We start from the raw sequence: 56,687 nt of genomic DNA on the forward strand, positions 1-56,687 counted from the left end.
ACCGTTCCCGTCGGCGAAGCTGCGGATGTAGATCTGGTAGACGGCGGCGCTGCGCCACCACTCCCCGCGCGTGGCCGGGGACGCGGTGCTGTGGGTCATCGGGGCTCCGTTTCGTCGGGTCCGCGCGGTCGCTCGACCGCGACGGCGCACACCGTGGTGTACCCGCGACGGCGCCGCACCCGACCCGCGCGCGGCCGAACCCGCCCGCGGTGTCGCGGAGGGGTTCGGCGCCGTCTCCCTGCTCCCCGGACCCGGGCTACTTCCGGCGCCCGGCCGCCCACGGCATCAGTTCCCGGACCAGCGGCTTGGACAGCGGGCGGCCCAGTTCGGCCAGTTCGGCGCAGCCCTCCGCCCCCAGGGCTGTGTAGGGGGCCAGCGCCAGGCTGTCGGTGATCTCCTCGATCCGGGCGCGCCGCTGGGCGCCCACGGACGTCAGGGCCAGCTCGGGCCCCTCGGCCAGCCATCCGCTCTCGCGCAGTCCGTCCGCGGCCGCGTCCCACTCCTCCTGCGACCACTTCCGCAGCGTGCGGAGCATCTCCGCGGGCATGCCCCCACCCGCGGCCGCGTGCGTGACCAGGGCGTCGAGCCCGCTCAGGCCGGCGGTGAGCAGCGCGGCGACGTGGCCGTCCCCGCGGTACTCGCGCAGCAGGGTCTGGGCGTGCCACAGCACGAGGTGGGGCTCCTCGGGCCAGGGCAGGGTCGCGTGCGCCGCGTAGAGCGGGCGCCCGCTGACGTCGTCGGCCGCCGCCTCGGCGGCGCGGCGGGCCAGTTCGGCGGCGCGCGCGACCTCGGGCGACTCCACGACCGTGCCGAGGATCCGGCGCAGGGCGGCGTCGGCGGCGGACAGGCGGGCGGCCAGCACCTGCTCGGGCGCGGCCACCTCCCAGGCGCCGGGGATGGCGGCGCGGACCGCGTCCGGGTGGAAGTTGAAGAAGGCCGCGGTGACGACCTCGGCCGAGGCCGCGCCCAGGGCCGCGGCGCGGGGCGCGAAGTACTGGGCCCAGCCCTTCAGCCCCAGGTCCGCGTAGGCCTCGGACGCCTCCGGGGCGAAGTAGATCATGCTGTGGTAGGGCTCGACGTGGGCCCACGCCCGGCGGGCGGCGGCGGGAGTGACCTCGTCGTGGACCGTGTCGATCCGGGGCATGGGCAGACCCTTCCTCTCAACGCGGACGGGGGTTCGCGCCCCCCGAAGTTACCGACCGGCAGGTACGGCGTCAACGGCGCTCATGCCGGAGTCCGTGGTCACGCGGCTGCCGGACACCTGGGCCGGGGCGCCAGGACGAGGCGAGGGTCCGAGGCCGCCACCGGCCGGGAGCGCGACCAGACCGGGGCCTCGGGCACCGTCGGGCGGAACCCGGCGGCCGGGGTGCGACCGGTCACCGGCGCCGGGAACCGTTCACGGCAGGCGCCGCCGCCAGCGGCCCACCGGCCAGGGTCGTCGCCGACCGGCCCCACCGACGAGCACACCGGGCGCCGTCCACCGGCCGGGACATCCGGCCGGGACCGCCACTGGCCGGGACATCCGGCCGGTCGACGCGGCCTCGACGGGCTGCCTAGGCGCGGTCGACCCGGACGGTGTCGCCGTCGCGGACGACGGCCAGCACGCGGTGGTCGCCGTCCACACGGCCGAGCACGTTGGCGGCACTGGCGAGCCTGCTCTCCGCCCCTTGGGACAGCGGCGTGGCCCCGAACGACTGGGCGAGGGCGGCCCCGGCGAGCCAGCAGACCGCGCCCGGTTCGACGGAGTCGGTGGCGCCGTCCTCCCGGTCGGCCTGGACCGGGACGTCGAAGTAGACCTCCTCGCCCCAGGTGCCCGCACCGTCACCCGCCACCACCCTCAACGGACGCCTGCGGCGCAGTCCTTCCCGCGGGACGACTCGATGGGCAGCGCGGCCCACAGGTCCTCGGAGGCGGGGGTGCTGTCGAGGTCGGCGGTCACGGATCCGCCGCCCCAGGAGATGCTGATCCTCATGCCACCTGTGTATCGCGCGGCCGTGCGCGCTGACCCACCGGGGTGTCCATAATGCAGAGTTTTAATTCCGCTCAACGGAATTAATCCAGCGCTCACCACGTCTCACGACAGCCGGAACGGTCATCAATGCGAACGTTTTACCTTGACGGAAAGCGCTTGCCATGTCAGGTTGGTCTCCCCTGATACCAGGAGGTTGAACGTTGTCCCCCCGAACTTCGACCCGTCAGAACTCCGCCACGAGATCCGTAGCCGCAGCTGTCGCTTCGATCGTTTTCATCATCACCGGCGCCACCACCGCCGCCTCGGCGGCGACCGCGCCCACCGCCCCGCAGGCCCCCGGCGGCCCGAACGGACCCGGCCGCGGCGGCCCCAAGGTCCAGCTCGAAGAACTCGACCGCGGCCTGGTCGCCGTCTCCACCGAGGACGGCGTCTTCCTCAGCTGGCGCCTGCTCGCGCACGAGGCCGCCGGCCACACCGCGACCGGCCTGGACGGGCCGGACTTCCACGTCTACCGCGACGGCACCCGCGTCGCCACCGTCACCGACAGCACCAACGCCCTCGACCCCGACGGCGACGCCGACTCCGAGTACCGCGTCGCTGCGGTCGTGGACGGGCGGGAGCAGGAGCCCTCGGCCACGGCCGACCCCTGGGCGCAGGGGCACCTCGACCTCCCGCTCAGCAAGCCCGAGGGCGGCACCACCCCCGCCGGCGAGGAGTACGAGTACCGCCCCAACGACGTCTCCGTCGGCGACGTGGACGGCGACGGCTCCTACGAGTACGTCGTCAAGTGGGACCCGACCAACTCCAAGGACGTCTCGCAGGTCGGCTACACCGGCAACACCTACATCGACACCTACGCCCTCGACGGCACTCTGCTCCACCGGATCGACCTGGGCGTCAACATCCGCTCGGGTGCCCACTACACGCAGTTCCTCGTCTACGACCTCGACGGCGACGGGCGCTCGGAGCTGATGTTCAAGACCGCGCCCGGCACGCGCACCCTCACCTACGGCGCCGACGGCGAGGTCGCCTCCGAGGAGTACGTGACCATGCCCAGGGCGGACGTCCGGGCGGGCTACACGCACCAGGACGACTTCCGGATGAGCGCCGACGACTACTACGAGCACGTCGTCGGGATGTTCCAGGAGTGGCACGAGCACCCCGAGGTGAGCGCCGGGAACTGGCCCGCGACCCTGGAGGAGGCCTTCGGCCTCGAACCCGCCCACGACTACCCCCTCTCGCGCACCGACGCCGAGGCCCTCGCCGACCACTTCATGGACGAGTACGCTCCCGGCCGCAGCGGGCGCAACCAGCTGCGCGAGTTCGAGGGCTTCGTCCTGGACGGCCCCGAGTACCTGACCGTGTTCGACGGCGAGACCGGCGCCGAGCTGGACACCGTCCGCTACACGCCCGCGCGCGGTGACGACGGCCTCCTGTGGGGCGACTACGCCATGAGCCGCATCGAGCCGGGCAACCGCGTCGACCGCTTCCTGGCCGGCGTGGCCTACCTGGACGGCCGGCGGCCCTCCGCGGTGTTCGCCCGCGGCTACTACACGCGCACGGCCGTGGTGGCCTACGACTTCAACGGCCGCAAGATCCGCGAGCGCTGGACGGCCGACAGCGGGCACGCGCCCATGGACAACCCGTTCGACGACGCCCCGCACGGGGTGGAGGGCACCGACCCCGAGTACGGCACGCTGACCACCCAGGGCTTCCACTCCCTCAGCACGGCCGACGTCGACGGGGACGGCCGCCAGGAGGTCGTCTACGGCAGCGCGACCCTGGACCACGACGGCTCCCTGCTGTACTCGTCCTACGACGAGATGCCGCCGGGGAGCGCCACGCCCGGGGAGCAGGGCAAGCTCGGCCACGGCGACGCCCTGCACGTGGGCGTGTTCGGTCCCGACCACGAGGGCCCGCGGATCTGGGGGGTGCACGAGGGCGGCAGATGGGCCCCGTACGGCTTCGCGATGCGCGACGCCGCCACGGGCGAGGTGCTGTTCGGCGGCTACACCGGTGTGGACACCGGGCGCGGCATGGTCGGCGACATCGACCCCGACCTTCCCGGTTACGAGGCGTGGTCGTCGATGCCGCCGGGCGACGACGTCGAGGCGGGGCTGTGGACCGCCGACGGCGAGTACCTGGGCACCGACACACCGGGCACGAACATGAGCATCCGCTGGGCGGCCGACATGACCACCCAGATCGTCAACGGGTCGGACGCCACCGACCCGTCCACCCCGACCATCGACGACTGGCGGCGCGGGACGCTGCTGACCGCCGAGGGCACCCGGACCAACAACTGGACCAAGGGCAACCCGGCCCTGGTCGCCGACGTGTTCGGCGACTGGCGCGAGGAGCTGCTGGTGCGCACCGAGGACGGTTCGGCCCTGCGGGTGTACTCCTCGACCGAGGTCACCGACCGCAAGCTGCACACCCTCATGCACGACCCGCAGTACCGGACCGGTGTCGCCTGGCAGCAGACGGCGTACAACCAGCCGACCTACCCGGGCTTCTACCTGGGGTCGGACATCGACTGGTCGAAGGTGGAGGTCCCGAGACCGCGCTACCCCCGGCGCTGATCCCGCGCCCCGCCCGAACCCCGCCCGCACGCGGCCCGCTCCCTCCGAGGGGGCGGGCCGCCGCCGTTCGCGGAGCCTCCCCGCATGGGTTACGATAATGATTATCGTTTTCGAACTTGGGAGGATGGCCGATGGAACCGCCGAGCTCCATGCGCGTGGCCGTGGTCTCCGGACTGCACCGCGCCGCACGCGCCCGCACGGTGGACGAACTGATCACGGCGGTACCGGGATCGGTGGCGGTCCACCACGACTTCGACCGCATCGGCGAGGGCGTCGTCCTGCGCCTCATCCGGGACCGCTGGGGCCCGGTCGACCACAGCCAGGTCGAACTCGACCACCTGTGCGCCTCCTGCACCCTGCGGGAGGACCTCGTCCCGGCCCTGCTGCGCCTCAACGAGTCGGGCGAGCACACGCTGTGCGTGGTGGAGACCTGGGAGAGCATCGAACCCCGGTCCGTCGCCGACGCCATCGCCTCCGAGCCCGCGCTCCACCTGGCCGCGGTCATCACCGCCGTGGACTCCGAGCGCCTCCTGCCCGACCTGGCCGGGCACGACGACCTGGGCGACCGGGAACTGGACATCGCGGTCGAGGACGAGCGCACGGTCGCCGAGGTCCTCGCCCACCAGATCGAGTACCCCACCGTGCTCGCCCTGCACGGGGAGCTCTACCGCGCCGAGGCCCGTTCCCTGCTGGAGCACCTCAACCCCGCCGCGCTGGTCGCCGCCCCCGACGCGGACCTGGCCGACCTCACCCACGGCCGCTTCGACCCCGAGCACGCCGCCAACCGCCTCAATCCGGCCTGGGCCCAGTACGCCGACCGCCACGACTCTCGGGTGCGCACGCTCACCTGGACCCGCAAGCGGCCCCTGCACCCCGCCCGGCTGCACGAGGCCCTGGAGCACATCGTGGCGGCCGGACTGCGCAGCCGCGGCCGGGTCTGGCTCGCCGGCCGGACCGACACCCTGCTGGTGTGGGACGCCTACAGCGACGCCCTCCTCCTGGAGAGCGGCGGGCCGTGGCTGGACGCCCTGCCGGAGGCCGCCATGGAGATGGTCTCGGAGTCGCGCCGCGCGTCCGCGCAGCTGGACTGGGACCCGGCCGTCGGCGACCGCCGCCAGCACCTGGCCTTCACCGGAGTCGACCTCGACGCGGAACGCCTGGTCGCCCTCCTGGACTCGTGCCTGCTCACCGACGACGAGGCCGGTGAGCCCCTGCGTTCCGACCCCTTCGCCGACGCACTCTGAGAGGTCCCGCCATGCCCGCCGCACCCCGCCGCGCCGCCAAGCGCCCGGCCCCGCGCAAGTTCGCCAACCCCCTGGGCGACGCCGACCACGTCGACTACAAGGACGTCGCCCTGCTCCGGAAGTTCATCTCCGAGAAGGGCAAGATCCGCAGCCGCAGGGTCACCCGCGTCACCGCACGGCAGCAGAGGCTGATCGCCGCGGCCGTCAAGAACGCCCGCGAGATGGCGCTGCTCCCCTACCCGTCCACCGCCTCGTCCAGGAACTCCTGACCGAGGCCACACCACACAAAGGAGGAACACGTGTCCCGTGTCTGCCAGGTGACCGGCAAGGCCCCGTCCTTCGGGAACGCGGTCTCGCACTCCCACCGCAGGACGCGCCGCCGGTTCGACCCCAACATCCAGTCGAAGCGGTACTGGCTGCCCAGCGAGAACCGCTTCGTCCGGCTCAAGCTGAGCACCAAGGGCATGCGCGTCATCGACGCACGCGGCATCGAGCGCGTGGTCGCCGAGATCCGTGCTCGCGGGGAGAAGGTCTGAGATGGCGAAGAAGAGCAAGATCGCGCGCGACCAGCAGCGGAGGATCGTGGTGGCGCGCTACGCCGAGCGGCGGGCCGAGCTGAAGCGGATCATCAAGAGCCCGCACACCGGCGACGCGGAGCGCGACGCCGCCTCCGCCGAACTGCGCCGCCAGCCCCGGGACGCCAGCGCGACGCGCCTGCGCAACCGGGACGCGGTCGACGGCCGGCCCCGCGGCCACCTGCGCCGCTTCGGGCTGTCCCGGATCCGCTTCCGGGAGATGGCGCACCGCGGCGAACTGCCGGGTGTGACCAAGTCGAGCTGGTAGCGCCCCCGCGCGCCCGGCCGGGCCGGGGGCCGCGCCCGTGCGCGCCCCGGTCCCCACCCCGCGCGGCACGGGCCCGCTCCGGGCCTCGGTAGGCTCGATCCCCGCGGCGGGCGCCCCGACGGCCCGCCGGTCGAACGACAGCCCGAGGAGGCACGGTGCCCGGACACGTCACCGGACTCGACGTCCATCCCGTCAAGGGGCTGAGCGCGCAGTCCCTGGACGAGGTCGTTCTGACGGCCGGACACGGTTTCCCCCACGACCGCGTCCTCGCGCTGGCCCGCCCGGAGGGCGGGTACGCGCCGGGGCTGCGCACGCCCCTGCCCAAGGACCGCTTCTACATGCTGGCCGTCGATGAACGGCTGGCCGGCCTGCGGACCCGCCTGGACACCGGGACCGGGGTGCTGCGGGTGTGGGTGCGCGGACACGAGGTGCTGGCCGCGGACCTGAACGACCCGGAGGGCGTGGCCGACGCCACGGCGTTCTTCGCCCGGGTCCTGGACCTGCCCGAGGGCACCCGCCCGGTGCTGGCCCACGAGGAGGGGCGCCGGTTCACCGACGTGTCGGTCTCCTCCGACGCGATGATGAACGCGGTGTCGCTGATCAACCTGGCCTCGGTCCGCGACCTGGGCGAGCGCGTCGGTGCCGAGGTCGATCCCCGGCGGTTCCGCGCGAACCTGTACGTGGACGGGCTGGCGCCCTTCGCCGAGCGCGACCTGGTCGGCCGGGAGTTCACGGTCGGCGGGGTCCGGCTGCGCGGCGTCCTGCGCACCAAGCGCTGCGCGGCCACCGAGGTCGACCCGGTGCGCGCGCGTCGGGACCTCAGCGTCCCCCGCCTGGTGATGGCCGAGTACGGGAACTCGGAGATGGGCGTGTACGCCGAGGTCGTGGCGGGCGGCACCGTCCGGCCGGGCGACGCCGTGACGATCCTGGAGGAGTCGCGATGAGCCGGCCCGACCTGTCCGTGCGGATCTCCGCCAAGGAGATGCTCACACCGTCGATCTGCCGTTTCGAGCTGCGCGCGGCCGACGGCGGCACCCTGCCGCCGTTCACGCCCGGCGCCCACGTCAACGTGCGCGGTCCCGGCGGGGCCGTCCGCAGCTACTCGCTGACCGACGGCGACGAGCACGTCTACGCCATCAGCGTCGCCCGCGACCCGGCCGGACGCGGCGGGTCGGTGGCCCTCGTGGACGGCACCGAGCCGGGCGACACGCTCACCGTCGGCGCGCCGCGCAACGACTTCCCGCTGCTCCCGGCCAAGCGCCACCTGCTCATCGCGGGCGGTATCGGGATCACGCCGATGCGCGCCATGTTCCACCGGCTGCGGGCCGAGGGCGGCTCCGTGCGGCTGCTCTACCTGACCCGGTCCGAGGAGGAGACCGCCTACCTCGCCGAGCTGCGCGGCCCGGAGCTGTCCGACCAGGTCGTGCTGCACCACAGCGCCGCGGCCGGTCGTCTGGACCTGTGGCCCCACCTGGCCGAGCCGGACGACGGCACCCGGGTGTACTGCTGCGGGCCGCGTCCGCTCATGGAGGACGTGCGGGCCCTGACGATGCACTGGCGCCCGAGCCGCATCCACTTCGAGGACTTCGCCGGCGTGGACGCCACGCGCAACGCGCGCCCGTTCCGCGCCACCTGGGCCCCGACCGGGCGGACCGCGGAGGTGGGCGCCGGGCAGACCCTGCTCGACGCCCTGCGCGATCAGGGGGCCGACGTGCCCAGTTCCTGCCGGAGCGGGACCTGCGGCACGTGTCGGCTGCGCCTGGTGTCGGGCACCGCCCAGCACCGGGACCTGTACCTGTCCGAGGCCGAGCGCGCGTCGTTCCTCATGCCGTGCGTGTCCCGCGCCGAGTCCGACACCATCACCGTGGGCCCGGCGGACGACTGACTCCGCTTCCTCTGGTCCCGGACCGGGGCGGCCCGGTCCGGGACCAGGCGGCCAGGGCGACCAGCGCGCCGACGGCCGCCCCGGAGACCAGGCCGCCGAGGACCGCGAACCCCCGGTCGGGGGCGGCCCCCTGGATCACGCCGGGCGCAGGCGGGCCGAGCGGGGTGTGCCGCGGGTCCTAGTGCGAGTGTCCGCGGAACACGCCCTAATGGCCCAGGGCCAGGCGCACGCCCAGGGTCAGCATCACGCAGGCGATGAGCGCGTCCAGGACCCGCCAGGCGCCGGGACGCGCGAACAGGGGGCGCAGCAGCCGCGCGCCGAAGCCCAGGGCGAAGAACCACACGAAGCTCGCCGTGACGGCTCCCCGCACCCACCACCAGCGCGCGTCCCCGTCCTGCTGGTTGGCCACGGAGCCGAGGAAGACCACGGTGTCCAGGTACACGTGCGGGTTGAGCCAGGTCAGGGCGACGGCGGTGACGACGGCCGCCCTGGTGCCGATCCCCTGTGCTCCCCCGTCGACCGCCATGCTCCCCGGCCGCAGCGCGCGCCGCGCGGCGAACACCCCGTAGACCACGAGGAACCCGGCGCCCAGGAACCGGACCACGGTCACCGCGGCGGGAGCGGCCTCGATCACCGCACCGACCCCCAGCACGCCCGCCCCGATCAGCACCGCGTCGGACAGGGCGCAGACCATCACCACCGCCAGGACGGTGCGCGGTCGGCCGTCGATGCCGAGGCGGAGCAGGAAGGCGTTCTGGGAGCCGATGGCCACGATGAGGGCGAGGCCCGTCCCGAGGCCGAGCAGGGCGGGAAGAAGGGAGTCGTTCACGTCCAGAACACTAGGAGCGGACGCGTATACAGTAAAGCTAAAGTTTCTTAGATCTATGAAGCAGGGCTTAAGATGGCCTTCCAGTTCGACCACCTGCGCACACTCACCACCCTCGTGGACGAGGGGACCTTCGACGCCGCCGCGCGGCGCCTGCACGTGACCGCCTCCGCGGTCTCCCAGCGGATCCGCACGATGGAGCAGACCGCCGGCAAGGTGCTGGTCCAGCGCACCAACCCCGTCGTCCCCACCGCGGCCGGGAACGTGGTGCTGCGCCTGGCGCGCCAGGTGCTGCTGCTCGACGAGGACGCCGAGGCCGAGCTACGGCGCGGGGACGGCGAGGGCGGCCGGGTCGCGGTCCCCCTCGCGGTCAACGCCGACAGCCTCTCGACCTGGTTCCTGGAGGCGCTGGCGGAACTGCCCGACGACCTCGGCGCGGTCTACGAGATCCATCGCGAGGACGAGGAGCACACCACGTCCCTGCTGCGCTCGGGGACGGTGATGGCGGCGGTCACCTCCACGCCGGAGGCCGTGCAGGGCTGCGTGGTGGAGGGCCTGGGCGCCATGCGCTACCTCGCGGTGTGCAGCCCGCGCTTCGCCGACGCGCACATGGGCGGCCGGGCCGACCCGGCCCACCTGGACCGCGCCCCCGTGGTCAACTTCGACCGCAAGGACGACCTCCAGAACGCGTTCGTGCGCTCGGTCACCGGCAGGGAGCCGCAGGGGGCGCGCCACTACATCCCGGCCTCGGCGGACTTCGCCAAGACCGTCCTCCTGGGCTTCGGGTGGGGCATGGTCCCCGAGGAGCAGTGCCTGGACGAGATCGAGCGCGGCGCGCTGATCAGCCTGGCCCCGGAGCGCCCCGTCGACGTCCGGCTGTACTGGCAGCGGTGGAACCTGCGCTCACCGCTGCTGGACGGACTCACGTCGGGACTGCGCGCGGCGGCGGCCACGCGCCTGCGCCCGCTGTGAATCCGCGGTCGACCCGCCCGGGGGCCGCCCGGGATCCGCCGCGGACCAGCCCGGGAACGCGGGAGCCCCTGCCCCGCAGGGGTTGTGGAACCCGGTCACCTATCCTGGTGCCCCTCATCCCTCCAGAGAGGCGAGCATGCCACCGACTCCCCAGGACCCCTCCGCGGTCGACCGCCTCCTCGACACGGGCGAGCCCCACTCCGCGCGCGTGTACGACTACTGGCTGGGCGGCAAGGACCACTACCCCGCCGACCGCGCCATGGGCGACCAGATCCTGTCCGTCCTGCCGATGATCGGTGAGATGGCCCTGCAGAACCGGGCCTTCCTGCGCCGCGCGGTCCACTACCTGGCGGCGGAGCGCGGCATCCGCCAGTTCCTCGACGTGGGTACGGGGCTGCCGACCGCGAACAACACCCACGAGGTCGCCCAGGCGGCGGCACCGGAGTCCCGGGTCGTCTACGTCGACAACGACCCGCTGGTGCTCACACACGCCCGCGCTCTGCTGACCAGCACGCCCGAGGGCCGGACCGACTACGTCGAGGCCGACCTGCGCGATCCGGACACCATCCTGCGCGAGGCGTCCCGCACCCTGGACTTCGACCGGCCGGTGGCACTGACCCTGCTGGGAGTGCTCTTCCACATCCCCGACGACTCCGCCTACGAGATCGTCGCCCGGCTCATGGACGCACTGCCCCCCGGCAGCCACCTGGTCGTCACGCACGCCACCAACGCGGTGACGGGCGAGGCCATGGACGAGGCGGTCCGGCAGTGGAACGCCTCCTCCTCAGCCCCCATCTCGCTGCGCACGCCCGAGCAGTTCGCGCGGTTCCTGGACGGACTCGAACCCGTGGAGCCGGGCGTGGTCTCCATCCCCCTGTGGCGCCCCGACCGGGGCGAGGTCGGCGAGCCCCGCGAGATGGACGAGTTCGGCGCGGTCGCCCGCAAGCCCTGACACCCGGTCCCCGCACGGGCCGTCGGCGCGCCGCGCGGACGGCCCGTGCGGGATCCCGGGATCGCGGCCCGATCGGGCGGGGTCGCGCGGACGGCGGCCCCGGCCCCCTCACGGGAACCGGGGCCGCCCGCACCCAGGGGACATACCGGACGGTCGGGATGTTCGGTGCGCACCGATCCGGCTCCGTCCCCGGTGAGATCAGTCCTTCGGTGCCAGCGCGCGCACGACGGCGGCCGGGTCCTGGCCGGGGCGCGGCAGCGGGGCGAGCACGGGTGTGGTCACCCCCGCCTCCGCGTAGGCGCGGATCCGCTCGCGGCAGTACTCGGCGGGGCCGTGGATGATCAGGTCGTCGACCACCGAGTCCGGGATCGCCGCGACCGCGCCCTTGCGGTCGCCCTCGTCCCAGGCCTTCCACATCGGGGTGAGCTCGTCGCGGCCCAGCCACTCGTGGAAGGCGCGGTAGACCGGCACGTTCAGGTAGGCCGAGATCGCCCAGCGGCCGATCCCCCGGGCCGTCTCCGCGTCGGTGTCGGGCAGGGCGAAGATCCGGGCGACGATCTCCTTGTCCTCGCCGAACTCCCGGACGATGGGCGCGACCGTGCGCACGTCCTCCGAGGAGAGCCAGTTGATGATCGCCCCGTCCCCCTCGCGCCCGGCCAGGCGCAGCATGCCCGGTCGCAGCGCGGCCACGAACAGCGGCGGGGCCTGCTCGGGCACCGCGCCGAGGGTGAATCCCTGCACGGAGAAGGTGTCGTAGTCGGCCTTGACCTTGTTCCCGGTCAGCGCGGCGCGCAGGAAGCGCACGGTGTCGCGGGTGCGCTTGAAGGGCTCCTCGAAGGGGATGGAGTTCCAGCGCTCGACGATGACGTTGGACGAGGTGCCCACACCCAGGCTGAAGCGGCCCGGCGCGGCGGCGGCCAGGGTGGCCGCGCACATCGCCAGGGTCGCGGGCCCCCGGGTGTAGACGGGGACGATCGCGGTGCCCAGTCGCAGGCTCGGTGCCCACACACTGGCCAGCGCGAGCGGGGTGAAGGCGTCGGTCCCGTTGGCCTCGGCCGACCACGCGTCGGTGTAGCCGAGATCGGGAAGGCTCTCGATGAGCGCCCTCTGCTCCGAGAGCGGAACGCCGTCCAGCGGGATGGTGATGCCCCAGCGCGTGGTCATGTCGACTCCTGTCGGTGGCCCGGATACCGAATCCGGTTCTTGTTCGCCGTCGGCACGACCGTACCGTCCCCGCCTCCGCGTGCCCACGGGTGAGTCCCGATCCGGGCCGTGCCTGCGAGACACGCGGGGCCACAGCGGCATATGTTCGGAGGGCAGTACGCACCCGACACACGAAGGAGGGCCCTTCCGTGGCCACGCCACCCTCCCCCTACGACTTCCTCCCCCAGGTCGCGTCGTTCACCGTGACCAGCACAGATCTGACCGACGGCGGGACCCTGTCCACGCCCCAGGTCAGCGGGATCATGGGCGCCGGCGGCCAGGACGTCTCCCCGCAGCTGTCCTGGAGCGGCTTCCCCGAGGGGACGCGGAGCTTCGCGGTCACCTGTTTCGACCCGGACGCGCCGACCGCCAGCGGGTTCTGGCACTGGGCGGTGGCCGACATCCCGGCCGACGTGACGTCGCTGGAGTCGGGCGCCGGGGACGGTTCCGGCCTGCCGGAGTCCGCCGTGACCCTGCGCAACGACGCCGGGGGCCACCGCTACGTCGGCGCCGCCCCGCCGCCCGGGCACGGCCCGCACCGCTACATGTTCGCGGTCCACGCCGTCGACGTCCCCAGCCTGGGCATCGACGACTCGGCGAGCCCGGCCTTCCTGGGCTTCAACCTCTTCCAGCACGCCCTGGGCCGCGCCATCATCACCGGCCTCTACGAACAGAAGTAGCCGCCCCGGCCCCCTGGCGCCCCCAGGGGGCCGAACGCGCACCAGCGGCCCACGAGCCCCAGGGGTGAGAGGTAGGCCGTTCAGCCTGCCCTCACCCCCGGGTCCGGAAGACACGAAGGCCCCGTCCACCAGGCGCCCGACCACGCGAGCGCCCGTCGCCCGGTTCACCGAACAGCCGGAACCGGCCAACTCCCCCCGCGACGGCGCACCGAGGTCTAGGCTCGGTCCAATACGACCGAACCGGCCCGCTCCCACGTCTGGAAGGGTTCACTGGTGTCACATCAGCCTGCGAGGAAACCGACCGTAGTGGTGACGACGGCGGGTTCGGCCCCTACCCCCGGTACCATCCTCCACCTGCGCGAACAGGGCTTCCGTGTCGTGGCCACGGACATCGATCCCGCCGCCCCCGGCCTGTACCTCGCGGACCGCGGGCACCTCGTGCCCCGTGGTGACAGCGAGGCGTTCCTGCCCCGGATGCGCGCCCTGTGCGAGAGCGAGGGGGCCGTCGCGATCGTCCCTCTGGTGGACGAGGAGCTGCTGCCGGTGGGCGAGCTGGACGGGGACGGCCTGAGCGTCATGCTCCCCCGCCCCGGGTTCGTCGCCTCCTGTCTGGACAAGTACGTGCTCATGCGCGAGCTGTCGGCGGCCGGGATCGGGATCCCCCGCACCTGGTCCGCCTCGGACCCCCCGCCCGCCGACGTCGTGGCCGACGACGCGTCCGGCGGGTTCGTCGTCAAGCCGCGCAGCGGGCGCGGCAGCCGCGGCGTCCAACTCGTCGGGGCCCTGGCGGAGGTGCCCGCCGCGGTGGCCGCGAGCGGCTACCGCGCCGACGAACTGATCGTCCAGGAGCGCGTCACCGGCCCGGAGTTCACGGTCTCCGTGGTGGTGTGGCGGGACGGCGGGGTCCAGGCCGTGGTCCCCAAGGAGGTCCTCCTCAAGCGCGGCGTCACCAAGTACGCCGTGACGCGGCACCACGCGGAGGTCGAGCGCACCTGCCGCGCGGTGCAGTCCGCGCTGCGCGCCGACGGCCCGTTCAACGTGCAGCTGTGCCTCGACGCCGAGGGCCGACCGCGCGTCTTCGAGATCAACCCGCGCTTCTCCTCCACGGCGGCCCTGACCGTGGCCGCCGGAGTCGACGAGGTGGCCGGGCTGCTGCGGCAGGCGGTGACGGACGGCCCCCGGTTGACCGACACCTGGCGCGAGGGCGTGACGATGGTGCGGAGGTGGACCGACGAGTTCATCAGCGAGGAGGAGTTCGCCTCCCACGGACTCGCCCCGGCCCCGACGGTACCGCTGGTCGCACGGGGCGACGACCCCGCCCCGCGACCGCGCTCGACGGACCCGGCGTCCGGCGTCGCGGTGCGTGCCCGATGAGCCGGGCGCACCCCCTGCGCGACGCGGTGGCCGAGGCGGTCATCGAGGTCGGCGGCCTGCTGCGCGAGTGGCGCCCCAGTGCCGACGCGCGCAGCGGCGTCTGGGAGGGCAGCCAGTTCAAGGCGCGGGCGGACGCGATGGCCCATCGCGCCCTCTCGGAGCGGCTGGCCGCCATCGACGGGCACATCCCCGTGATCAGCGAGGAGGACGCGGGGTCGCTGGCGCGGGAGCGGCCCACGCGGTACTGGCTGATCGACCCCATCGACGGCACGGCCAGCTATGTCCACGGCTTCCCCGGCTACGTCACCCAGGCCGCCCTGGTCATCGGCGGGCGGCCGGAGGTGTCGGCGGTCTTCGCCCCGGAGAGCGGCACCCTGTACACGGCGGTGCGCGGGCAGGGCGCGCGCCGGAACGGGATGCCGCTGCCGGCCTGCGAGGCGGCTCCGCCCGGGCGCGGCGTGCTCACCGACAACACGTCCGCGCCGGACGGGATCGCCCGGCGCGTGTACGAGCACTTCGGCTACGGCGAGTACCTGGAGAGCGGGAGCATCTCGCTCAAGCTCTGCCTGATCGCCGAGGGCTCCGCGCACCTGTTCGTCAAGGACGTGCCCGTGCGCGACTGGGACGTGGCCGCGCCGGGGTTGGTCCTGGAGGAGGTGGGCGGTCGGCTCACCCGGTTGGACGGCACGGGTTTCGGGTACCGGGACGGTTACGAGCACACGGGGCTGGTGGGCGCGGCCGACCCGGTGACCGGCCGGGCGGTGGCCCGCTGGCTGGCGGGTTGACCGCCGCGCGACGGGTCTCGCGTTCCTCTTCCGTGGGCGTGGCGTGAAGCGTACCGTGTGGTCACCGACGCCGCCTTGGGGGTGGGGACGTGAACGACGGACGTCTGCCGCTGGACCGCGTACGCGCCTCGGACGCCGAACGCGAGGCGACCCTGGAGCACTTGGCCACGGCCTTCGTCGAGGGCCGGTTGAAGCAGGACGAGTACGAGCTGCGGGTCGGTCTGGCCCTGCGGTCGGTCTTCCTCGGGGATCTGGAGGTCCTGACCGGCGACCTGCCGACCCGGCCCGAGCGCGCCCCCGCCCCCGAACTCCCGCCCGTGGCGGACGACGACTCCGGTCCTCGGTGGCGGGCGCCCGCGCTCTCCGTGTCCTGGAGCGAGTGGACCGACGAGTGGCGCTGGTGGCTGGGCATCGCGGTGGTCCTGACCACCGTGTGGGCGGTGGTCAGCGTGATGAGCGGGGAGTTCGTCCCGTACTGGCCCCTGGTCCCGCTGGGCATCTGGGCGGCCGTCCTGCTGGCCTCGGCGATCTGGCCGAGCGAGGGCGAGCCCCCGCCCGGATGAGCAGGACGTGCCGGTAAGGGGACGTGCGGGTGAGCGGGCCGCGCGGGCCCGCCACTGCGTGCACGAACCGCCCCGGCGGACGACCGCGTGGCGCCGCGAACCGGACCGGAGCGGCGGCCCGGGCGCACCTTCCGGCCGGGTCGGCGCTCCCGGCCGAGCGCGGACCAGTCCGCCCCAGCGGCCGACCGCGGGCCGGGTCAGCCCACCGCGTGCAGCCACCGCACGGGGGCGCCGTCGCCGGCGTAGCGGAACGGTTCGAGTTCCTCGTCCCAGCGGCGCCCGGTGAGGCGATGGATCTCCTCGGCGAGGTCGGTACCGCCCACAGCGGCCTCCTCCACGGCACGGCGCAGGCGCGCCTCGGGGACCAGGACCTCACCGGCCGCACTGGTGACGGCGGTGAACATGCCCAGGGCCGGCGTGTAGCTGTAGCGCACGCCGTCGAACCCGGGCGATCCCTCCTCGGTCACCTCGAAGCGCAGGCGCTGCCACGAGTTCAGCGCGGAGGCCATCTCCCCCGAGGTTCCGGGCCTGCCCTGCCAGTTCAGCTCGGCACGGTGGTGGCCCGGTGCCGCCGGCTGAGCGACCCAGTCGAGTTTCACGGGTACTCCAACGACGCCCGCGACCGCCCACTCGACATGTGGGCACAGCGCCGCGGGCGCGGAGTGGACGTACAAGACGCCACGTGCGGACACCGAACCTCCTGATACGAACGAGTGCGCTTCCCCGACGCCCTCGTATCACGAGAAGGTTGCATACCCGCCTGGATACCTTTTGCCCCATTGTGCCCCAAGGGCACCTCGGGAATCATCGTTCACGCTGGTATTTTCCAGCGTTCCCTCCGCGACCGGAACCCCCAGAGACTAGCGTGAGCCCCAGAACGGACAGGGAGTCCGATCATAGTGGGGGCGGGATTGCCAGACCAGTCGCACGAGACCATCCACACGGTCGTTCCCTCCCCGGAAATCGTACTTCTATCACAAAACGGGCATCAATCGCCCCATCTCTTGCCGATTTCGGCCACAACCGGCCTGGATTCTGACGGCCTCGAACCCGGGGACGCCGAACTCGTCCGACGCGCGTGCGCCGGTGACGCCCGCGCCTGGGAGCTCATCGTCGACAGGCACCTCCCGCTCGTGAACGCGATCGCGCGCTCCTACCGCCTCTCCGTTCCCGACCGGGAGGACGCGGTGCAGAACGTCTGGCTCACCCTGAACCAGTACCTGCCGAGACTGCGCGAGCCGGACCGCCTCCGCGCCTGGCTGCGCCGGGTCACCAACGACGCCTGTACCCGCCAGCGCCGCCACGCGCTGCGCCAGCGCCCCGTCGACCCGCACATGCTGGCCGATCTGGCTCCGGCGGACGGCCCGGATCCGGAGTCCGCGTATCTGGAACGCGAGCGGCACGAGGAGCTCCACCGGGCGATCCGCCGCCTCACCGACACCCGCGACAGGATCGCCGTCCTGCACTACCTGGACGAGACGCCCGCACCGGCCTGGGTCCACGGCGGCGGTCCGCGGGCCGCCGCCAACCACCGGCGCCGGATCATCCGCACCCTCCGCCGCGTCATGAAGGGCCCCGAGTGATGGACCGCACCGACTCCCCGAGGGACACCGACGGCAGAGCCGCCGCCCTGGCGGCCTTCGACCGCCGCGACGACGGCGCCGACCTGGCCGGCCTCACCGAGCATCCGCCCCTCCGGCCCAGCGCACCGCGCGCGGACCCCGAGCCGGTCACGGCGTCGCTGCGGTTCGACCACGACGACCTGGGACTCGCCGTCCAGGTCCTCGCGCCCGCGCGCGGCCCGCGCGGGTCGGTCGACCGCACCGTGCACGGCCAGCTCACCGGCCACGTGGACGAGGCCGACCTCCGGGTACGGCGGCCCGGCCGCTCGTTCGGCGTGCGGGTGGGAGCCGACGGGCGCTTCGCCGTCACGGGCCTGGACCGGGGCCCGCTCAGCCTGGAGGTGCGCCGTCCGGGCCGCGCCCCGGTGATCACGGACTGGTTCACGGTCTGACCCTGCGAGTCACAGATGCGGTTGCGCCCATCGGGTGTTCGGGTCCTCCCCGAACCCGGTCGCGCCCGCCCGGTTTTGCCGGTCTTCGCCCCGCTTCGTGCCCACGGATCGGACCCGAATCCGGGCTCAACGCTGCCGCCGCCCCGGGTCACTGCTGTTCACTGGGACCTGGCCGGTGGGCGCCACTCTCCGTAGTGGGTCGCCCACCAGGGCCCGCCGAGCACCGACCCACCCCCGAAAGGCGGCCGGACGTGCCATCCACCCCCCAGCCCGGCTCACCGGCGTCCCGTACCCGCGGGCGTTCCCTCCACCGCTCCGCGCGTCCCGCGCACGAACCCGGCTCGGGGCACGCGCTGCTGCGCCGGGTGGCCCACGGCGTCCAACTCGCCCAGCACGGCCGGTTCGAGGACACCGTCTTCCTGCTCACCGACGCGCGCGCCCGGCTCCGCGGCCACCCCATCACCGCGTCGGCCCCGGTCGTCCCCGGCGTGCTGGCCAACCTCGGCCTGGCACAGACGCTGTGCGGCCGCTACGGACCGGCCGACGACGACCTGCGCGAGGCGCGCGCCCTGGCCCAGGAACGGCGCCTGCCGCTCATGGACCTGGTCGTCCGACAGAACCAGGGCTGCCTGGCGCTGCATCGCGGCGACTCCGTGTCGGCCATCGGGACCTTCCTCGACCTGCGCCACCGCCTGCCCGCCAACCGGCGCGACGCCCTGCACGTCGACCTCGCCGAGGCCCTGCTGGCCGAGGGGCTGGTGGAGGAGGCGGCGACCGCCCTCCACGAGGGGGCCTGGAGCGACGACGGCGCCGCGGCGCCCGCGGCCCTGCTGGTCGAGGCGAAGCTGCGCCTGCTCGACGGATCGCCGACCCGGGCGGTCGAGCTCATCCGGTGCGTCCGGCGATCGAACGGCACGGGTTCGCTCTGGCACCGCCTCGCCGTTCGCCTGGAGCACATGGCCCACCGCGCGTGCCGGAACTCCCGACCGACCGGTCCCGCCGTCACGCCCGGCACCCCGGGAACCGTGGACGCCACCGGCACTCTCGCCACGCCCGGCGCCGTCGCCCACACCAGTGCCCCCGGCTCTCGGGTCACTCCCGACACACCCGAACGCTGCTCCCCCAGCCCCATCGGGCCGAGCCTGGCCGCCGGTGCCGGTGTGACCGGCGCACCCGAAGCCTTCGCTGTGGCCGGGGACGGTGGTGCGCCGGAGGCGATCGACGCCGCCAGGTCCGCGGGCCCCCTGGAGTGGGCCGAGGTCGCCCTGGCGCTGCGCGCTCCCCTGGTCGCGCCCGAGGCACCCGTCCGCGATGGCACGGCCCACCGCGCCCTGCGGGCCCTGGCCCGGGGCAGCGACACCGCTCCCGGGGCGTGGGCGGGCCCGGCCGCCGCGGACCCCCACGTCGTCCGGGCCGGTCTGGAGCGCGCGCTGCTGCACGGCGACGCGGCCGCCGCCCTGGAATGGGCGGACCTGGGCCGCACCTGGGCGGCGCCCCTGGTCCCGGGGCCGCACGCACCCCGTTCCGCGGCTCTGCTCGCCCTGACCGAGCGCTACCGCGCCGCGCTGGCGCGGGGGACCGATCCGCGTGTCGGCGCGCGCCGGTGGGAGTCGGAGCGCTGGCGTGCCCTGTACACCTCCGGTCCGGCCGCGCGTCCGGACCGCCCCGCGGCGCCGGTGGTCCCCGCGCTGGTGGAGCGCCTGGCGGACCGGGCGTTCGTCCACCTGGTGCGCGCGTCGGGTGACCTGGTCGCGATCGTCACGACGTCCACGGGAGTGCGGGCACGACCCCTGGGACCGTTCCGCCGCGCCGCGCGGGCCCTGGCCCGTTTCGCCCACGAGGCACCGCGCTCGCACGGGGCGCCCACGTCCGCGGGCGACACCGTCCACGCGCTGCTGGCACCGGTCCTGTCGCTGGTGGGAGACCGCGCCCTCGTCGTGGCCGCCGATCCGGCGCTGGGCGACCCGCCCTGGGGCATGCTGCCCGCCCTGTGCGGACGCACGTTGTCGCTGGTGCCCACCGCCCGCTTCTGGGCCGAGCGGACCGCCCCCGCCCCGACACCCCGCCGGGTGCTGCTCGTGGCCGGGACCGAGCCCGCCGGTGCCCGGACCGAGGTCGCCGAACTCGCGGGGCTGCATCCCTCGGCGCACGTGCTCACCGGCGCGCGCACCAGCCCCGAGGACGTGCTGGCGGGGTTCGGGCGCGCCGACCTCGTGCACCTGGCCGCACACGGCCGCGTCCCCGACGACGCGCCGCTCCTGGCGTCCGTGGAACTGCCGCAGGGCCCCCTGCTCGCCTGCGACCTGCGGGACGCCCCCGCCGCACCGGCCGTGGTCACCCTGTCGACCTGCTGGAGCGGACGCGGCTTCGCCACCGCGCCCGGTCTGCCGTCGGGGTTCGTGGGAGCGCTGCTGGCACGCGGCACGCGCACCGTGGTGGCCAGCCCCGTACCGGTCGAGGACGCCGCGACGGGCGCGGCCATGCGCGCCTTCCACCGGGCGCTGGTGGCGGGGACGCCGGTGCCCGAGGCGGTGGCCCTCCACCTCGGGCGGTCCGGCTTCTGCTGTTTCGGCGCCTGAACGCCGGGCCCGAGCGGCTACCAGCCCCGCTCGCGCCACTCGGCCAGGCTGGGGCGCTCGGCGCCGAGCGTGGTGTCCCGGCCGTGGCCGGGGTAGACCCAGGTGTCGTCGGGCAGGGGGCCGAACACGCGCTCCTCCACGTCCCCGAGCAGGGAGCGGAAGTCGGCGTCGGACCCAGTGCGGCCGACGCCGCCCGGGAAGAGGCTGTCGCCGGTGAACAGGTGGGTGCGTGCTCCGGGGTCGTCGTAGCGCAGCGCGATCGACCCGGGCGTGTGCCCCCGAAGGTGGATGACGGTGAGGGCGCAGTCCCCGACCGGAACGGTGTCCCCGTGGACCACCGGCTCGTCCACGGAGACCGGCAGCTCGTCACCGTCGTCGGGGTGGGCGACGGTGCGGGCGCCGGTCTGGCCGACGACCTCGGCGAGGGCCTGCCAGTGGTCCTGGTGGCGGTGCGTGGTGACGACCCTGGTCAGGCCGTTCTCCCCGATCAGCTCCAGAACGCGGTCGGCCTCGGCCGCCGCGTCGATGAGCACGGCCTCGCCCGTCGCTCTGCAGGTGAGGAGGTAGGCGTTGTTGTCCATCGGGCCGACGGCCAGCTTGGCGATCGTCAGGTGCGGTAGTTTTCGCAGGTCGGCGGGGCCGCCGACCCTCGTATCTCCGGAGTAGCTCACCAGACCATTGTGGCCCGACGGGAGGTGCGTGCGCACCCGGGGCACACAGGTCGGACGCCCGGGCCACCGGGCGTCCGACGACCGACCGTCCCGCGAGGCGCGGGGACGGACGCGGGATCGGCTCCTGGGGGCGGCTCCTGAGGGCGGCTACTGGGCCCAGCGCGGCGGGCGCTTCTCGAAGAACGACGCCCGCCCCTCGGCCGCGTCCTCCCCGCCGAAGAACTCCGCCGAGAGTTCACCCATCCGGGCGAACGCCTCCTTGCGCCGGTCCGGTGCGGCCAGCGCCCCGGCGCCCAGCTCGCCCAGCAGTTCCTTGGTCCGGGAGAGCGCGCGCGGCGCCGACCCCCGCAGGCCCTGGAGCACCGCGTCCACGGCGTGCGCCATCTCCCGGTCAGGGACGGCCTGCGTGACGAGCCCCGCCCTGGCCGCCGCGGAGGCGTCGAACAGTTCACCGGTGAGGAAGTACCGGCTCAACTGGCGCGAGTGCATCCGCGCGGACACCGGCACCGAGATGATCGCCGGGACGACGCCGATGCGCACCTCGGTGAAGGCGAACGTGGCGCTCTTGGGTGCCAGCGCGATGTCGGCGGCGGCCACCAGGCCGATCCCGCCCGCCCGTGCCGCGCCGTTGAGCACCGCGATCACCGGTTTGGGCGCGCCCATGATCTGCTCGAAGATCTCGGGCAGCTCGGGTGCCGGCTCGACGTCCCGGCCCTCCAGGGCGGCGCCGACCTCCTTCAGGTCCGCTCCGGCGCAGAACACCGGACCGGTACCGGTGAGGACGACGCCCCTCACCTCGTCGTCGGCCATCGCCTCGGACAGGGCCGCGGACAGCTCCGAGCGCAGTCGGGCCGACAGGGCGTTGCGGTTGCGCGGGGAGTCGAGCGTGACGGTGGCGATGGCTCGGTCGACGTCGAGACGGACCAGGGTCCGGTCGCCGGAGGGGGTCGGGGACGGGTGCTGCGTCATCGCAGGCTGCCTTTCTTGTGACGCGCTCGCGGGCTCGCGGGGGACCTGTGAGCGCGCGCGACGGGGTTCGCCGTCGTCGGCCCGCCCCGCCGACGAGCTCGTCGGCCGGCGGCGCCTCCCGCGGAACCCGTGCGCCCTCCGCAGACCCTCCGCGACCCGAGGGGCACGCGACGTGCCCGGCTTGTGGCCGGGTCCGCCTCGTTCGTGGCGGTGTACACAAAACCGCTTCAACCTTAGACGGACGGAGCGTCACGGCACCACGGGTGTACGGAGCCGGTTCGTTAAGACCGCGTGACGGTCGGACGACCCTGTGTAACACGAGCGGACACGAGGGGCCGAACCCCCGGGGCACGGGGGCGGCCGGGGCCGGGGAGGGCTCCTCCGGCCCCGGTGTCGGCCGGGTTCAGCGCCGGGTGGTCGCCGTGGACAACGAGTCGGCGAAGGCCAGCATCGCCGCCACGGCGTCGGCACCGTCGGCGGCCTCGCTCACGCGCAGGGTGAGCGGCTCGGCGGTGATGGATCCGGTGTAGCCGTGGTCGAGCTCGCAGGTCTCGTCCGCGCAGGCGGCCGGTTCGAGGTCGATGTTGGCGACCGCGCCCCAGTTGACCGACAGGTTGACGCTCAGCACCAGTTCGCTGGGCAGGCTCCCCGGCGTGTACTGGGCCGGGTTCGGCACGACCCTGGTCAGGGCCACGGACTGGATGTTGCCCAGCTGGATGCAGTCGGTGGTCGTGGAGGCGTGCGAGGCGCCGCCCGGTTCGGTGGGCGGATGCTCGTCGGTGTGGCACACCACCAGGCGCGTCGCGGTCAACACCATCACCGTGATGTGCCGGCGCATCTCCATGGCCGGGTCGAAGGTCGCCTCGTGGTGGACGATGAACGCCTCGGCGCTCTCGTCGCCCAGAGCCGTGGCGACGGCGTCGATCACCAGCGCGGGGTAGTAGCCGCTCCGTTCGATCTCCAGCCGCCAGTCGGTGGACACGGCGCGTGTTTTCCTCATACCCCTATCCTGCCTCCTTCCCGCGACACTTCGCGACCGGGATGTGAAACGGGTCGACCAGTTCCTGATCAGAACGTCACCCCGCGCAGTCGTCGCGGCCCGGCGTCGGGGCGGACCTCGGGCGCCTCGCGCAGCCACATGCGCGCCCCCAACACGTGCGCGCCCGTGGCGTTGACCAGAACCGGGTCCAGGTCCACGTAGCCGATCTCGGGGAAGGCCTCCACCAGGCGCGAGACCCGGATGAGCAGTTCCTCCAGCGCCTCGACGTTGGGCTGCTCGGCCAGGGAGGTGGCACCGGCGGGCAGCCCGAACAGCAGCGGCGCGGCCCGTACCGCGTGGATCAGGTCCGCGGCGTCCATGTCCGTCAGCGGAGCCAGGCGGAAGGCCCGGTCGTCCAGCAGTTCGGCGGTCACGTCGGCCAGGCCGAAGGAGACCACCGAGCCGAACGACTGGTTGTCGCCCGCGCGCACGACCGTGGGCACCCCGGGCGCGGCCATGCGCTGCACGACCAGCTCCGCCTCGGCTCCGAACCTGTCGTGCAGGGACAGGTAGGCACTGCGCACGTCCTCGGGGGTGCGCAGGTCGGCCCGCACGAACGTGCCGCCGGCCCGCACACGCAGGTCGGGGGCGTCGGCCTTGACGACCACGGGGTAGCCCAGCTCCCCGGCCGCGACCACGGCCTCGTCGGCCGAGGAGACCGGCAGGTCGGGGTAGGCGGCGATGCCGTAGCTGGCCAGCAGGTCCCGGGCGTCCTCGCTGGAGACCGCGGTCTCCTCGTCGTAGCGGCGCTCCCCGCCGAACCACGCGATGTCCTGTCCCGAACCCTGCGACTTGGCCAGCGCGCGGGAGATGCTGGACCGGGCACGCGCCCGGTCGATGTCGGGCAGCTCGGGGTGCCGGCCCGGCTTGCGGTTGCGCCACTGGGCGTACCGGGTGGCGTGGGCGAGCGCGCGCACGGCGTCCTCGGGCGCGGGGTAGGAGGGCACCGATCCGCGCAGCGTCTCACCGTTGGACCCGACCTGGCGCAGCACCTCGGGCAGTCCCTGGCGGGCCAGGTAGGTGGTGACGATGGGCTTGTCGGAGTCCTTGGCCCGGGCGCGCAGCACGCGGGCGACGTCGTCGCCGATCGGCTGGAGGGCCGGGACGAAGACCACCACCACCGAGTGCACGTCCTCGGCGGCCAGCATCGCCTCCAGCGCCCGGTCGAAGTCCTCGGCCGTGGCCTGGGGACCGAGGTTGACCGGCTCGTGCGGCTTGAGGCCCTGGCGGACGGCGGCGTCCTTGACCAGCAGCTCCAGGGAGTCGGAGTTGCCGATGACGCCCACCCGCGGGCCGTCGGGCAGCGGCTGGTAGGCGAACACCTGCGCGGCGTCGAACATCTGCGTGATGTCGTCCACCCGCACCACGCCCGCCTGCTGGAAGAGGGAGGTGACGGCGTAGTCGGGCAGCGCCAGCCCGCCCGCGGCGTGCCCGGTCGGGGTGGCCTGCGCCGACCCGCCGCTGCGCACCGCCACGACCGGCTTCTGCTTGGCCAGGCGCCGGGCCAGGCGGGTGAACTTGCGGGGGTTGCCCAGGGACTCCAGGTACTGCAGGACCACCTCGGTGGCCGGGTCCTCCTGCCAGTACTGGACGAGGTCGTTGCCGGACACGTCGGCGCGGTTGCCCGCGGAGACGAACGTGGACAGGCCCATGCCGCGCTCGGCGACGCGCTGGAGGATGGCCCGGCCCAGGGCGCCCGACTGGGAGAAGAAGCCGATGGGGCCGCGCGGGGGCAGGTCGGGCGACAGGGTCGCGTTCAGCGCCACCGCGGGGTCGCTGTTGGCGATCCCCAGGCAGTTGGGGCCGACCACGCGCATGCCGGCGGCGCGCGCGGTGCGCACCAGATCGTCCTGGCGGGCGCGGCCCTCGGGCCCGATCTCGCCGAACCCGGAGCTGACCACGACCAGGCCGTGCACGCCCTTCTCCGCGCACTGGTCCACGACCTCGGCGACCGCTTCGGCGCGCACGGCCACGACGGCCAGGTCGACCTCGTCGGGGATGTCCAGCACCGAGGGGTAGGCGCGCACGCCGACGACCGCCCTGGCCTCGGGGTGCACCGGGTAGACCGGTCCCTGGAACTCCCCCGTGAGCAGGTTGCGCAGGGCGGTCTGGCCGATGGTGTGCGCCGTGCGGCTCGCACCGATGACCGCGACCGACCGCGGGAAGAGCAGGCGCGCGATGGAGCGCGACTCCGCGCGCTGTTCGCGGGCGCGCATGACCTCGGTGGAGTCGTCGGTGGGCTGGATGTCCAGCGTGAGCCGGATGACGCCCTCGTCGAAGGTCTGCTGCGCGGTGTACCCGGCCTCGCGGAAGACGTTGATCATCCGCCGGTTCTCGGGCAGCACGTCGGCGATGAACCGCCGAATGCCGCGTTCGCGCGCGGCCGCGCCGATGTGCTCCAGGAGCACCGAGGCGAGCCCGCGGCCCTGGTGCCCGTCCTCGACGACGAAGGCGACCTCGGCCTCCTCCGGCGCGACCTTGTCGTAGCGGACCACGGCCACGAGCGAGTCGGAGATGGTGGCCACCAGCGCGACGCGGTCCTCGTAGTCGACCGAGGTGAACCGGGTGACGTCGCGGTCGGAGAGTTTGGGGTAGGGCGCGAAGAACCTGTAGTAGATCGTCTCCGGTGAGAGCCGTGAGTGGAACTCGCGGAGCAGGTCGGCGTCGTCGGGAGTGATGGGGCGCAGGTGCGCGGTGCCTCCGTCGGTCAGGACGACGTCGGCTTCCCAGTGGTTCGGGTAGGACTGCACGACTGCGAGACTAGACGACGATGGGCCCTCGAAGGGGAACCCCGGCTCCGCGGGGCGGGTACGCGCGAACCGATCGCGTCCCGCCGGAACGGCGTCCCACGTGTCCATGGCGCTGTCAGTTCGTTACACGCCGCTGACGCTTCACCTGTTAACGTCGTGCTGGCATGCAAGATCTCAACCCTCGGCGGTGGTTGGCGAAATGACTCGAGTGGTCGTCATCGGTGATCTGATGACCGATGCCGTCGCACGCGCGTTCCACCCTCTGGCCCGCGGCAGCGACACCCCCGCGTCGGTGACGATGTACGGCGGCGGGTCCGGCGCGAACATCGCGTCCTGGTTGGCGGTGGAGGGCATCGAGACCACGTTCGTGGGCCGCCGCGGCTCCGACATCACCGGGCGCACGCGCGAGATGGAACTCATGGGCTACGGCCTGGACTCGCGCATGGTGATGGATCCGGAGCGCCCCACGGGGACGTGCGTGGTGATGATCACCCACCGGGGCGACCGCACCATGCTGAGCGACCCCGGCGCGAACTCGCGCCTGCAGCCCGAGGACCTGCCGCGCGACGTGTTCGGTCCCGACGGGCACCTGCACGTGTCCGGCTACACGCTGATCAACGCCGACTCCCGGCGCGCCGCGCGGGTGGCGCTGCGGATGGCCCGCGAGAGCGGCATGTCCATCTCGGTGGACGGCGGCTCGCACGCCCCGCTGGAGCGCGCGGGCGCGGAGAACTTCCTGGACTGGACGCAGGGCGCCCGCCTGCTGTTCGCCAACGTCGACCAGGCCCGCGTGCTGACCGGCCGGGACGAGCCCGAGGCCGCCGCCAAGGTGCTCACCGCCTGGTTCCCCAACGTCGTGATCAAGCTCGGCGACCAGGGCGGGCTGTGGGCGTCCAAGACGCGTGAGGACTGCGTGACCGCTCCCGCCGAGCCGGTGGAGCCGCGTCCGGGGTCCGTGGGCGCCGGCGACGCGTTCATCGCGGGCTTCCTGCCCGCGTGGCTGGCCGGGCGCCATCCCAAAGAGGCGCTGGGCCGCGGACACCACCTCGCCGCCCGCGCCCTGCACCAGCCCGGCGCCCGCCCGGACCTGGGCGAGGGCCAGCCGGTGCGTCGCGGAGCCCCCAGAGGCCAGCGCATCCGCTAACCGCACCTTCGGCCGTCCCCTCGGCTGGGCGGCACGCACTCGACACGAGACCGGACTCCACGTGGTGGGGTCCGGTTTCGTGTGTCGCCCCTGGAGCGCGCACGACACTCACCAGATCGGTCGGCCTTCATCCCCCAATGGGTGCGGCCCGACCAACCCTCATCCCTCCAGAGTCACCGCGAACGCTGCCCCCGCCACCCCAACTCGAACCTGTGAATATCCGGCGGCGTCCCGCGACGGTGCGAACCCGCCGATCCGGGGTAACCCCACCATCAGGAACACCCCCGACCCCAGATCGAGAGCCCAATGAGCAGCGACTACGTGCAAGTATCGACCGCCACCGAGACCCACGACCAAGCCGTCGAACTCGCGAAAGGTGTGGTGGAGGCGAAGCTGGCGGCGGGTGCACAGGTCATCGGCCCCGTGGGATCAGTGTTCTGGCACCTGGGCGAGTTCGGTGTCGGCGAGGAATTCAAGCTGGTGTTCTACGCCCGCGCCGACCGGTACCCGGACATCGAAACCCACTTGATCGGCCACCACCCGTGGAAGAACCCTGAGGTGGTGGCAACACCGATCGTGCAGGGGTCACAGGACTACCTGCGGTGGGTCGGGTCCACCACCGCGCCCTGACTTGCACGGGCAAGCTCCAGGACGTCCGCGACCTCACACCCGACGCCGGACTACCTCTCCCCATCGCGCCCCGCAGCCAGTCCATTGGTTCCCCGGCCAGCACCGCATCCGCCAATGCCTGACCACTCTTCGTTTTAAGCCGTGCCCGCGGGTTGTCGATCCACCGCTGTGTCGACCCGTGCCCCTGTGCCTTGTACTCGACGCCCTGGAGAAGGCACTCCAGCTTGTCTGCATCCTTCGCGCATATCGCTTCAGGGGTCCGCGTGCTTCGTACTCCGCGACCGCGCCACGCACCATCTCCGCCAGCGCGGCAGGCATCCCCTCGGTTTGGTCCTCGGCGATAGCACACGGGTCCGCTGAACCGTCGATGTACTTCTTTCCGAGGTGGTTGACATCGCCGCTGCGGGTCTCCCCGGTGTCGTGCCATGTCGCGATCAGCGCGGTCCGAGCCGGATCGGCGCCCTCCATCGACGCGCTGACGGACGCGATCAGCGAGGTGCGCCAGGAGTGTTCGGCAACCTGCACCGCCAAACCCGATCCCGTGCGGCCCGGACGACTACTGCTCCCCAGGTACTCCTAGGTCCGGGTGTAGGCCCCGAACGTGACAGGACAAACGCAGATGACGGCCTTAGAGGAACTCATCACCCCACACACCGGACCAGTTCGCGCCATGAAGCCGGTGACGGACGGGTTCGGGGTGGCGACCACCGCTGTGGTCGAAGCCGAGCTGGGTCAGTTCTTCATCAAGGCCACTCCGAACGAGGCAGGCGGCAACCTGGACGCCGCGCACCGAGAGGCCGCCATCGGGCCGCACCTGGGGGATGCCGCCCCCCGGTTTCGGTTCCAGGTCGAAGACAAGGCGTGGTTCGTGATCGGGACGGACGCTCTGGACGCCCGCGCCACGGACTTCACCCCCGGCTCCGGGGACCTTCCCTCTGTTGTGGAGGCGGTCAACCGCATCACTGATCTCGGGCTACCCAAGGTCGCCGAAGAGTGGGAGGACACCAGGTGGGATCGGTTCGCCACTGACGAGGAGAAGCCACACCTGCGGGGCGACGCGTTCACTCACGCCGACCTCCATGGCCACAACGTCCTTGTCGACCTCACCGGCCGGAGCTGGGTGGTGGATTGGGAGTGGCCCACCCGCGCCTCTGCGGCGGTCATGCCGAGCAGCCTGGCTATTCAGCTGGTGTCGGCCGGGCACACCCCGGAGTCAGCCGAGTCATGGGTGTCCCAGACAAACCTGTGGGAGGTCGCCACAGAGGAGGAGCTGAGGGTGTTCGCTGTGGTGGATGTCCGGATGCACCAGTGGTTCGCCAAGCTCCGGCCTGAGGAGAAGTGGTTGGGGGCCATGTTGGACGCCGCGAGAGCGTGGCACGGGCACCTCAAGGAGTGAGTGGTGCCCTGTGCTGGGTCTGGACGGCGGGCTCGTTGGGGTACGTCTCGGCCCACCGACACGGTCTTTGGTCCCCTGAGTGGTGTCGCCCTTCCGGGGTAGCCTGGGCCCGCACGACACAGAGTCGACCCCTGCCACGTCGCCTGGCAGGGGCCGACTCGTTCGTGCTGCGGTTACTCCGTGGAGAGCATGCCCAGGAGGGCAGTCCACTCGCCGCCGGGGAACGTCAGGTACCCCAGCTCCCGGTTCTGGGTGTCACGAACCGCAGTGGCCGCGCCCTCGGCCACCTCGACACAGTCGCCGCCGTTGCCACCGCTGTAGCTGGACTTGTGCCAGCTCAATTCAGTCATTTCGCCAGGTCCTTCCCGATTTCACGGATGCGGTCGATGGACCCGCTACGCGAACGGCCCTTTCGATGTGGCCGACCATGCCACCACTGACTCGGATGAGTTTCCCCAGCTCGGGTTGAGATAACCCCAGTTCAGAGCGGTTTCGTCGCACCTCGTAACCGAAGGGAACCCATTGCTTATACACCTTCTGTGCCATACGACAAGTCAACTACAAGATCACAACAGGCGCTACCCGATTCTCCTTAAACCGACAGTTCATTTGTAGCTATAGGGATTCAGTTGCTGGTTCTGGATAGTAGTGATCCCTGGGCCTGCCCTGCCACTCAGGTCGCGGGACCCGAACACAAAAGACGCCCCGGTGCCGGTTGACGGCGGCTCCGAGGCGTAAGGCCACACCCCGACGCATCCGAGGTGAGACGTCATGAAGTGTAACGCTCCGCCCGCCGATCTACCTCGGCGAATGTGCGGAACCCCCACCAAAAGCGGCCTGGTGCTCGGCTCCGACCTCCGGCAGGTAGGCGCCGCCCGCCGGTGGGCAGCCGGCGCCACCCGCAGCGTCCCGTCGCTGTCGCGTCCGGTCGCCCTGGTCACCTCCGAGCTGGTGACGAACGCGCTGGTTCACTCCGCGTCTGGGCTTCCTGGCGGCACCGTGCGTGTCGAGCTGGAGCACAAGCCGCTGCACCTGGTCCTGTCCGTCACCGACAACGGGCCCCGACCCGACCAGCCGCTCACCTTCCCGACGATTCCCCGCCTCGACCCCACCCGCCCCGGTGGCAACGGGCTCCGCTTGGTCGAGGACGCCGCCCTGTACTGGGAGTGGGACGGGTGCGCCGGAGGTCCCACCACGGTGTTGGCGTTCTTCGAGCGGGCGACACTCCTCTGATCTGGTGCGGCGGGCACGCACCCTCCACCGTGCCCTGGGGGTTCGCCTGCCGCACCTGCCCGGCCCGCCGCCTCACCGGCGGGGTCCGGGCCACCACACCACAACTCCCGGAGGGAGAGCGGGGGGCGGCCCCGCCCCGGAGAACGGCCCGGTGGGCCCGCGCACACCTGGGGCCGGGCGAACTCTCCCCGGCTCGGCCCCACCACGACCACGGAGGAACACATGGCCACCGCAACGGCGCGCACGATCCTGCGCATCATGAAGGCCGCAGAACAGATCGGACTGGACCCGGTCGCGGAAACCACCAGCGACGGGTCGCCGTGGGCGGTGGACCTGCGAGTCGTGGACGGGGACACGGTGGCCGCTGCGATCCGTGTGTACCCGTACCTGGACACGTGGCGGTACGAGGTCCCCGCACGGGTCGGCACCGCCCAGCGTCAAGGGCTGAGCAGCCGCCACCTGGTGTCTCTCCCCTACCGGATCAACCGCACGGCCCTGCGCCAACTCGACCACTACTTCGCGAGCGTCACCGACCTGCGGCCTTCGGCCCCGAAGCCGCCGCGTGTGCGCGAGGACGTGCTGCCGTGGATGCGGGTCGGCTACTGGGAGGAGCGGCTGGCCCGCCGACGTGAGGCTTCCGCGCACTTGGAGGGTACGCAGGCCCCGGCTGTGCAGTTCGCGGCGACGCCGCGGCCGCGAACCGGTTGACTCCGGAGTACGGCGAGTAGGGCCCCGCGCGCCCGCCCCAGAACCGAAAAGGGCGGGCGCGCGGGCGTTCAGCGGGTGAAAACGTAGGAGCGCAGGTTCTTCGGGACCTGTCCGGGACCCAGGGCAAAGGTGGCCCAGACATGGGTGCCCAGATCGGCCCACGGGGCCAGGCGGAAGTGCCCCCAGGCGGTGGACAGGCTCTCGACCAGGAGCAGACCGCGCCGACACTCCGACCATTCCCACTCATCCGGAGTGCGTTCGGTGGGGATACGGGGAATGCCGCCACGCCCCCCGCAGTCGCTCAGCGAAACGCGCAACGTGCGGTCGTCGGGCATGGACAGCGCGCGGATGACTTCACCGCCGTCCTGGCCTGAGTCGGTGTACTTGACGGCATTGGCCCACAGCTCGCTGGTGACGAGTTGGAGGGTGTCGACCAGGTCGGGGTCGAATCCGGCCAGGTCGGTGGCGAGGTCCGCGCGGACCTGGTGCAGGTTGGCGAGATCGCCAGGGTAGGAACGGTGTTCCCAGAAGACGGACGGGCGCGGTTCGGCGGTGAGTACGGTCATCAGGCCGTCACCGCCAGGTCCCGCTGCCGGTCGACCGGGTGGCGGGTGGCACCACGGAGGTCGCCCAGATCGTCGGCGGGTACGCGGGGCGCTGGCGCGGGCGCCAGCAGGTCACCGGAGGGAACGCGGTTGGTCCAGCGATCCAGGCGGGCGAGCGCTTCGGCCTGCACGCGCGCTGTCTCGCGTTCGTCCTCGAAGGCCCGGTAGTAGCCGCGCACGAGGGCGACGTCTTCGGCGGGGAGGTCCTGGCGGGGCGGCGCCGGACGCGGGATCGGACGCGGTGCCACGGGGGCGCTGACCTGCGTGAACGCGGGGTCCGGAACGGGCGCGTATCGGCGGGCCCGGGTGGAACGGCGCCGACGCACGGCGGCGGAGTGGCGCCCGCGCGCGGGAGTGAACAGGGCCCGGAGGAGGGCGATGGCGTAGTTGAGAACGGCATGGCTACACTGACCCATGTCGGCAATCCTTTGGTTAAAGGGGAACGTTGCTGGCCACGGCCTCGGACGCAAGGAAGCGTCGCGGGGCCTCCGCTTGTTCGGTTGTGTATGCCAAAAAGATTAGGGCATGTTCAGGACAGAAGACGACTCTACCGAGAGGTAATTTCCTTCTTTTTCGGGGAGCTGGTCTATTCGCAGTTCGGAGAGCGTTTCTTATTCGTCCGAATTTGGGCGGATTTGACTTCCGTTGTGGCCAGAGGGAATCAGACTCGGCACCACGTGGAATGACTCATCCAGAACGGACCCGGGGGTGGCCCCGGGTCCGGGCAGCGCGTCGACGCCGGTCGCGTGCGTCGACCGCTCGCGCACCGTGCGGAACGGTTCGACATGGCGCGGTCGTCCACCGGTTGGCCCGGCCGGATCACCATGCGGGCAAGGGGTTCGACCAGGAACGGGTCCACCGACCCGCACACCCTCGATGGTGTCGAGCAGGGTTGACGTGACCGTGGTCAGCCTCCGCTGGTGGCGAGGGTGAGCGGCAGCACCTCCGGGGCGCCCGCTCTGCGCAGCAGGGCGGTGCCCACGGTGAGGCTCCACCCGGTGTCGGCGTAGTCGTCCACCAGCAGGACCGGTCCGGGCGTCCGGCCCTGGAGGTCGGCCAGGCGCTCCTTCAGCTCGTCGGTGATGGTCAGCGCGGAGTACACCTGTCCCAGGCGCATCGCGCTGTTGTGCCGCCGCGGTCCCGGCGGGACGCGGTAGTCCAGCGTGCCCACTGGCTCCAGGCGGCCGAGCTCGGACAGCCGGGCGGCCAGGTCCGTGATCAGCTTGGGCCGGGTCGTGGACGGCATCGCCACCACGCCGACGGGCCTGCGCTCCCAGCCCCAGGTGGCCAGGACCCGCACCACGGCCTGGAGCATGCGCTCATCGACGGGTTCGTCCGGTGCGTCCTCGGCCAGGCGGCGGCGCAGCTCGTTGCCCCAGCCCACGTCGGTGAAGCGGGCCAGCGCGCGCCCCTCCGAGGCCCGCAGGTCCTCCTTGATCTTGCCGGAGAGCGGCACGTCCAGCGTGTCCATCCCGCTCGGCCACTGGCGCCGGGGCGTGATGGGAGTGCCGGGGCGGTCCAGGTGCGCGGCGGCGGCCTGGCGGTGGCCGGGGTCGACCTCGGTGGGCCAGAACTCCCCCGTGCACACGTCGCAGCGCCCGCAGGGCTCGGCCTGGGGATCGTCCAGCTGTCGGCGGAGGAACTCCATCCGGCAGGTGTCGGTGGCGATGTAGTCGAGCATGGCGCGCTGTTCGCGCTCCCGGGCCTCGGCCACGGCCGCGTAGCGGTCGGCGTCGTAGGACCACGGGCGCCCCGTGGACGTCCAGCCGCCGCGCACCCGCTGGACGGCGCCGTCCACGTCCAGCACCTTGAGCATCTGTTCCAGGCGGGTGCGGCGCAGGTCGACCCGGGTCTCCAGGGCGGCGGTGGACAGCGGGCCGCCCTCGGCGTCCAGCACCTCCAGCGTCTGCCGCACGGTCGCCTCCGGCGGGAACGAGAGTCCCGCGAAGTACGCCCAGATCTGGGTGTCCTCCCGCCCCGGCAGCAGGACCGCCTCGGCCCGGCTCACACCGCGGCCCGCGCGGCCCACCTGCTGGTAGTAGGAGATGGGCGACTGCGGCGCGCCCAGGTGGATGACGAAGCCGAGGTCGGGTTTGTCGAAGCCCATCCCGAGCGCGCTGGTGGCCACCAGGGCCTTGACCCGGTTGCCCAGCAGGGCGTCCTCGGCGTCGCGGCGTTCCTCCGGGTCGGTCTGCCCGGTGTAGGCGCGCACCTCCATGCCCTGTTCGGCGAGGAAGCGCGCGGTCTCCAGCGCGGCGCTGACGGTGAGGGTGTAGACGATGCCCGAGCCCTCGATGCGCGGCAGCTGCTCGGCCAGCCAGCTGAGCCGGGCGGTGGGGTCGGGCAGGTCCGCGACGGCCAGCCGCAGGCTCTCCCGTTCCAGCGGGCCGCGCAGGACCAGCGTCTCGCCGCCGCCGGACTGGAGCTGCTCGGCGACGTCGCGGGTGACGCGCTCGTTGGCGGTGGCGGTGGTGGCCAGGACCGGGATGCCGTCGGGCAGCTCGTGCAGGAGCGAGCGGATGCGCCGGTAGTCGGGCCGGAAGTCGTGCCCCCAGTCGGAGACGCAGTGCGCCTCGTCGATGACGACCAGGCCCGCTCCGGCGGCGAGCCTGGGCAGGACGCGGTCGCGGAACTCCGGGTTGTTGAGGCGTTCCGGGCTCACGAGGAGCACGTCCACCTGGCCGGCGGCCACGTCGGCGTAGGTGGCCTCCCAGGCGGTGGTGTTGGAGCTGTTGATGGTGCGCGCGTGGATGCCGGCGCGTTCGGCGGCGGCGATCTGGTTGCGCATCAGGGCCAGCAGCGGGGAGACGATGACCGTGGGCCCGGCGCCCTCGGCGCGGCGCAGCGCTGTGGCCACGAAGTAGACGGCGGACTTGCCCCAGCCGGTGCGCTGGACGACCAGGGCACGGCGGTGCTCGGCGACCAGCGCGTGGATGGCGGTCCACTGGTCGTCACGGAGCCGGGCGGAGTCCCCGGCCAGGGCACGCAGGTGGTGCTCGGCGCGTTCGCGCAGAGGCGGGATGGAGGCCATGCCTCTCTTGGTATCAGAGCCGGGGGCGCCGCGGGCCGCCGTCCACAGGCCCGTTCGCGGAACCGGGTACCCAAAGTAACCGCGCAATGACAACAAGCCGGTAACGTGTCGTGCCCCCCGGATTGCGCCGCGATGTGAAATAGATAACACTCTTAACAGTGACCGGGGCTTGGGAGCGCTCCCAAGCCTCGGCGCGGCAACACACCGAAGCGCCTCCCACAAGGAGCAGCATGTACGCCTCCCGTCCCCCCACAGCGCGCCCCACGGCGCGCGTCGGCCTCCTCGCGGCCGTGGCCGCGCTGGTCTGCGCCGCGGGCACCACGGCCCTGCCACCCTCCGCCGCCGCCGACGAGGTCCCCGTCGGCTCCGGCGGCTACACGCAGGGCCTGCCCGCGGGAGCACCGGGTGCCTCGGACCTCAACGGCAGTCCGGTCGCCCCCAAGGTCACCCCCGAGTTCGACGGCCCCGCGCCCACCAACGAGTGGTGGTCGTCGCTGATCTTCCAGCGCTACCCGGACAACCCCTACGGCGAGAACCTGTTCGCCCATCCCCTCGCCTTCCACGCCCGTGCCGGCGGCCTGGAGGTCGGCTACACCGAGGACCACCGGATCGTCGGCGACGGGCTCAAGTACGAGTACCCGGCCGTCGCCGACCTGACCATGGGCGTCCAGGGCCTGGACTCCCCCGACGCCCGCGTCGCCGGCAACGGCGACTGGACCGTCACGCCCAGCTGGGAGGGCGGCGGGCGCTCCCTGGACGTGACCATCGGCCAAGGCCTGCCCTTCGCCTACGCCGACACCGCGGGCGGCGACGCCCAGGTCACCTTCTCCGGGTCCCCGGACGTCTGGCACGAGGACGGGTCCGTGGTCGGCGCCAGCGTGGACGGTCGCCACTACGCCCTCTTCGCGCCCTCCGACACCGCCTGGACCCGCTCGGGCGACACCTTCACCGCCGCGACCGGCGCCGACGGCTACTACTCCGTCGCGGTGCTGCCCTCGCGGTCCGACCTGGACACCTTCGCGCCCTACGCCTACTCCTTCGTCACCGACTCGCGTGTGGAGTACGACTACTCGGAGGCCGACGCCACCCTCACCAGCACCTACCGGCTGGAGACCGAGCCCCGCGAGGGCACCGAGGACGGCACGCTCACGGCCCTCTACCCCCACCAGTGGCACGCGGCCACCACACCGGTCACCGACCTGGCCTACGCCTCGCCGCGAGGCGAGATGCGTGTCGTGGAGGGCGCGTCCTTCACCACCGAGCTCACCACCCAGGGCGTCCTGCCCAGCCTGCCCACCGTGGACTCCGCCGACCACGACCGGATGCGCGCGCTCATCGACGCGGTCGTGGCCGAGGAGGAGCACTTCCCCTCCCCCGGCGACACCTACTGGGACGGCAAGGCCCTGGGCAGGCTGGCCCAGCTCGTGCCCATCGCCGACTCGATCGGCCACACCGAGGCGCGCGACGCACTCCTGGCCCTGGTCAAGGGTCGTCTGGAGGCCTGGCTGTCCCCCGGTGGGGACCGCGGCTTCCACTACGACGACCGGTGGGGCACCATGCTCGGCTACCCGGACTCCTTCGGTGCCGCGACCGAGCTCAACGACCACGACTTCCACTACGGCTACTTCGTCTCCGCCGCGGCCGTCGTCGCCCGCTACGACAGCGGCTGGGCCGCCGAGGACGCCTGGGGCGGCATGGTCCGCCTGCTCATCCGCGACGTCGCCGAGACCGCCCCCGACAGCGACATGTTCCCGCGGCTGCGCTCCTTCTCGCCCTACGCCGGACACGGCTGGGCCTCCGGGCACGCCGGGTTCGCCGCCGGGAACAACCAGGAGTCCTCCTCCGAGGGCATGCACTTCGCCGCCGCCACCGCGCTGTTCGGCTCGCTGACCGGCGACGAGGAGATCCGCGACCTGGGCGTGTACCTGCACACCACGCAGGCCTCGACGGTGTCGCGCTACTGGCAGAACCACGGCGGGGACGCCTTCCCCGACGACTACGCGCACGACATCGCCGCCATGGTGTGGGGCGACGGCGCCGACTACCGGATCTGGTGGGACGGCGGTGACGAGGAGCACTACGGCATCAACTACCTGCCCATCACCGCCGGCTCGCTCTACCTCGGATACGACCCCGACCACGCGGGACGGCTGCACCAGTCGCTGGTGGACCGGCTCGGCCGCGAGCCCGAGATCTGGCGGGACGTGCACTGGGCCCACCTGGCCCTGTCCGACGGCCCCCGGGCCCTGGAGCACTTCGAGCAGCAGTGGGCGGACTACGAGCCCGAGGCGGGCGAGTCCAAGCCGCACACCTACCAGTGGGTGTCCACGCTCGCCGAGGTCGGCACCGTGGACGTCTCGGTGACCGCCGACACCGCGCACTACGCGGTCTTCGACAACGGCGGTGAGCGCACCCACACGGCGTTCAATCCCGGCGGAGAGCCGATCACCGTCACCTTCTCCGACGGCGTCGAACTGTCCGTCGAGCCCCGCTCCCTCGCCTCCACCACCGGTGAGGGCGGCGGAGGAGACCCCGACGACCCGGACGACCCCGGCGACCCGGACCCCGGTGACGGCAACGTGGGCGACGGCACCTTCCACCTCACCCCGACCGGCCTCTCCGGCTCGCCGGACGCCTCGGCCCAGGACATCACCGTGGCCTCCGCCGGAGGCGCCAACCAGGACGGACAGCCCCCGCAGGAGCGCGTCGTCCTCACCGCCGACGGGCTGACCGGCTCGCACACGGGCGGCTCCACCGCCTTCTCCCTGCCCGTGGACTCCGGCACCGGCATCGGCAACGCGGTCCAGGCCCGGGTGTCCTACGACCTGGACGGCGACGGCACGGACGACCGCGTCGAGACCTACCGCTACTTCGCCACCAACGACCTGGACGGCTGGGAGGAGTACACGCACGGCCAGGGCCTGGCGGGCGACGAGGGCTCCCTCGGCGACATGGACGGCGGGTCCGTCCGCGTCGAACTGTGGAGCGCCCTGGGCGACGAGCCCTCCGTGGTCAGGGCCGGGGCCGAGGGAGGCGCCACCCTCACGATCCCCTTCACCGACTGACGCCGGAACCGGGTCGCACCGGCCCGGACCCCGCGACGAAGGCGTGGCCCCCTCCCCTCTCCGGGGGCGGGGGCCGCGCCCGCCCCGGCGGTCACGAATACGCCTCGACGCACGACTCACACGGCCCGGAACACGCGCCCCGGTACGATTCAGTCCCTGGCACAGGCCACAATGACGGACATGGCCCGTACTACTTCCCGTCCCCCCGAGGATCTCGCCGAGAAGATCATCGACATCGACGTCTCCGAGGAGATGCGCGGCAGCTTCTTGGAGTACGCCTACTCGGTCATCTACCAACGCGCGCTGCCCGACGCGCGCGACGGTATGAAACCGGTCCAGCGGCGCATCCTGTACCAGATGAACGAGATGGGGCTGCGGCCCGACCGCGGCCACGTCAAGTGCGCCCGCGTGGTCGGGGAGGTGATGGGACGCCTGCACCCCCACGGCGACAGCGCGATCTACGACGCCCTGGTGCGGCTGAGCCAGTCGTTCGCGATGCGCGTCCCCCTCGTCGACGGGCACGGCAACTTCGGGTCCCTGGGCGGCGACGACGCCCCCGCGGCCATGCGGTACACGGAGGCCAGGCTCGAACGCCCCGCCGAACTCCTGGTCTCGTCGATCGACGAGAACGTCGTCGACTTCAAGCCGAACTACGACGGCCAGGAGACCGAGCCCGAGGTCCTGCCCGCGGCCTTCCCCAACCTGCTGGTCAACGGCTCCTCCGGGATCGCGGTCGGCATGGCCACCAACATGGCCCCGCACAACCTGGGCGAGGTCATCGCGGCGGCGCGGCACCTGATCGCGCACCCGGACGCCACGCTGGAGGAGCTCACCGAGTTCGTCCCCGGGCCCGACCTGCCCACCGGCGGCACGATCGTCGGCCTGGACGGCGTCCGCGACGCCTACCAGCGCGGCCGGGGCACCTTCAAGACACGGGCCACCGTCTCCATCACGAAGGTCTCGGCCCGCCGCACCGGCCTGGTCGTCACCGAGCTCCCCTACAACGTGGGGCCGGAGAAGGTCGTCAGCCGGATCAAGGAACTGGTGCAGTCCAAGAAGCTCCAGGGCATCTCGGACCTCAAGGACCTCACCGACCGCAACCAGGGGCTGCGCCTGGTCATCGAACTCAAGAACGGCTTCAACCCCGAGGCCGTGCTGGAGGAGCTCTACCGGCTCACGCCGATGGAGGAGTCCTTCGGCATCAACAACGTCGCCCTCGTCGACGGCCAGCCCCAGACCCTGGGCCTGCGCGAACTCCTCGAGGTCTACGTCAACCACCGCCTGGACGTGGTCCGCCGGCGCAGCGAGCACCGCCGCACCAAGCGCCAGGAGCGCCTGCACCTGGTCGACGGCCTCATGGTCGCGCTGCTCAACATCGACCGCGTGATCGCCCTGATCCGCGAGGCCGACGACACCGCCGCCGCCCGCGAGTCCCTGATGGGCGCCTTCGACCTCTCCGAGATCCAGGCGCGCTACATCCTGGACACCCCGCTGCGCCGCCTGACGCGCTACGACCGGCTGGAGCTGGAGACCGAGCGCGACAAGCTCAACAAGGAGATCGACGAGCTCACCTCGATCCTGGAGTCGGACAAGAAGCTGCGCCGCCTGGTCTCCAAGGAGCTGGGCGAGGTCTCCAAGGAGTACGCCACCCCCCGCCGCACCCAGCTGCGGGAGAGCGACGGCGCCGCGCGCAGCGCGGTCATCCCCCTGGAGATGGCCGACCAGCCCTGCCACGTGGTGTTCGGCGTGGAGGGCAACATCGGCCGCAGCAAGGGCGCGACCGTGCCCCGCGTGTACGAGGGCCTGCGGACCAAGCACGACGCGGTGACGGTGACCGTGCCCACCACCTCGCGCTCGGACATCGGCCTGGTCACCGATCTGGGCCGGATGATCCGCGTCCCGGTCGTGGAGCTGCCGGAGCTGCCCGACGACGGCACCGAGCGGCCGCCCCTGGCCGCGGGGCTGCACGTGTCGGAGTTCGTCCAGCTCGACGAGGACGAACGCGTGGTCTCGGTGGTCGCGATGGATTCCTCCGGCGCGGGCTTCGCCGTGGGCACCAGGGCCGGCGTGGTCAAGCGGGTCGCCCCGGACTACCCGCCCAACAAGGACGACTTCGAGGTCATCACGCTCAAGGACGACGACCGCGTCGTCGGCGTCACCCAGCTCTCCACCGGCGAGGAGGACCTCGCCTTCGTCACCTCCGAGGCGCAGCTGCTGCGCTTCTCCGCCACGGCCGTGCGCCCGCAGGGCCGTCCCGCCGGGGGCGTGGCCGGCATCCGGTTGGCCGAGGGCGCGCACGTGCTGTGGTTCGGCGCGGTCCCGCTGCCCGAGGACTCGGTGGTGGTCACCGTCGCCGGGGAGTCCACCGCACTGGAGGGCACCCAGGCCGGATCGGCCAAGGTCACGCCGTTCGAGGCCTATCCGGTCAAGGGCCGGGCCACCGGTGGTGTGCGCTGCCACCGCTTCCTCAAGGGCGAGGACACGCTGCTGTTCGCCTGGGTGGGCCGCGCCCCGGCGCGGGCCTCGCGCGCGGACGGCAAGCCGGTGCGCCTGCCGGACCTGACCGAGCGTCGGGACGGGTCGGGCGACGCGCTCCCACGTGCGATTACTACAGTGGGCAGTGGACAGACCGACTCCGGTATCACCGCTCCGGGGTCGGGTACCTGAGCACCCCGAAACGTGCCGTGCACACGGACCTGGTTCCATGTGCACGGCACAGCCGGGAACGAGGATGAGGGAGCGACCACCCATGAGTGCGCACAGCACGCCAGGCCACGACGACTTCGCGGACGTCTTCGCCGCCAACGACGACTACGCCGCCCAGTTCTCCCTGAGCGGCCTCAAGCCGCTGGCCGCCCGTGGTCTGGCCCTGGTGACCTGCATGGACTCCAGGATCGAGCCGCTGGACATGCTCGGTCTCAAGCCCGGCGACGCCAAGATCCTGCGCAACGCGGGCGCCCGCGTCACCGACGACACGCTGCGCACCCTGGTCCTGGCCGTGTACCTGCTCGGTGTGGAGCGCGTGCTGGTCCTGCCGCACACGCGCTGCAAGATGGCCTCCGTGGACAGCGACGACGTCGTGCACGACCTCATCCAGGAGGAGTACGGCGTGGACACCCGCAGCCTGGAGTTCCACACCAACAGCGACCAGCTGGGCGCGCTCAGGCACGACCTGGAGCGCATCCGCCACCACCCGCTGCTGCCCGCGGGCCTGCCGGTGGCGGGCGCGGTCTACGACGTCGACACCGGCCGTATCGCACCGGTGGACGCCTGACCGGGGCCGGTACCGGGCACTCCTCCACCACGGGATCCGCTCCGGCGGGTGTCGTGGCTCCCGTGATCGGGGATCTCTTCTGTGAGGGCGGCGGCGCGGCGCGATGCCGCACCGCGCGCCCGCCCCTCCCAGTCCCTCTGGGAATGCGGCCATCCCCGTGGCCGTTGTGATCCGGGACGGCCGGCGCCGTCGAGAGGAGCACCGTGGAAGAGAGCACCTACGAAACCTTCAACCGGGCCCGTATGTTCTTGGAGCTGGGCGACCCCATCTACGCCGCGCGCACGCTCGAACCCATCGTCGAGGACGAGCCCGAGAGCCGCTCCCTGCTGGAACTGCTGGGCCTGTCGTACTTCCATTCGGCGCAGCTCAACAAGGCCGAGCGGACGTTCCGCCGCATCATCGAGCTGGACCCGGTGGACAACTGGGCCCACATCGCGCTGGCGCGCACGCTGGAGCGGCAGAACCGGCACGACGAGGCGTCCACCTACCGACGGATGCACGCGGTGATGTCGGGCGGTTCCCTCGACTAGGGCGGGCGACGGGGAGGGGCCGCGCCCCAGGTGAGCGGCTACGCTGGCGCACATGCCACCCGAACCACCTGACAGCCCCGAGCCCTCCGACGACGTCTGGGTGGACCGGTGCAGCGCCAGCGCCCGCTCGTGGGCCGACGAAGCGGTCCGCAAGGTCGTCGCGGACGCCAACCGGTCGGCCGACACGCACCTGCACGTCTTCCCCCTGCCGCCGGAGTGGGGCATCGACCTGTACCTCAAGGACGAGTCGGTGCACCCCACCGGCAGCCTCAAGCACCGTCTGGCGCGGTCGCTGTTCCTGTACGGGCTGGCCAACGGGTGGATCACCCAGGACACCACCATCGTGGAGGCCAGCTCGGGGTCGACCGCGGTCTCCGAGGCCTACTTCGCCCAGCTCATCGGGCTGGAGTTCATCGCGGTGATGCCGCGCAGGACGAGCCCGGAGAAGATCGCCCTCATCGAGCGCCACGGCGGCCGGTGCCACTTCGTGGACTCTCCGCCCGCGATGTACTCCGAGGCCGAGCGGCTGGCCGCCGAGACCGGCGGCCACTACATGGACCAGTTCACCTACGCCGAGCGTGCCACCGACTGGCGCGGCAACAACAACATCGCCGAGTCGATCTTCGAGCAGCTCGACATGGAGCGCTACCCGTGTCCCGACTGGATCGTGGTCGGCGCGGGGACCGGCGGTACGTCCGCCACCATCGGCCGCTACCTGCGCTACCGGCGCCTGCGCACCCGGCTGGCGGTCGTGGACCCGGAGAACTCCGCGTTCTTCCCGGGCTGGGTGACCGGCGCGTCCGACTACGCCACCGGCATGCCCTCACGCATCGAGGGCATCGGCCGACCGCGCATGGAGCCCAGCTTCGTGCCGTCGGTCATCGACCTGATGATGCCGGTGCCCGACGCCGCGAGCATCGCCGCCATGCGCCACCTGGCCGACCGCACCGGGCTGTCCGCGGGCGGCTCGACCGGGACGAACCTCTGGGGCGTGTGGCACCTCGTCGCCAGGATGCTCAACGAGGGCCGCAGGGGCAGCGTGGTCACCCTGATCTGCGACGGCGGCGAACGGTACCAGCACAGCTACTACGACGACGCCTGGGTGGCCGACAAGGGGCTGGACCCCGCCCCCTACCGGGACGCGATCGACCGCCTGCTCGCCGACGGCTTGTGGCACCCGCCCGGCCCCTGACACGCGCGGGGCCCGGCCGGGTGCTCCGGCCGGGCCCCGCGAACGGGCGGCGTCAGGCGTCGATGCGCGCCACGTCCAGCTCCTGGGCGCCCTCCTGGATGAACCGGCGGCGCGGCGCCACCTCGTTGCCCATCAGCAGGTTGAACACGTTCGCGGCCTCCTCGGCCTGCTCCACCTGGATGCGGCGCAGCGTGCGGAAGCGCGGGTCCATGGTGGTCTCGGCCAGCTGGTCCGCGTCCATCTCGCCCAGACCCTTGTACCGCTGGACGGGCTCCTTCCAGGAGAGCTTCCGCTTCTCCAGGTCCAGCAGCGTGCGCCGGAGCTCGGCGTCGGAGTAGGTGTAGATGTACCGGTCCTCCGGCTTGGCGCCGCGCTTGCGCCGCACGTTGGTCAGCTCGACCCGGTGCAGCGGCGGCACGGCGGCGAACACGCGGCCCGCCTCCAGCATCGGGCGCATGTACCGGTAGATGAGCGTGAGCAGCAGGCAGCGGATGTGCGCGCCGTCCACGTCGGCGTCGGCCATGAGGATGATCCGGCCGTAGCGGGCGGCGTCGATGTCGAAGGTCCGGCCGGAGCCGGCGCCGATCACCTGGAGGATGGCGGCGCACTCGGCGTTCTTGAGCATGTCGGCGACCGACGACTTCTGCACGTTGAGGATCTTGCCCCGGATCGGCAGCAGCGCCTGGAACTCGGAGTCGCGGGCCAGCTTGGCGGTGCCCAGCGCCGAGTCTCCCTCGACGATGAACAGCTCGCTGTGCTCCAGGCCCTCGCTGCGGCAGTCCACCAGCTTGGCGGGCAGCGCGGAGTTCTCCAGAGCGTTCTTGCGCCGCTGGGTCTCCCGCTGCTGGCGGGCGGCCAGGCGCGCCTTGGCGGCGCCCACGACCTTCTCCAGCACCAGGCGGGCCTTGGCCTTCTCCGCCTTCCTGGTGGTGGTCAGGAACTCGCGCAGCCCGTTGCCGACGATCTGGGAGACGATCCTGGTCGCCGCCGAGGTCCCGAGGATCTCCTTGGTCTGGCCCTCGAACTGCGGCTCGGGCAGGCGGACGGTGACGACCGCCGTGAGCCCTTCCTGGGTGTCGTCCTTGGTGACGGGGTCGTCGTTGGCCTTGAGCAGCTTGGTGGTGCGCAGCTGGTCGTTGATGATCCGCACCAGCGCGCGCTCGAAGCCGTTGAGGTGCGTGCCGCCCTTGGGCGTGGCGATCACGTTGACGAACGAGCGCACGGTGGTGTCGTAGCCGGTGCCCCAGCGCAGGGCCACGTCCACGTCCAGGCGGCGCTCGACGTCGGCGGGCACCATGTGCCCGGCGTCGTCCAGGACCGGCACGGTCTCGGTGAAGTTGCCGCTGCCCTGGATCCGCAGGACGTCGCTGACCTGCTCGTCGGGTGCCAGGAACGTGCAGAACTCGCTGATACCGCCGTCGAAGCGGAACTCCTCCTCGAACGCGGCCTCGCCCTCGACGCGCTCGTCGCGCACGGCGATCGTCAGGCCGGGGACCAGGAACGCGGTCTGGCGGGCCCGGTCCAGGAGGGACTCGCGGGCGATCTCGGCGTCCTTGAGGAAGATCTGCATGTCCGGCCAGAACCGGATGCGCGTGCCGGTGATCTTGGCCGCGACCTTGCGGACCTGTTCGAGCCCGGAGACCGGGGTGAACTCGGCGTCCGGCCCGGCCCCGGCGAAGCGGCCCGGGATCCCGCGGCGGAAGCTGATGGCGTGGGTGCGGCCCTGGCGGTCGATCTCCACGTCGAGCCGGGCCGACAGGGCGTTGACGACCGAGGCGCCGACGCCGTGCAGGCCGCCGGAGGCGGTGTAGGAGCCGGAGCCGAACTTGCCGCCCGCGTGGAGCTTGGTCATGACCAGCTCGACACCGGACAGGCCGGACTTGGGCTCGGCGTCCACCGGGATGCCGCGGCCGTCGTCGCTGACCGACACCGATCCGTCGGTGTGCAGCGTGACGTCGATCCGGCCGCAGTAGCCGCCCAGGGCCTCGTCGACGGAGTTGTCGATGATCTCCCACATGCAGTGGGTCAGGCCCCGGCTGTCGGTGGACCCGATGTACATACCCGGCCGTTTGCGCACCGCCTCGAGCCCTTCGAGGACCGACAGGTGCCGGGCGGAGTAGTCCCCGGGGTCGTGGACGGCTGCGGTCAAGGCGGTCACTCGGACATCTCCTGCGTCTTGGGGGCCTGCGTGGCTCTGATGCGGTGGGTGCCCTTTGTACCGCGCCGCACCGACGATGGGGACGAGCGCGGCGGCGCGTGGCCCTCGCGCGTCGTGGGAACGGGCGGTCTTCGGTGGCCCGCCCGCACTGCGTCCGGCGTCGTCGCCGGGCTCGCCCGGAACCGGGTCCGCCGACAGGGGCGGCGGTTCGGGACTGGTCCCACCCCGCGCGACACTACCACCTCCGGTGGATGCGACCTGGATACTCCCGTTTTCCGCGGATGCCGACGCCGGACGAGGGGTACAACTAGAGCAAGAACGGACGTCCCGCCGATCCGACCCCAAACGACCCCTTCGAGCGACCAATCCGGCCGATTCCGCTGTCGGCGTACACGGGACTCGGTTGGGAACGTCTGGGTCGGGTTAGATGTTGTCAGAGGTGACTAACGCCGAGTATTGAGGATGGCGAAGTGACTGGAACCCTTGCCCCCACCCAGCCGCTGACGGCTGCTGACCGTTGCGACCGCTGTGGTGCACCGGCGTACGTCCGGGTGCTGTTGAACTCCGGTGGCGAACTTCTGTTCTGTGCGCACCACATGCGCAAGCATGACGATTCCCTGCGCAAGATCGCCTCGGACATCCAGGACGAGACCCACAAGCTCACCGAGAGCGCGAAGGGCTCCGAAGAGCGTTAGCCACGAACCCGAAAGGCACAACTGAACAGGCTTGGCGACGGCGGCGGCCCCTCGGGGTCGCCGCCGTCGCCGTGTGCGCCCCCTGGCGCCGTTCCGGACCCGTGGCACGCGGACGGCCGCCGGGCGCACGCCCAGGCCCCGGCGCGGGCCCTCACGCCCAGGTAGAGGCCTCGTACGGGTCCGGGGCGGGCTCGTTCTGGTCCGAACCTCGTGGGGTCCGACTCGGGCCCAGTGGCCAAGGCCTCATCCTTCCGGCCTCGGGCGGACCCGGTAGTGGTATCGGGTGACCTCGGCGAATCCCGCCCGCTCGTAGGCCCGCAGAGCCGCCGCGTTGTCCGGCATCACCAACAGGTACGCGCTGTGCGCCCCCTTGTCCCGGCCCCACGCGAGCAGGGTGTCGATGATCCCGCCCGCGAGGCCCCGTCCACGGGCGGCCGGGTCGGTGAGCATGTTGTACACGCCCACCCAGCCCTCCCCCAGAGCCGCGCACCCGCGCGCGCTCCCCGCGGTCTCCACGGCGTAGCCCATGACCGGCACTCGGTCCATGATGCGGTGCTGGCCCTCCACCACGCGCGGGTCGGCGGTCTCGTGCGGCCACAGGCCCCGCCAGCGCGCGTCCGGCCGCGCCAGCACCTCGAAGCCCTCTCCCGGCGCCCGGGCGTCCCCGATCCCGCGGACCATGACCAGGGCAGGCCGGTGGGCCGTGTAGCCGCGTTCGGCCAGTTCCGCGTCCAGGTCGGCCATCCCGGGCCAGATCTGCACCGCGGCGGGCGCGCCCCGTGCGTGGAAGAAGCGCTCCACCGCCGAGACGGGGCCCGGCGCGGCCGGGTCCAGCGCGTAGGCGGAGTTGGCGCGGAAGGTCACGCCGCCGCCGTAGCCGAGCCGCCACCCCGCCTCCGTTTCCACCTCCGCCGGCGGCCAGTCCGCAGCGATCCGCTCCGACCACTCGCGCATGGGTCGCGTCCCCTCCGTTCCCGGTCGGCCCCCGTCGGCCGACACCCGCCTGCGGATGATCCCACCCCGGAGTCCGCGCGACCCCGCCCGCCCCCGCTCCGAGCAGGCCGTACCATGGGCCCGGGCACGTCCGGTGGTCCGGCACGTCCGGTGCCGCAACGGTCCGCCGCGCGACCCGCCCGCAGCCACCCTCGGGGACCCCTCGCGCCGTCCCCACGCGCGGCACCCACCGCACACGCCCCGGCCGCCCCGTCGGCCACCGTCCGTTGTCTCCACCGCCCCGTCCGGGAGTCCGCACCATGCTCATCCTGCTGCCGCCGTCCGAGGGCAAGGCCACCGCCGGAGAGGGGCCGCGTCTGGACACCGCCGCGCTCACCCTCCCCGAGCTGGCTCCCGCCCGCGCGCGGGCCGTGGCGGCGCTGACCGAGCTGTGCGGTGGGCCGGAGGACACCGCTCTGGAGGTGCTGGGGCTGTCGGCCGGCCAGTCCGAGGCGCTCAAACGCAACCTGGACCTGGCGACCGCGCCCACCCTGCGGGCCGCCGACCTCTACACCGGCGTGCTCTACGACCGTCTCGGCCTGCCGGACCTGCTCGACTCCCCGAACGCCGACCGCACGCGTGAGAGCGTCCTGGTCTTCTCCGGGCTGTGGGGCGTGGTCGGACCCACCGACCCGCTGCCGCCCTACCGCCTGTCCATGGGCGTGAAGCTGCCGCCGCTGGGCGGCTTGGGCGCCTTCTGGCGCCGGGCGATGGCCGCACCCCTCGGCGCGCTCGCCGAGGACCGGCTGCTGGTCGACTGCCGCTCCGCCACCTACGCGGCGGCCTTCAAACCCACCGGGCCGACCGCCGAGCGCACCGTCGCCGTGCGCGTGCTGCGCGAGCGCGTCGTGGACGGGACCGCGCGGCGCAGCGTGGTCAGCCACATGGCAAAGGCCACCCGCGGCGACATCGCCCGCGCGCTGCTGGCCGAACGGGTCGAGGCGGCCACGCCGGAGGAGCTGGTGGCGGCACTGCGCGACCTGGGGCACACCGTGGAGCTGCCGCCCGCCACCCGGCCCGGCACCGCGCGCGTGATGGACGTCGTCGTCCGCGACTGACGGCGACACGCACGGCGGGTCTTCTCACCGTCGGTGACCGGGAAGCCTAGGGTCGGGGCGAGTCACCACGTACCGAGAGGACCACCATGCCCGAGTCACGCCTGGAGACACCCGTTCCCGAACCGGTCGCCTCGTTCGTCGCCGCGGTCAACCGCCACGACGAGGACGCCTTCCTGGACGCGTTCACACCGGACGGCGTCGTCGACGACTGGGGCCGCGAGTTCGTCGGGCGGGAGCGGATCAAGGCCTGGAGCGACAAGGAGTTCATCGGCGCCCGGGGTGTGCTGACCCCGCAGGAGTGCCGGACCGACGGGTCGGAGGTCACCGTCGTCGGCGACTGGCGCTCCCACCACGCCAACGGCCTGAGCTCCTTCACCTTCGCCGTGGAGGGGGACGCGATCAGCCGCATGACCATCCGCGAGGGCTGAGCGGCCACGCCGCGGCGCATAACGAATCAGTATCGCGACTTTATGCCGCACCTACAGGCGGTGCGGCAGCATGGCCGTGTCGGATGGACGACAGGGAATCCCTGGTACACGCGGGGACATGCCACCTGGGCGAGGGACACGCGGGCGTCGCCACACTCGTGAGCCCATGGGGCACCGGACGCCGTTGGGCCGCTCCGAGCGATCGGAGCGGCCCAACGGAAGAGGTCATCGTGAGTCGTGAACCACCTGGAGCGACCCGAGGACACGTTCCACGGACACCCGCCCGGCTGCGCGGTGGGCGGCGTCCACGGAAGACGTCCTAGTCCAGGTAGTCGCGGAGCACCTGCGAACGCGACGGGTGACGGAGCTTCGACATCGTCTTGCTCTCGATCTGCCGGATGCGCTCACGGGTGACCCCGTAGACCTTGCCGATCTCGTCTAAAGTCTTCGGCTGACCGTCGGTGAGACCGAAGCGCATGGACACGACGCCGGCCTCGCGCTCGGACAGGGTGTCCAGCACCGAGTGCAGCTGCTCCTGCAGCAGCGTGAAGCTGACGGCCTCGCCCGGCTGGATCGCCTCGGAGTCCTCGATGAGGTCACCGAACTCGCTGTCGCCGTCCTCGCCCAGCGGGGTGTGCAGGGAGATCGGCTCGCGGCCGTACTTCTGCACCTCGACGACCTTCTCCGGGGTCATGTCGAGTTCCTTGGCCAGCTCCTCCGGGGTGGGCTCGCGGCCCAGGTCCTGGAGCATCTGGCGCTGCACGCGGGCCAGCTTGTTGATGACCTCGACCATGTGCACCGGGATACGGATGGTGCGGGCCTGGTCGGCCATGGCGCGGGTGATCGCCTGCCGGATCCACCAGGTGGCGTAGGTCGAGAACTTGAAGCCCTTGGTGTAGTCGAACTTCTCGACGGCGCGGATCAGGCCCAGGTTACCCTCCTGGATCAGGTCCAGGAAGAGCATGCCGCGGCCGGTGTAGCGCTTGGCCAGGGACACGACCAGGCGCAGGTTGGCCTCCAGCAGGTGCTTCTTGGCGCGGCCGCCGTCCTCGGCGATCCACTCCAGCTCGTCGCGCAGCTCGAAGGTGAGCAGCTCGGACTCCTCGGCGAGCTTCTCCTCGGCGAACAGGCCGGCCTCGATGCGCTTGGCGAGCTCGACCTCCTGCTCGGCGTTGAGGAGCGGAACCTTGCCGATCTGCTTCAGGTAGTCCTTGACCGGGTCCGCGGTGGCGCCGGCCGCGACCACCTGGGCGGCGGGCGCGTCGTCGTCATCCTCGTACAGGACGAAGGAGTCGTCGTTCTTGTCGGACTTGGCGGGAGCGCCGACGGCCTCCGGCTTGGCCGGCTTGACCGCGTCCTTGTCGGACGTGTCGCCGGTGTCCTCGACCAGTTCGAGCTCGGCACCGGTGTGCTCGAGGTCGTCGTCCAGGGGCTCCTCGGAGATCTCCCCGGTGGGCGCCAGTTCGAGGTCCTTCTTGGCCGACTTCTTGGCGGTGGCGGTCTTCTTGGCGGGTGCCTTGGCCGCGGCGGGCTTCTTGGCGGCGGCCTTCTTCGGGGCCGCCTTCTTCGCGGGTGCCGCCTTCTTGGCCGCCTTCGGGCCCTCGGAGGCCTCGGCGGAGTCGACGACGGCGGTGACCGTCTTGGGCTGCTCCTGCGCGGCGGCGGCGCGCACGGGCTTGGCCGCCCGCGGGGACGCGGCGTCCGCGGCGGACTTGGTCGAGGTGGACCGCGTGGCCGCGGCCTTGCGCCGCGGAGCCTTGCGCCGCGAGGAGGCCGACTCGGGAACGAGTACGGTCACGCCCTCCTTGGCGAGGCTGCGGAGCACGGACTGCGCCTGCGACATCGGGATTTCGGCCTCCTCGAAGGCACGGCGCACGTCCTCGGGCTCAAGAAAGCCCTGGGACCGCCCACGCTCGATCAGCTGCTGAATGACGGGCTCTTGCAGTGACTCGGACTGCTTCGAGCGAGTCGAACTGGCAGATGACACAAACACCTCTCGAACGGACGTGTGGCGAGATTGTCGGACCCGGTGGTCCGCCTGGCCGGGACCGGGCACGGCACCCTCTCCCACCTGCGGCCTGGGATCGTCCCCACTGGGGCGGGGAAGCCGTTTGTCTACCAAGCGTATGCGCTGGGCTCAGCCCCGCGTCGCGGGGCGGAACGACTTCTTCACTGTAGGCAAGGCAATGGACTTGTTCGTACGGTCTACCGCTCCGACGCGGAATCGATCACCGGTAGCTGAACAGCGAGCAGTGTGACGTCGTCGTCCTGCTCATACCCTTCGAGCATGCTCTCAACAAGGTACTCCAGCATGAGCTGTGGATCGCCCACCACCTCCGGCGGTGCCGACGAGGCCACTTCGACCAGCTCGTCCAGCCCCGAGGCGACGGACCGTTTACGGTTCTCAACCAGTCCATCGGAGTACAGGGCGACAGTGTTACCGGGTTGGACGAAGAATTTGTGGTGGCCTCGTTCCGAGGTGACTCCCAAGGGCGTGTCGGGCTCACTGTCCAGCAGCGAGGGCCTGGCGCCGCCGGCCACGACCAGCGGCGGAAGGTGGCCCGCGTTGCTCAGGTCGAGCTGGCCCGTGACCGGGTCCAGGACGAAGTAGACGAGCGTGGTGACCTGGTCCATACCCTCGGTGGCCGTGAACATGCGGTCCAGCCCGGTGAGAACATCGGCCGGTTCGGGCATGGAGTAGGCCAGGGCGCGCAGGGCGTTGCGGATCCGGCTCATCCCGGCGGCCGCGGGGATGCCCTTGCCCATGACGTCGCCCAGGACGCCCGCCACGCGGCCGTCGGGCAGCGGGAAGGCGTCGTACCAGTCGCCGCCCACCTGGACGTGCTGGGAGCCGGACCGGTAGTAGGCGGCCAGGCGCACCCCGCTGACCTGGGGCAGGTCCTCGGGCAGGAGGCTGTGCTGGAGTTCCTCCGCGGTGCTGTGCTCGCGCTCGTAGAGCGTGGCCCGGCCGATGGCCAGGGCGCACTGGCCGGCCAGGGCCTCCAGGAAGACGCGCTCCTCGTCGGTGGTCTCGCGCGGACTGGCGAAGGCGAAGCGCAGGGCGCCGATGGGTCGGCCCGCCACCATCATCGGCAGGGCCACCCAGGAGCGCTCGGGCGTGGTGTCCAGGAGTTCGGCGACCTCGGGGGCGTCGTCGAACAGGGCCGAGAGCTCGGCGGGGCCGGCGGCGATCCGCGGCGCGCGGTCGGCCACGGCTCTGGCCGCGACGTCGGGGTGGTCCAGCGGGAACGTGTGCCGGGGCAGGTCGTGGGCGTGCTCGGCGGCGATCGTGCGCAGCCGGAGGCGGTCGCGGTCCAGCAGGACGACCGACGTGTGGTCGGCGCCCACGCCGGACCGGCCGATGTCCGACATGGCGTCGACGACGTGGGCGACGGTGAGGGCCTCGGCGAGGTCGGAGGTGGCCTGCTGTAGGCGGGCGGTCCGCATGGCCGCCTCGCTGAGCTGGTGGTTGAGGCGCTGGCGGAGTTCGTCGGCCTCGCGCTCGGTGGTGACGTCGACCAGCGTGCCGATCCACTCGGTGGTGCGGACGCCGTCGCTGACCGGGTTGGCGCGGGCCCGGTAGTGCGTGTAGCCGCCCGAGCGGGTGCGGACGCGGAAGAGGGCGTCGAAGGGCGTGGCGTCCAGGACGGCGTCGCCCCAGGCGATCTCGACGCGCTCGCGGTCGTCGGGGTGGAGGGCCTGCAGCCAGCCGCGGCCGAGGTAGGACTCCAGGTCCTGGCCGGTGATGGCGCGCCACTGCGGCGAGTCCTCGTGGACCTCGCCGGTCGCCCCGGCGGTCCACACGATCTGGTTGCCGGCCTGCAGGAGGGCGCGCAGGCGCTCCTCCTCGCGGCGGGTGGCACCGCCCTCGTGGTCACGGGCGGCGATGAGGGCGACGTGCACGTCTCCGGTGTCCGGGGAGGTCACCGGGAACCAGGTCAGGTCCCAGACCTCGCCGTCCGGGGTGCGGTGGCGCTCGCGGACGGAGCGGCCGTGCTCGCGGGCGGCGGCCGGACCGGTGCGCAGCAGGGCGGCGCCGACGGCGGAGGGGGACTTTCCGGCCAGCTCCTCGGGGCGCCGGCCCAGGCACTGGGAGGGGGCCAGTCCGACGAGGTCGGCGAGCCGCTGGTTGATGGTGCCGAACGCGTCGTCCGGACCGATCAGCGCGAACCCGATCGGCGCGTCGGTGAGAAGGGATTTCACCGCGTCGGGAAGTTCCGCCCCGCTGACCCGGGGTGGCGGAATGGACGTCTCGGCGCTCAACTGCTCGACACCTCCGGGACCCTCGGATTCCCCACCCGTGTTTCGTTGGGGCTGTTGCCTGGACCGTACGCCCGCCGTTGACGGCCCCTGTCCGCCCGTGGCACTCATCCGTCCATGGCGCCGATTGCGGTCGGGGGACTCCAGGGCCCTCGGGAGTCACACTCCATGACTCCTCTCGGCCACTGTCACGGCTCAAGCATAGGACACACCCGCTGCGCGGGGCTGCCGTCGCGGCGGGGGCCGTCCGTGGACGTGGAAGGTAAATGGTAGGCCACGCGGCGGCCGGGGAACAGTCATGCGGTCGTTCCACGGACACGATTTCTCGTGATTGCGGGCGTTGGTCGACCCTGTTCCGTTTGACCGCTCTCACATGCTTTTGGCCCGCAAGATGTCCGACTTGCCCTTTTTCTCCTTGTTGACCTGCGGTAACAGTGGGGGTCGAGTAAACGGCATCTCCCCCAGGTTTTATCCACCGCGCGCCGGAAGAGGGGTTGACAGTCAGTCCAGAACAAGTGGAATGGGTGAAGGTCTCCGTCCGGCCACCATCACCTAGGGGTGTGAGCACGAATGCTCCAGACCTTCCCTGTCCAGGATCTGCCGAAGATCTCGGCACGGCTCCACGACGAGTTCAGCGGGCTGCCCCGCCGACGCGTCGAGCGCTGTGTCAGCGACACGTGGAACTGCATCGAGCATCTGGGGATCACGGTCACCCCGGACCTGGTCGAACGCGTGGCCCGCGAACACCTGGAGGCGTTGGTGAACTCGGTCCCGCCCTCGCACGAGGTGCGTCGGCCTCCGCGCCGCACGGGCACGCTCATCACCGGACACCGCACGGTGCCCCCGCCCCGGCCCGGCCCGCGCCTCTGACGCCCGGGGCCGCCCCGACCGCGCCGTCGTCCACAGGCGGGATCGGCCAAGGCCCCGGCTGTCATACGCTCAGGTGGTGCCCTCCCCTACACCGCCCACACCCTCAGGTCCACCACCGGTCCCCGACGCGGTCTTCGACGAGATGCTGCGCGCGGCCCGAGCACTCCTGGCCATGCGGCACCCGCTCGACGCCGAACTGGCCTTCAGCGAGATGCTCGGTGCCTGGTGGGGCGAACGCCTGCCGGGAGTGGACGTCGAGCGGCTGCTCGGGGAGGGGCTCATCACCCACGCCACCGCCTCGGGTCGGCCCGCCGGCCTGGCGGTCCTGGCCGCGGTGACCGCCCTGGGCACCTCCGCCGAGCAGCGCGAGCTCGCCGAACAGGGGATGATCGCGCTCAAGGAGCAGGGGCTGCAGATGCCCGCCTGGGCCGACCAGCTCGGCGCGGTCACGCCGGTGGCCGCCTACGTCAACGGCGACCAGTTCGGCGACACCGACGACGTGGTCTGCGTGTTCAGCCGGGACGCCCCCGACGACGCCGGCGCGGTACCGCCCGAGCACGCGCTGATCCTCGTGGTCGACCACAACGGCGGCGGGGTCCTGCGCGACGCCTGGGTGACGACCAAGGTCGACCAGCTCCTGGCCCAGTGCCGGGAACGCGCCGAGGCGGACGAGTACGCCCGGTTCGAGCAGCTGGAGCTCACCGAGGCCCGCGCACGGCTGGTCCGGGCACTGGATCGCACGTCCCGCGTGGTGGCTGGCGCCTCCTCCGACTCCGGCGGCCCCGCCGTCGAACTGGTCGGTCTCACCCCAGCCGACCTCGCGCGCGGATCCCTGGCCACGCACTTCGCGCTGGCCGCCTCCCGCATCCTGGCGCTGCCCGAGCCGCCCGAGGGCGTGTGCGTCGCGCCCGTCCCCGTCTGGCGGCGCGACCGCAGAGCGGTGCTCGCCGCACGCTTCCTGGCCTCCGACGAGGCCGCCGAACTGTCCGACTCCTACGCCGCGAGCCGCTGCGTCGACCACATCATCGCGCACGGCTGCGACGTCGACGGGGGCAGACCCATGCGGATCAGTCCGCGCAAGGTCGAGTCGTTCCTGCTGCACTGGCTGCCCGGGCGGGTGGTGCTCCTCCAGGAGGAGCAGGAGGCGATGCCGCACGTGCTGGCCGCCTGGATCCGCTGGGCCGGTGCCCGGTCGCGGCTGCCCGAGGTGGCCGTGGGCGCCACCCTCGACGCGCTGTGGGAGGCCACCTCGGCCTTCACCCGCACCTACCGCGACCCGGCCCGCGCGCTGGGCCTGCGCCAGGAGGCGATCCGCCGCCTGCTGCCGGACGGCGACTTCTCCGCCCTCGCACGCCGGATGTTCGCCTTCCCCCTCCTGGCCAGCGAACTCGTCCTGTGGGCGCCGGAGGAGTTCGACCCGGCCACCGCGTGCGGACGCCGGGCGCTGCTGCGGCTGGACCACTACGGCGAGTACGAGGCCGCCACGCCGCACAGCGGCCGCCACTCCACCGGCCGCGACCGGTGGTACCGGCCGGTCACCGTCGACGACCCCGAGCGCGAACGGGAACTCGACCGGCACGAACGCCTCGCCGAGCGCCTGTGGACGGGGCGGCCCGCCAACCTGTGGGCCGCCGCCCGCCGCATGCTGGACCGCGGCGTGGACCGGCCCACCGTCCTCGCCGCCCTGGGCGAGGTCCTCGGCGCCGCCCGCGACGAACCAGACCTGCGCCGCCGCCTCGACTCCCTCTGACCCGCCCCGTCACCCGGAGAACTACCGCAGCAGCCGGTCCCGCAGCCGTTCCACCACGCTCTCGGAGACCTTCAGACCGTCGGCGACGTACTGGTCGAAGGACCCGAACAGCTCGTCCACGTGGCCGAAGGCCGTCTCCAGGTACTCGGCGCGCACCCGCGTCATCGGTGCGACGTCGTCCCAGGCCAGGCCGCTGTCCACGGAGAGCCGCCGCATCCACGCGTCGGTGTTGGCCTGGCGCTCGTTGCTGGCCAGGTAGTCGGCCAGGATGTCGGCGCGGTCCACCCCCAGCAGTCCCAGGACGACCGCGGCGCCCCAACCGGTGCGGTCCTTCCCGGCACTGCAGTGGAAGACGAGGGAGCTGGGACCCGTCGCCACGCGCTCGACGAGTTCCCGGTACCCGGCCAGGGCCTCGTCGTCGGCCACCAGTTCCCGGTAGACCGCGTACATGAACCGCTCGGCGGCGCCGTCGGCGAACATGGCGCGCGCGGCCTCGGGGTCGGCGAGGGTGTCGGTGAAGTTGGCACCGGCGGCGTCCTGGCCCTGGACCGCGACCACGGCGTACTCGGCGCCGTCCGGGACGAGGTCGGGGAGCCGTTCCCGTTCGACGGGCGTGCGCAGGTCGACGAGCTGGCGGATGCCCAGGCCGTGGTAGACGGCGAGGTCCTCCGTGCTCACCGAGTGCAGGGCGTCGGACCGGTAGAGCAGGCCGTGGCGGACCGTCCGGCCGGAGCCGGATCGGAGACCGCCGAGATCACGGAAGTTGGGGGCGCTGGGGAGGATGAAACCGTCACTTGTCACGACCGTGACGATACCGACCCGGCCCGGGTCCGAACAGGGCGCGTCCGACCATGGGAGGACCCGTGGTCACCCGGCCTCGCGCATGGCGGTGATCTCCGCGCCCGCCTCCTTGACGTCCTTGGCCGTGTCCACACCGCGCCAGAAGCCGTCGATGCGGTAGGCGGTCAGGCGCCCCTCCTTGGCCAGGTCGGGGAAGGTGGAGGACTCGTGGTCGCCCTTGGTCGGCAGCAGCGGGGTGATCTCCGGCTCGAACAGGTAGACCCCGGCGTTGATCCACACGGGCAGCAGCGGACTCTGCGTGAACCCCTCGATCCGGTCCTGGTCGTCCACGTCCACGATGCCCCAGGTGGTGCGGAACTGGGCGAGCGCCAGGGTCGCGGCGCCGCCGCGGTCGCGGTGGTGGGCGGTGAACTCGTCCAGCGGGAACCACGTGAGCACGTCGCCGTTGAGTGCGAAGTAGGGCGCGTCCTGGTCGCGCAGACCGCTGGAGGCGTAGCGCAGGGCTCCGCCCCGGCCCAGCGGTTCGTCCTCCACGAGGAGGGTGATCTCCGGACCGCCCGACCGGGCGTCGAGGTGCTCGCGCAGGACCTCGGCCTTGTAGCCGCACGACACCACGACCTGCTCGACGCCGTGCTCGGCCAGCCACTCCAGCTGGTAGTCGACGATGGGCCGTCCGGCCACCTCCACCATCGCCTTGGGGCGGGTGTCGGTGTAGGGCCGCAGCCGGGTGGCCTGTCCTCCGGCGAGGATGAGCGCCTGGGTGACGGGGGACGCGGATGATGAGGAGGAAGCGGTCATAGTCGGGACCCTAGCAGCCGGTTCGCCGGTCCTCCCAGGGTGCTCGCCCCGCCTGCCCAGGTGGTGTCCGCACACCCCGCGGCCGTGTCCGAACGCCGTCCGCGGCGGTGGCCGCCCCCTGCGCTCGGCGCCCCGCGAGGGCGTGCGGGGACGCGCTCGGCTGTC

53 protein-coding genes (1 of these 53 running past the window's edge) are annotated in these 56,687 nt (G+C 72.4%); 31 read left to right on the top strand and 22 right to left on the bottom strand.

Features of this window, described 5'->3' with window-relative positions; translation table 11 throughout:
• Nucleotides 1–256: 256 nt before the first annotated feature.
• The 3 genes from ADL05_RS15630 to ADL05_RS32140 form a co-directional block, all read right to left on the bottom strand.
• Nucleotides 257–1,144, bottom strand: a complete 888-nt coding sequence (locus ADL05_RS15630; protein ID WP_053617709.1) for a hypothetical protein — start codon at nucleotides 1,142–1,144, stop codon at nucleotides 257–259.
• A gap of 409 nt (nucleotides 1,145–1,553) precedes the next feature.
• Nucleotides 1,554–1,832, bottom strand: coding sequence for a cyclophilin-like family protein (locus tag ADL05_RS15635; protein ID WP_231640765.1), 279 nt, complete (start codon nucleotides 1,830–1,832; stop codon nucleotides 1,554–1,556).
• A gap of 5 nt (nucleotides 1,833–1,837) precedes the next feature.
• Nucleotides 1,838–1,972 (bottom strand): hypothetical protein, encoded by a 135-nt coding sequence (locus ADL05_RS32140; RefSeq protein ID WP_255351843.1) that lies wholly within the window; start codon nucleotides 1,970–1,972, stop codon nucleotides 1,838–1,840.
• A gap of 266 nt (nucleotides 1,973–2,238) precedes the next feature.
• On the opposite strand from ADL05_RS32140, the gene ADL05_RS15640 reads away from it, so the two are divergent.
• The 7 genes from ADL05_RS15640 (at nucleotide 2,239) to ADL05_RS15670 (ending at nucleotide 8,526) form a co-directional block, all read left to right on the top strand.
• Complete coding sequence (locus ADL05_RS15640) at nucleotides 2,239–4,554, top strand: rhamnogalacturonan lyase (protein WP_197285817.1); 2,316 nt, start codon at nucleotides 2,239–2,241, stop codon at nucleotides 4,552–4,554.
• Between the two features lie 149 nt (nucleotides 4,555–4,703).
• Nucleotides 4,704–5,798 (top strand): GTP-binding protein, encoded by a 1,095-nt coding sequence (locus ADL05_RS15645; protein WP_053617770.1) that lies wholly within the window; start codon nucleotides 4,704–4,706, stop codon nucleotides 5,796–5,798.
• Nucleotides 5,799–5,809: 11 nt separating this feature from the next.
• Entirely contained in the window at nucleotides 5,810–6,067 is a 258-nt protein-coding gene (rpsR, locus tag ADL05_RS15650) for a 30S ribosomal protein S18 (protein WP_053617710.1), read from the top strand.
• 30 nt (nucleotides 6,068–6,097) lie between these two features.
• Nucleotides 6,098–6,334, top strand: coding sequence for a 50S ribosomal protein L28 (gene rpmB / locus ADL05_RS15655; RefSeq protein ID WP_053617711.1), 237 nt, complete (start codon nucleotides 6,098–6,100; stop codon nucleotides 6,332–6,334).
• A gap of 1 nt (nucleotide 6,335) precedes the next feature.
• Nucleotides 6,336–6,641, top strand: coding sequence for a 30S ribosomal protein S14 (gene rpsN, locus ADL05_RS15660; protein WP_053617712.1), 306 nt, complete (start codon nucleotides 6,336–6,338; stop codon nucleotides 6,639–6,641).
• Nucleotides 6,642–6,796: 155 nt separating this feature from the next.
• Complete coding sequence (locus ADL05_RS15665; RefSeq protein WP_053617713.1) at nucleotides 6,797–7,585, top strand: MOSC domain-containing protein; 789 nt, start codon at nucleotides 6,797–6,799, stop codon at nucleotides 7,583–7,585.
• The gene (locus ADL05_RS15670) at nucleotides 7,582–8,526 is read left to right on the top strand and encodes a PDR/VanB family oxidoreductase (RefSeq protein ID WP_053617714.1); all 945 of its coding nucleotides are present in this window, start codon (nucleotides 7,582–7,584) and stop codon (nucleotides 8,524–8,526) included. The genes ADL05_RS15665 and ADL05_RS15670 overlap by 4 nt, the downstream gene beginning before the upstream one ends.
• Nucleotides 8,527–8,731: 205 nt before the next feature.
• Here ADL05_RS15670 and ADL05_RS15675 read toward each other — a convergent pair whose 3' ends face one another.
• Nucleotides 8,732–9,355 carry a LysE/ArgO family amino acid transporter gene (locus ADL05_RS15675; protein ID WP_197285815.1) on the bottom strand — a complete coding sequence of 208 codons (624 nt, stop codon included), beginning with the start codon at nucleotides 9,353–9,355 and terminating at the stop codon, nucleotides 8,732–8,734.
• Nucleotides 9,356–9,427: 72 nt separating this feature from the next.
• Here ADL05_RS15675 and ADL05_RS15680 point away from each other — a divergent pair, with 72 nt between their 5' ends.
• Together ADL05_RS15680 and ADL05_RS15685 are read left to right on the top strand one after the other, a co-directional pair.
• Entirely contained in the window at nucleotides 9,428–10,324 is an 897-nt protein-coding gene (locus tag ADL05_RS15680) for a LysR family transcriptional regulator ArgP (protein WP_053617715.1), read from the top strand.
• A gap of 136 nt (nucleotides 10,325–10,460) precedes the next feature.
• Nucleotides 10,461–11,276, top strand: coding sequence for an SAM-dependent methyltransferase (locus tag ADL05_RS15685; protein ID WP_053617716.1), 816 nt, complete (start codon nucleotides 10,461–10,463; stop codon nucleotides 11,274–11,276).
• 198 nt (nucleotides 11,277–11,474) lie between these two features.
• Here the strand turns inward: ADL05_RS15685 and ADL05_RS15690 are convergent, their stop codons facing one another.
• Nucleotides 11,475–12,440: an LLM class F420-dependent oxidoreductase gene (locus tag ADL05_RS15690; protein ID WP_053617717.1), complete on the bottom strand. Its 966-nt coding sequence runs from the start codon at nucleotides 12,438–12,440 to the stop codon at nucleotides 11,475–11,477.
• A 188-nt stretch (nucleotides 12,441–12,628) separates the two neighbouring features.
• Between ADL05_RS15690 and ADL05_RS15695 the strand changes: the two genes are divergently transcribed.
• The 4 genes from ADL05_RS15695 to ADL05_RS15710 all read left to right on the top strand — a co-directional run bounded on the left by ADL05_RS15695 (nucleotide 12,629) and on the right by ADL05_RS15710 (nucleotide 15,881).
• Nucleotides 12,629–13,159 (top strand): YbhB/YbcL family Raf kinase inhibitor-like protein, encoded by a 531-nt coding sequence (locus tag ADL05_RS15695; protein ID WP_053617718.1) that lies wholly within the window; start codon nucleotides 12,629–12,631, stop codon nucleotides 13,157–13,159.
• A gap of 306 nt (nucleotides 13,160–13,465) precedes the next feature.
• Nucleotides 13,466–14,533 (top strand): ATP-grasp domain-containing protein, encoded by a 1,068-nt coding sequence (locus ADL05_RS15700; RefSeq protein ID WP_082376446.1) that lies wholly within the window; start codon nucleotides 13,466–13,468, stop codon nucleotides 14,531–14,533.
• On the top strand, nucleotides 14,530–15,318 hold the full coding sequence (locus ADL05_RS15705) for a 3'(2'),5'-bisphosphate nucleotidase CysQ (protein WP_053617719.1): 789 nt from the start codon (nucleotides 14,530–14,532) through the stop codon (nucleotides 15,316–15,318). Before ADL05_RS15700 ends, ADL05_RS15705 begins: the two co-directional genes overlap by 4 nt.
• Nucleotides 15,319–15,407: 89 nt before the next feature.
• Entirely contained in the window at nucleotides 15,408–15,881 is a 474-nt protein-coding gene (locus ADL05_RS15710) for a DUF1707 domain-containing protein (protein WP_053617720.1), read from the top strand.
• A 197-nt stretch (nucleotides 15,882–16,078) separates the two neighbouring features.
• Here the strand turns inward: ADL05_RS15710 and ADL05_RS15715 are convergent, their stop codons facing one another.
• Nucleotides 16,079–16,573 carry a DUF3145 domain-containing protein gene (locus ADL05_RS15715; protein WP_053617721.1) on the bottom strand — a complete coding sequence of 165 codons (495 nt, stop codon included), beginning with the start codon at nucleotides 16,571–16,573 and terminating at the stop codon, nucleotides 16,079–16,081.
• Nucleotides 16,574–16,885: 312 nt separating this feature from the next.
• On the opposite strand from ADL05_RS15715, the gene ADL05_RS15720 reads away from it, so the two are divergent.
• From ADL05_RS15720 to ADL05_RS15730, 3 genes are all read left to right on the top strand, one after another.
• Complete coding sequence (locus ADL05_RS15720; RefSeq protein ID WP_082376448.1) at nucleotides 16,886–17,464, top strand: RNA polymerase sigma factor; 579 nt, start codon at nucleotides 16,886–16,888, stop codon at nucleotides 17,462–17,464.
• Nucleotides 17,464–17,895, top strand: a complete 432-nt coding sequence (locus tag ADL05_RS15725) for a hypothetical protein (RefSeq protein WP_053617722.1) — start codon at nucleotides 17,464–17,466, stop codon at nucleotides 17,893–17,895. The genes ADL05_RS15720 and ADL05_RS15725 overlap by 1 nt, the downstream gene beginning before the upstream one ends.
• Before the next feature lie 251 nt (nucleotides 17,896–18,146).
• Nucleotides 18,147–20,474 carry a CHAT domain-containing protein gene (locus ADL05_RS15730; RefSeq protein ID WP_231640766.1) on the top strand — a complete coding sequence of 776 codons (2,328 nt, stop codon included), beginning with the start codon at nucleotides 18,147–18,149 and terminating at the stop codon, nucleotides 20,472–20,474.
• 17 nt (nucleotides 20,475–20,491) lie between these two features.
• Here ADL05_RS15730 and ADL05_RS15735 read toward each other — a convergent pair whose 3' ends face one another.
• The 4 genes from ADL05_RS15735 to ADL05_RS15750 all read right to left on the bottom strand — a co-directional run bounded on the left by ADL05_RS15735 (nucleotide 20,492) and on the right by ADL05_RS15750 (nucleotide 25,903).
• The gene (locus tag ADL05_RS15735; protein ID WP_053617723.1) at nucleotides 20,492–21,145 is read right to left on the bottom strand and encodes an MBL fold metallo-hydrolase; all 654 of its coding nucleotides are present in this window, start codon (nucleotides 21,143–21,145) and stop codon (nucleotides 20,492–20,494) included.
• Between the two features lie 147 nt (nucleotides 21,146–21,292).
• Nucleotides 21,293–22,114, bottom strand: coding sequence for an enoyl-CoA hydratase-related protein (locus ADL05_RS15740; RefSeq protein WP_053617724.1), 822 nt, complete (start codon nucleotides 22,112–22,114; stop codon nucleotides 21,293–21,295).
• Nucleotides 22,115–22,517: 403 nt separating this feature from the next.
• Nucleotides 22,518–23,096, bottom strand: a complete 579-nt coding sequence (locus ADL05_RS15745; RefSeq protein WP_082376449.1) for a DUF5998 family protein — start codon at nucleotides 23,094–23,096, stop codon at nucleotides 22,518–22,520.
• Between the two features lie 86 nt (nucleotides 23,097–23,182).
• Nucleotides 23,183–25,903, bottom strand: a complete 2,721-nt coding sequence (locus ADL05_RS15750) for a bifunctional GNAT family N-acetyltransferase/acetate--CoA ligase family protein (protein ID WP_053617726.1) — start codon at nucleotides 25,901–25,903, stop codon at nucleotides 23,183–23,185.
• 208 nt (nucleotides 25,904–26,111) lie between these two features.
• On the opposite strand from ADL05_RS15750, the gene ADL05_RS15755 reads away from it, so the two are divergent.
• Together ADL05_RS15755 and cutA are read left to right on the top strand one after the other, a co-directional pair.
• The gene (locus tag ADL05_RS15755; RefSeq protein ID WP_053617727.1) at nucleotides 26,112–27,047 is read left to right on the top strand and encodes a carbohydrate kinase family protein; all 936 of its coding nucleotides are present in this window, start codon (nucleotides 26,112–26,114) and stop codon (nucleotides 27,045–27,047) included.
• A 306-nt stretch (nucleotides 27,048–27,353) separates the two neighbouring features.
• Nucleotides 27,354–27,677 (top strand): divalent-cation tolerance protein CutA, encoded by a 324-nt coding sequence (gene cutA, locus ADL05_RS15760; RefSeq protein WP_053617728.1) that lies wholly within the window; start codon nucleotides 27,354–27,356, stop codon nucleotides 27,675–27,677.
• Nucleotides 27,678–27,710: 33 nt separating this feature from the next.
• Here cutA and ADL05_RS32450 read toward each other — a convergent pair whose 3' ends face one another.
• Nucleotides 27,711–28,145 carry a hypothetical protein gene (locus tag ADL05_RS32450; RefSeq protein WP_369800947.1) on the bottom strand — a complete coding sequence of 145 codons (435 nt, stop codon included), beginning with the start codon at nucleotides 28,143–28,145 and terminating at the stop codon, nucleotides 27,711–27,713.
• Between the two features lie 151 nt (nucleotides 28,146–28,296).
• Here ADL05_RS32450 and ADL05_RS15765 point away from each other — a divergent pair, with 151 nt between their 5' ends.
• Nucleotides 28,297–29,073, top strand: coding sequence for a protein kinase (locus tag ADL05_RS15765; protein WP_053617729.1), 777 nt, complete (start codon nucleotides 28,297–28,299; stop codon nucleotides 29,071–29,073).
• 173 nt (nucleotides 29,074–29,246) lie between these two features.
• Here ADL05_RS15765 and ADL05_RS29760 read toward each other — a convergent pair whose 3' ends face one another.
• Nucleotides 29,247–29,423: a DUF397 domain-containing protein gene (locus ADL05_RS29760; RefSeq protein ID WP_082376451.1), complete on the bottom strand. Its 177-nt coding sequence runs from the start codon at nucleotides 29,421–29,423 to the stop codon at nucleotides 29,247–29,249.
• Nucleotides 29,424–29,883: 460 nt separating this feature from the next.
• On the opposite strand from ADL05_RS29760, the gene ADL05_RS15770 reads away from it, so the two are divergent.
• Both ADL05_RS15770 and ADL05_RS15775 read left to right on the top strand, forming a co-directional pair.
• Complete coding sequence (locus tag ADL05_RS15770; protein ID WP_231640767.1) at nucleotides 29,884–30,306, top strand: ATP-binding protein; 423 nt, start codon at nucleotides 29,884–29,886, stop codon at nucleotides 30,304–30,306.
• Between the two features lie 222 nt (nucleotides 30,307–30,528).
• The gene (locus tag ADL05_RS15775) at nucleotides 30,529–31,014 is read left to right on the top strand and encodes a hypothetical protein (protein ID WP_053617731.1); all 486 of its coding nucleotides are present in this window, start codon (nucleotides 30,529–30,531) and stop codon (nucleotides 31,012–31,014) included.
• A 68-nt stretch (nucleotides 31,015–31,082) separates the two neighbouring features.
• Here ADL05_RS15775 and ADL05_RS15780 read toward each other — a convergent pair whose 3' ends face one another.
• The 3 genes from ADL05_RS15780 to ADL05_RS15790 all read right to left on the bottom strand — a co-directional run bounded on the left by ADL05_RS15780 (nucleotide 31,083) and on the right by ADL05_RS15790 (nucleotide 34,650).
• A complete protein-coding gene (locus tag ADL05_RS15780) occupies nucleotides 31,083–31,580 on the bottom strand; it encodes an ATP-binding protein (RefSeq protein ID WP_053617732.1) in 498 nt (165 codons plus the stop codon).
• Entirely contained in the window at nucleotides 31,580–32,035 is a 456-nt protein-coding gene (locus ADL05_RS15785; protein ID WP_053617733.1) for a hypothetical protein, read from the bottom strand. The genes ADL05_RS15780 and ADL05_RS15785 overlap by 1 nt, the downstream gene beginning before the upstream one ends.
• Before the next feature lie 491 nt (nucleotides 32,036–32,526).
• On the bottom strand, nucleotides 32,527–34,650 hold the full coding sequence (locus tag ADL05_RS15790; protein WP_053617734.1) for an ATP-dependent DNA helicase RecQ: 2,124 nt from the start codon (nucleotides 34,648–34,650) through the stop codon (nucleotides 32,527–32,529).
• Between the two features lie 230 nt (nucleotides 34,651–34,880).
• Between ADL05_RS15790 and ADL05_RS15795 the strand changes: the two genes are divergently transcribed.
• From ADL05_RS15795 to ADL05_RS15815, 5 genes are all read left to right on the top strand, one after another.
• A complete protein-coding gene (locus tag ADL05_RS15795; RefSeq protein ID WP_053617735.1) occupies nucleotides 34,881–37,715 on the top strand; it encodes a glycosyl hydrolase in 2,835 nt (944 codons plus the stop codon).
• 180 nt (nucleotides 37,716–37,895) lie between these two features.
• Nucleotides 37,896–40,382 carry a DNA topoisomerase (ATP-hydrolyzing) subunit A gene (locus ADL05_RS15800; protein WP_053617736.1) on the top strand — a complete coding sequence of 829 codons (2,487 nt, stop codon included), beginning with the start codon at nucleotides 37,896–37,898 and terminating at the stop codon, nucleotides 40,380–40,382.
• Nucleotides 40,383–40,464: 82 nt separating this feature from the next.
• Nucleotides 40,465–40,989, top strand: coding sequence for a carbonic anhydrase (locus tag ADL05_RS15805; RefSeq protein WP_053617737.1), 525 nt, complete (start codon nucleotides 40,465–40,467; stop codon nucleotides 40,987–40,989).
• A gap of 203 nt (nucleotides 40,990–41,192) precedes the next feature.
• Entirely contained in the window at nucleotides 41,193–41,519 is a 327-nt protein-coding gene (locus ADL05_RS15810; protein WP_053617738.1) for a M48 family metallopeptidase, read from the top strand.
• A 52-nt stretch (nucleotides 41,520–41,571) separates the two neighbouring features.
• A complete protein-coding gene (locus ADL05_RS15815; RefSeq protein ID WP_053617739.1) occupies nucleotides 41,572–42,711 on the top strand; it encodes a PLP-dependent cysteine synthase family protein in 1,140 nt (379 codons plus the stop codon).
• 52 nt (nucleotides 42,712–42,763) lie between these two features.
• On the opposite strand, the gene ADL05_RS15820 is transcribed toward ADL05_RS15815, so the two are convergent.
• Nucleotides 42,764–44,869, bottom strand: a complete 2,106-nt coding sequence (locus ADL05_RS15820) for a type IIA DNA topoisomerase subunit B (protein WP_053617740.1) — start codon at nucleotides 44,867–44,869, stop codon at nucleotides 42,764–42,766.
• Nucleotides 44,870–45,339: 470 nt separating this feature from the next.
• On the opposite strand from ADL05_RS15820, the gene ADL05_RS15825 reads away from it, so the two are divergent.
• Complete coding sequence (locus tag ADL05_RS15825; RefSeq protein WP_053617741.1) at nucleotides 45,340–45,564, top strand: hypothetical protein; 225 nt, start codon at nucleotides 45,340–45,342, stop codon at nucleotides 45,562–45,564.
• 243 nt (nucleotides 45,565–45,807) lie between these two features.
• Here ADL05_RS15825 and ADL05_RS15830 read toward each other — a convergent pair whose 3' ends face one another.
• Nucleotides 45,808–46,518 (bottom strand): GNAT family N-acetyltransferase, encoded by a 711-nt coding sequence (locus ADL05_RS15830; RefSeq protein WP_053617742.1) that lies wholly within the window; start codon nucleotides 46,516–46,518, stop codon nucleotides 45,808–45,810.
• Nucleotides 46,519–46,817: 299 nt separating this feature from the next.
• Here ADL05_RS15830 and yaaA point away from each other — a divergent pair, with 299 nt between their 5' ends.
• Complete coding sequence (yaaA, locus tag ADL05_RS15835; protein ID WP_053617743.1) at nucleotides 46,818–47,615, top strand: peroxide stress protein YaaA; 798 nt, start codon at nucleotides 46,818–46,820, stop codon at nucleotides 47,613–47,615.
• An 86-nt stretch (nucleotides 47,616–47,701) separates the two neighbouring features.
• Nucleotides 47,702–48,043 carry a nuclear transport factor 2 family protein gene (locus ADL05_RS15840; RefSeq protein ID WP_231640768.1) on the top strand — a complete coding sequence of 114 codons (342 nt, stop codon included), beginning with the start codon at nucleotides 47,702–47,704 and terminating at the stop codon, nucleotides 48,041–48,043.
• Between the two features lie 319 nt (nucleotides 48,044–48,362).
• On the opposite strand, the gene ADL05_RS15845 is transcribed toward ADL05_RS15840, so the two are convergent.
• A complete protein-coding gene (locus ADL05_RS15845; RefSeq protein ID WP_082376453.1) occupies nucleotides 48,363–50,030 on the bottom strand; it encodes an RNA polymerase sigma factor in 1,668 nt (555 codons plus the stop codon).
• Between the two features lie 218 nt (nucleotides 50,031–50,248).
• Nucleotides 50,249–52,306: a SpoIIE family protein phosphatase gene (locus ADL05_RS15850; RefSeq protein WP_082376454.1), complete on the bottom strand. Its 2,058-nt coding sequence runs from the start codon at nucleotides 52,304–52,306 to the stop codon at nucleotides 50,249–50,251.
• Nucleotides 52,307–52,873: 567 nt separating this feature from the next.
• Here ADL05_RS15850 and ADL05_RS15855 point away from each other — a divergent pair.
• Together ADL05_RS15855 and ADL05_RS15860 are read left to right on the top strand one after the other, a co-directional pair.
• A complete protein-coding gene (locus ADL05_RS15855) occupies nucleotides 52,874–53,173 on the top strand; it encodes a hypothetical protein (RefSeq protein ID WP_053617745.1) in 300 nt (99 codons plus the stop codon).
• Nucleotides 53,174–53,315: 142 nt separating this feature from the next.
• The gene (locus tag ADL05_RS15860) at nucleotides 53,316–54,923 is read left to right on the top strand and encodes a hypothetical protein (protein WP_053617746.1); all 1,608 of its coding nucleotides are present in this window, start codon (nucleotides 53,316–53,318) and stop codon (nucleotides 54,921–54,923) included.
• A 21-nt stretch (nucleotides 54,924–54,944) separates the two neighbouring features.
• Here ADL05_RS15860 and ADL05_RS15865 read toward each other — a convergent pair whose 3' ends face one another.
• The 3 genes from ADL05_RS15865 to ADL05_RS15875 all read right to left on the bottom strand — a co-directional run.
• Nucleotides 54,945–55,724: a tyrosine-protein phosphatase gene (locus ADL05_RS15865; RefSeq protein ID WP_156365867.1), complete on the bottom strand. Its 780-nt coding sequence runs from the start codon at nucleotides 55,722–55,724 to the stop codon at nucleotides 54,945–54,947.
• Nucleotides 55,725–55,790: 66 nt separating this feature from the next.
• A complete protein-coding gene (locus ADL05_RS15870) occupies nucleotides 55,791–56,522 on the bottom strand; it encodes a nucleotidyltransferase family protein (protein ID WP_053617748.1) in 732 nt (243 codons plus the stop codon).
• Nucleotides 56,523–56,685: 163 nt separating this feature from the next.
• Nucleotides 56,686–56,687: a 2-nt sliver of an AAA family ATPase gene (locus ADL05_RS15875; protein ID WP_053617749.1), read on the bottom strand. The gene runs 2,440 nt beyond the window's last position; only 2 of the gene's 2,442 nt are visible here; the start codon falls outside the window, past its right edge; only part of the stop codon is in view: it crosses the right edge, with 2 bases visible at nucleotides 56,686–56,687.

Origin of the sequence: Nocardiopsis sp. NRRL B-16309 (genome assembly GCF_001279585.1) — a bacterium.
Classification (GTDB): Bacteria; Actinomycetota; Actinomycetes; order Streptosporangiales; family Streptosporangiaceae; genus Nocardiopsis.

Coding starts and splice junctions, on each gene's coding strand:
- ADL05_RS15630 (WP_053617709.1), bottom strand. CDS start 1,144: ATGCCCCGGATCGACACGGTCCACGACGAGGTCACTCCCGCCGCCGCC.
- ADL05_RS32140 (WP_255351843.1), bottom strand. CDS start 1,972: ATGAGGATCAGCATCTCCTGGGGCGGCGGATCCGTGACCGCCGACCTC.
- ADL05_RS15645 (WP_053617770.1), top strand. CDS start 4,704: ATGCGCGTGGCCGTGGTCTCCGGACTGCACCGCGCCGCACGCGCCCGC.
- rpsR (WP_053617710.1), top strand. CDS start 5,810: ATGCCCGCCGCACCCCGCCGCGCCGCCAAGCGCCCGGCCCCGCGCAAG.
- rpsN (WP_053617712.1), top strand. CDS start 6,336: ATGGCGAAGAAGAGCAAGATCGCGCGCGACCAGCAGCGGAGGATCGTG.
- ADL05_RS15670 (WP_053617714.1), top strand. CDS start 7,582: ATGAGCCGGCCCGACCTGTCCGTGCGGATCTCCGCCAAGGAGATGCTC.
- ADL05_RS15680 (WP_053617715.1), top strand. CDS start 9,428: ATGGCCTTCCAGTTCGACCACCTGCGCACACTCACCACCCTCGTGGAC.
- ADL05_RS15685 (WP_053617716.1), top strand. CDS start 10,461: ATGCCACCGACTCCCCAGGACCCCTCCGCGGTCGACCGCCTCCTCGAC.
- ADL05_RS15690 (WP_053617717.1), bottom strand. CDS start 12,440: ATGACCACGCGCTGGGGCATCACCATCCCGCTGGACGGCGTTCCGCTC.
- ADL05_RS15705 (WP_053617719.1), top strand. CDS start 14,530: ATGAGCCGGGCGCACCCCCTGCGCGACGCGGTGGCCGAGGCGGTCATC.
- ADL05_RS15725 (WP_053617722.1), top strand. CDS start 17,464: ATGGACCGCACCGACTCCCCGAGGGACACCGACGGCAGAGCCGCCGCC.
- ADL05_RS15740 (WP_053617724.1), bottom strand. CDS start 22,114: ATGACGCAGCACCCGTCCCCGACCCCCTCCGGCGACCGGACCCTGGTC.
- cutA (WP_053617728.1), top strand. CDS start 27,354: ATGAGCAGCGACTACGTGCAAGTATCGACCGCCACCGAGACCCACGAC.
- ADL05_RS32450 (WP_369800947.1), bottom strand. CDS start 28,145: ATGGAGGGCGCCGATCCGGCTCGGACCGCGCTGATCGCGACATGGCAC.
- ADL05_RS15765 (WP_053617729.1), top strand. CDS start 28,297: ATGACGGCCTTAGAGGAACTCATCACCCCACACACCGGACCAGTTCGC.
- ADL05_RS29760 (WP_082376451.1), bottom strand. CDS start 29,423: ATGACTGAATTGAGCTGGCACAAGTCCAGCTACAGCGGTGGCAACGGC.
- ADL05_RS15770 (WP_231640767.1), top strand. CDS start 29,884: ATGTGCGGAACCCCCACCAAAAGCGGCCTGGTGCTCGGCTCCGACCTC.
- ADL05_RS15775 (WP_053617731.1), top strand. CDS start 30,529: ATGGCCACCGCAACGGCGCGCACGATCCTGCGCATCATGAAGGCCGCA.
- ADL05_RS15780 (WP_053617732.1), bottom strand. CDS start 31,580: ATGACCGTACTCACCGCCGAACCGCGCCCGTCCGTCTTCTGGGAACAC.
- ADL05_RS15785 (WP_053617733.1), bottom strand. CDS start 32,035: ATGGGTCAGTGTAGCCATGCCGTTCTCAACTACGCCATCGCCCTCCTC.
- ADL05_RS15790 (WP_053617734.1), bottom strand. CDS start 34,650: ATGGCCTCCATCCCGCCTCTGCGCGAACGCGCCGAGCACCACCTGCGT.
- ADL05_RS15795 (WP_053617735.1), top strand. CDS start 34,881: ATGTACGCCTCCCGTCCCCCCACAGCGCGCCCCACGGCGCGCGTCGGC.
- ADL05_RS15800 (WP_053617736.1), top strand. CDS start 37,896: ATGGCCCGTACTACTTCCCGTCCCCCCGAGGATCTCGCCGAGAAGATC.
- ADL05_RS15805 (WP_053617737.1), top strand. CDS start 40,465: ATGAGTGCGCACAGCACGCCAGGCCACGACGACTTCGCGGACGTCTTC.
- ADL05_RS15815 (WP_053617739.1), top strand. CDS start 41,572: ATGCCACCCGAACCACCTGACAGCCCCGAGCCCTCCGACGACGTCTGG.
- ADL05_RS15830 (WP_053617742.1), bottom strand. CDS start 46,518: ATGCGCGAGTGGTCGGAGCGGATCGCTGCGGACTGGCCGCCGGCGGAG.
- yaaA (WP_053617743.1), top strand. CDS start 46,818: ATGCTCATCCTGCTGCCGCCGTCCGAGGGCAAGGCCACCGCCGGAGAG.
- ADL05_RS15840 (WP_231640768.1), top strand. CDS start 47,702: ATGCCCGAGTCACGCCTGGAGACACCCGTTCCCGAACCGGTCGCCTCG.
- ADL05_RS15855 (WP_053617745.1), top strand. CDS start 52,874: ATGCTCCAGACCTTCCCTGTCCAGGATCTGCCGAAGATCTCGGCACGG.
- ADL05_RS15860 (WP_053617746.1), top strand. CDS start 53,316: ATGCTGCGCGCGGCCCGAGCACTCCTGGCCATGCGGCACCCGCTCGAC.
- ADL05_RS15870 (WP_053617748.1), bottom strand. CDS start 56,522: ATGACCGCTTCCTCCTCATCATCCGCGTCCCCCGTCACCCAGGCGCTC.